Below are 57,671 nucleotides of genomic sequence, written 5' to 3'. Positions count from 1 at the left end.
ATGTTGCTTATTACAATGTTACATTTACTCATATCATTATTGTTTTTAAGGGTTAATAAACTTATAAGAAAATACACATAAGTGACTATTGGAAATTGATTTTCAACAGTCATTTCTTATCTCTTACATCACAAAATTGTCATGTCTTTGATTTTAAGTTAGTCCACAAAATTAATTTGCCAATCATGGGAATAGTCCCGTAAAGTATTGTTTTCTGTGGCGCATCATTCATATTCATAAATCTCAGAAGGTGTGGCGAAGCCACAATCCTTATGGTCCCCCCCTGCTTCAGCAGTGGGGACAACAAGAATACTCTCTGTATTGTGTGGTGGAACCACACTCCTTTATGCTACCAGTCTCTGCTCAGATACGCTCTATATCAGATATAAAGGAGTGTGGCGCTGCCACACATTATATATGGACTACTGCCAGCCCCATGACTAAAGTCAGGGGTTACCATAAAGACTGTGGCTCCGCCACACATTCAGGCATCTATTATTCAGTATAAATGCACTACAATCATGTTTGTTTTTACCCGACAATCATAAAAAAAACAATACACCATCATGTCAAAGAACGCATCCGCCACACCGGAGCAGCAGAGAGAAACTTGCTTCAACTCTGCCACACGGCAAAAAGACGCACAATCGCACCTCTTGCCCCATGCAGCCGACGGGACAATAGGGATTTCATTGACGACAGGACACAGTTGTGGCTGTCACGGAAATCCCTGCTGCTTTTTTCCTAACTTGATTGCTTAGAGTTTATATAAGAAGCAGCAAGCCCCACCGCCATGCAGTGTGGAACAAATAATCTCAAAATAAAACTTGCTTGCCATTTCTTATATATTTAATAATGTATGAATAAATAGTCTTTGTGAAAGACGGTGCAAAGATAATAAAACAGTTTGAAACCACCAAACTTTTTTGAAAAAAATCTTACGAAATCCGCATAAATCAGCATGATGTAAATTATTATTCTATTGGTGTCCAGTAAAACGCAAAAAACATCTCTGATTGTGTACGTAATGTCCGGATATTTCTGTGCAGAAAACCGCGTCAGCGGTTATAAGAAAGTAGCCGTGGGTACTACCCACGGATTTCTTGTGGTTCCCAAGCCCCCATTTGAAGAAAAACCTCATAAGATGATGATATACAAGAGCTTTGTTGCTTGTCATTGTTTTTTACCGACACCAATATTATTATTTAGAAACAAACAGAATTGATTTGCGAAATATACGCAAGCACACAAGTCTCGTTGATTTTAGTTGTTTACAATGTTAATTAGAGGAAATTAGAGGAAATTAGAGGGAAATTTCCTCTAATTTTATTTCCTCATTTATTTGTCAACCCTTCCAATATTTGCTCAAACTCCTCAGAACGAACATATCCCATCATTCTTTTATTAACCGGCGACTCTGCTGCAAGTCCCAAGTCTACAAGGTGTTGTAAATCCGCGCGGGCAGTTTTTACAGTAATCGGGAAACGAGCAGACAGCTCTTTTGCCGTTAACAATGTCTGAGGCTTATCGGAATATATTCTGATTATTTCCGCTTGCCGTTCATTGATGTTGCAAAATCCACGGAATCGATAGAAATCTTGCTGCTCCCTGATTTTCCTTTGGAGATAGTTCTTCAAGTCCTCATACGCTTTTTTCATCGTATTCAGATTGAAATTGATGAAATAGGACAAATCCAACGCATCATTTTCTGTATAAAGGAAAGCCTTCTCGTATTGTGCTTTATTCTTGTATATAACACGCGAAATTGAAAGATATTCTGTCAGCCAATATCCTTTCTTCAAAAGATACCAATAAACCAAAGAGCGTGAGGCTCTGCCATTACCGTCAACAAACGGATGGAAATAAGCAAGCATGAAATGAATGATTATACCTTTGATAATAGGATGCACAAAAATGTTCTCATCATCAGTATTGGCGAAACTGCAAAGTTCCTCAAGCAAACTCTCCAAATTCTCAGCAGGCGGTGGAGTGTGTACGACTTCTCCTGTTATTTCATTCATCACACAAATTGTGTCGTCAATGCGCAACGCACCTTCCATGGCAGGGTTGTCAAGCGTCTTGGTTGATATATAACGATGCACCTCAAGCAACCGTCCTATGCTCAAATCATCATCCTTGTGCTCAACCAAATACCTTATCGTATTATAGTTGTTGACAATCATCTGCTGACTCTTGTTTGTCGGTCTTGTTTGTTTGCGCAACATCTCCTTCGCTATTTTCCTTGTCGTCGAAGCCCCCTCCATCTTGCTTGACGCAATAGCCTCTTCCATAATGGAACTCATCAGATAACGCTGCTGGCTTTTCTCCGGTATGACACACTCAGAACCGAGATTTCCTCCAAAGTTCAAGTCAAACTCATGAAGCAACTGTTGCATTTTCCCGGTAATGGTAAAATGGAAATGATAGTTTCCAAAACTTATGTTTACAGTATTGAAACTTCTTCTCAGCTTTACAGCATGCCAAAGCACCTCAGGAGATGTTTCTTTGGGCGCATAATATTTCACCCTGTCCCAATACATGTATTCATTATCTATCTTCGTAAACAACTCATTGAGATTGGGGTCATTAAACAGCCGAACTGCTTCTTTTACGCTTTTTGTTGATTTTGAAGGAGGTAATTCTATCATAACCGTTTATCTTTTGAGTACTAATATTATGCAAAACGACGCAATCAAGTTTACTATAATTACAGAGACACAGATTTCCGCTGCAAAGATAATAAAAGAAATCGAATTAGAGGAAATTTTCCCTTAATTTCCTCTATTTTCCTCTATTTTTATATTATACATTCAAGATAGAAGTGCAATTTTATTGAATGCATACAGAAATCTGCATGAGGGTTTGTTACGGAGGGAACACTCAGAGATAAAGGACATGCAGATAATACAGATACCCTCTAAATATATGTGGTGCAGGCACACTCCTTCGTGCTTCACCCGCTTATCAAAATGCAGGATATACGACATGCTCATATCTGCACCCTATACTCATTAGGGGTGCATCCAACCTCTCTCTTAAACAGTCGAGTGAAATGCTGCGGGTACTGAAAACCAAGATTATAGGCTATTTCATTGATCGTATTATTGGTTGACACCAATTCCGTATTAGCAATCTCGATTATCTTGTCATGGATGAAGCGCATAGCCGTAAAACCTGTTTCTCTCTTCAACAAATCGCTGAAATAATTAGGGGAAAGACACAACTTGTCTGCACAATATTGTACAGTAGGCAAGCCTGTCCGTGATGAAGTTCTTGCTATGCCGGTCTATCGGATGGTTCAATTCATATTGGATTTTGCCAAAACAGTCCATGATGATCTGACGCTCCACCGGGCTGAGATGCAATGCCTCATTCGTCTCATAGGAGAAAAACGAATAGTCGCCCATCATCCGCCCGAGAGGTTTGCTGCAAAGATACTTGTTTTCACCGAGAATAAAGAATAATCGTGGAAAATGGTAGTAAAAAAAATGGATTGGCATCGCAAACGGATGACAGGCGTTGAAATTGGCAGAACAAACTGTGTTTTGATTACCGGGCATTTGCGACAAATACCGTAATTTTGCATCGTGAAAGAAACATCAATGACATAAAGACAGGAAACAATGAGAAAAGCATCAATTCTTGCTATGGCAATGTGCATAATGATGTCGCTGCCAGCCTGCGAACCAGATGAAAGAATGGAAACATCGGCAATTCCGGAGAAAGAAAACGGGCATAATAACAAAAACGAGAACAATATGACAACAAAAATGAAAATCACAGTGGGCAACTACACATTGACCGCTTCACTTGAAGACAACGCCACGGCTCAAGCCTTTGCCGCCAAACTGCCAATAACCTTACCCATGCTGGATTTGTATGGACGGGAAATGTGCTATCGTTTTCCGGAAGAACTACCTGCAGACAATGCACGGACACGTGGCTATAAGGTGGGCGAGATTGTCTATTATCCTCCTATGCATAGTTTTGTCATAATGTATGCACAGAATGGAGAACATTTCCTGATGCAGTCCATCGGACATGTGGAGGGAGATGTCAGTATCTTCAATGGAATCGGCGATGTGAATGTCCGGTTTGAAAGAATGGAATAATCACAGGAACAAATACGTATAAAAACAGTATGACATGAGCACAGACAAGAACAAAAATGGCTTACTCCCTGAAACAGAATATCGGGCTTGGGACAAAGAACCGGTAGCATTGAGAAGCGAAGCACATAAGGCAATGATTCATTTCAACACGACCGGAGACAAACAAGTATTGAAAGAACTTTTTCAACAACCGTTGGACGATGTCAGCATTGCCCCGCCGATGCACTGCAACTATGGCGGTGACCGCATCCGCTTCGGGCATCGTGTGTTCATCAATGCCAACTGCACTTTTCAGCCTGCAGGCGGCGTGGAGATTGGCGACGATGTATATATTGGTTCGGATGTGAAATTCTATACAACCATTCACCCTACCGAACCGGAAGAACGGATAAAAGGAAAGGCGTCAGTACGACCTATCAGGATAGGAGCAAAAGTGTGTATAGGTGGCGGTGTTGTCATTTTGCCCGGAGTGGAAATCGGTGAGGGTACTACTGTTGGGGCAGGAAGTGTCGTGACACGCAGTATTCCTGCACGTTGCGTAGCTGTGGGAAATCCCTGCTGGGTAATCAGAAAACTTTAATCACGAGCAATGAAACAGGAAATATCAAGTATTACAGCAACCATACACACCTTTCCGCACAAGAAAACATTGAAGAACATTGGCATACTGCAAAACGAAAGGTAACACTTCGCAATGTAAAGTGTTACCTTTCGGAAAGTCAAGTGTTACCTTTTGTATGGTGAAAGGTAACCTTTTGCAAGGTGAAGTGCTACCTTTTGTTTTTAAGACATTAACTGTCTGAAAATCAATACTATTACGCTACCTAACATATTCTGCCTTTCAGGAAACGAATGCCATGCCGAGGCATCATTTAATCTCAAGCACCGGCAGGATGTTGTTGAGTGGTTTCTCCGGAAGAGTGACGCGAAGTCCTTCGGAAGTGCGGGTGAACGGGAGTTTGCCGTGACCTAACAGAGTGACGCGCTTGACTTTCTCGCCTGCCATGGAGCGTATCAGCACTTTCCCGTCTGTGGGCCATCCCATCGGCATGGCATAGACTGTGGAGCCTTTCTTCGTGAAGCGTATGTCCTCTGCCGAGAGGTTGTTGTACGCTCCTTCGTTAAATCCCTGCGCGTTAAGGTTGATGCGCTTCTCCGCCATCGGACCTTCGCCGAACACTTTCCATGGGCGTGTGCCGATGATTGCCTGACGATTGACCTTCATCCATGCACCGAACTCGTCGAGTATGGCTTTCTCCTTCTCGTCAAAAGTGCCGTCGGCGCGCAGTGGCACACTGAGCAACAGATTGCCGTTCTTGCTGACTATGTCCACAAGCAGGCGCGCTATGGTGGAGGCTTTCTTGTAGCGGTTCTTCTCATAAGTGCCTGTGTTGTAGTGCCATCCTCCGATGCAGGAGCATGACTGCCATGAGTCATCGACGATTTCGTTTGGCGCGCCACGCTCCACATCCCACACCAACGCCTTGCGCTGCTCCTCGGTGAGTATCTTGCCGAACATCACCGCCGTCAGCTTTCCTTTGTTCTTCGCCATGTTGTGGTTGTAGAAATGCGTGGCAATCTTCAGTCCGCAGTCGCTTATCGGATAGAAAGGCATCGCCGTAACGTCAAAATACAGCAGGTCAGGATTATAGCGGTTGATGACATCAAGCGTCCTGTTGTAGAAGTTTGTGACAAACTCTTTCGACGGCATCGACGCTCCGTTGCCCCATGCCCACTGGCGGTGAATCATCCCGTCAGCCCATGAGCCTTGGCTCATCTCATGGTTCTGCGCATAGAGCTGCTGTGGGTCAAGGCCTTCCCACCATTTGCCTTTGCCGTCAGCCTTTGTCAGTTTGCCGTCGTAAGGCACACCGATTTTGCTGCCGTTGCGGTCATATCGCTGTGCTGGCTCATACCATGTCCAAGCATGGTCGGCATGGAGACTTACGCCAAACGGCAGTCCTTGCTTCTTGGCTGCTGCCGCCCATTCAGCCAGGATGTCACGATGCGGACCGATGTTCTTTGAGTTCCATGGCTGGTACTTGCTGTCCCAAAGGTCGAAATTGTCATGGTGGTTGCCGAGGGCAAAGAAGTATTCCGCCCCCAACTCCTTATAGTAGGCTACAAGAGAGTCAGGATTCCATCGTTCCGCCTTGAACAATGGCAGGATGTCCTTGAAGCCAAACTCAGACGGATGACCGTAATTCTTCACATGATGATTGTATGCGCCGGAGCCTTCCTGATACATTCCGCGCGCCATCCAGTCGCCGGAGCCTTCAACGCACTGTGGTCCCCAATGCGCCCAGATTCCGAATTTGGCGTTGCGGAACCACTCAGGGACGTCATAATCGCTCAGTGACTGCCACGTAGGCTCAAACTTGCCTTGCGCCATCGGCTCGTCCTTTTCGGACACTGTCACTGCATAATCCTGCGCTGTCATTGTCCATGACGAAAGCAGGGCAAGCGCAGCGGTGACCAATGATTTCTTGATGTTGTTCATAATTGTATTTGATTTGATGGTTTGTTTATCGTTGTAAAGTCAGAGACAAAGTAGCATAATGATGTTATTTGCATCCTTCATCGATTCACGAACAGCCAGTCGCCGGCGGTAGCGTCGTACCTGAATCCCTCGTACTCGAAAGCCTTGAGGGCATCCGTCGAAGTGATTCTGTTCTGAAGAATCCACTTTGTCATTGCGCCACGGCACATCTTGGTGTAGATGACAATGGTCTTCAACCTGCCCGCCTTCTCCACCTTAAACTGCGGAGTGACGATTTCGAGTTCCTTTTTCACACGCCGCCAATCGAAAAGCCCACGGAACTCGTCGCTCGCCAGATTGACAAGTATGCCGTCGTCCGCCTTCACCTTTTCTATGAACCAATCCGTCAGGCGGGGCTTCCAATAGTCGAACATTGTCATTTCATTGCCCGGCAGCACGACATTTCCCTCCATACGGTAGCGGTTGACAAGGTCGAGGGGACGGAGCAAGCCATAAAGGAAAGAGCCGATGAAAAGATGTCCGTTGGCGTATTGCAACTCAGCGTCGCTGAAAGTCTCGGGCACAAGTTTTTGGAACACCATGCCGTCATAGCTGAACACGGCGGGCTGCCTCGTCGTTTCGTCAAAGAACGACTGGAAACGCAGGAAATTCTCTGTCGCGATTTCCTTGTTTACGCCCAGCACCTCCCGGAGTTCCTCACGGCTGAAGCGTGCCATGCGAAGGGCATTGTCGTTCGCCTCCCGTTGGAATTGCGGTTCGGTGGTCAGCGGCAAATGGCGCGGCACTTGCCCCGTCATGATTTTTGCGCAAGCGAGAAGTATTTGCATGTGTTGTTTTTATTTGTGTCGTAAAATATAATGTATTTTTAATTGTGTACATACTTATTTTCGTATATGTCTGTGAAGAGAACCGCGTTAGCGGTTCACACGACAAGCCCCTTTTTAAGAAATACATCATAAAATGGTGATATATAAGAGATCTGCTGCTTGTCATTGGTTTTTACCTGACTAATCATTGTTTTTTATTTGGTTTTCAGGGTTATCAACAGACATGCTCCGCCACCGGGAGCGAGGTTGACGGTGACAATATCCTTACGAGTGACATCCCTGTGCGACACCTTTGTCGTCTCGCGGTTTACCAGATAGTCTGCACTGTCGCCGTCCTCGGTTATCTCCACGTGGTAGTTGCCTTTGGGAAGGAAGTCCAACGGAATGTCAATAGTACGGCGATTCTCATCGGTTGCGGCACCGACGAGGTAAGCACCGTCGGCAGCATGACGCATCATGACGATGTATTCGCCAATCCTTCCGTCAAGTGTCTTGCTCTCGCGCCACGGCATCTTCTGTGCCGAAAGGAAGCGAAGGAGCGACGGATGCTTCTCATAATACTCCGGAATATCGGGTATTACTGTCGCACCCGAGAATGTTATCTGTGTGCGTGCAGCCTCAGCGACAACGGTGGACGGCACCTCCTGGTTGTTGTCCTTGCGCGTTGTCTTGCCCTGCCGTAAGTCAAACATTCCGTTGTTCTGGTCTATCGGACCTGCAAGCATGTTGACGAACACCGATGTCACGAACGTTTTGGGATAGAAGATGTCGTGACCGTCAAGCTGTGCTTTGCAGTACTCGCGCGTCACGGCATTCGGCCAAGTGCGCATCTGACCGTAAGGATGGACGGGATAGTCGTGGAAATCAACCAGCAAGCGGTTCATTGCGCACAACGCTGTAATCTCCCTCGTCTTGTGGTTCTTCTCCTTTGCGTTGCCGGTCATAAAGCCGTATTTCACACCGGCGGCACCCCACTCGTGATATTGCCTCAGTGTTTCTGCGATAGGATAGTTCTTTCCACCCACATCATTAAGGTAAAGCCAGATGCCGACGCCCTTCTCCTTGGCATAACGGATAATGCGGCGGACATCGTTTGCCTTGTCGCCTTTCACAGGGTCGGAGTCCTTTTCAAACTCAGGACCATACCAGTTGGCATCAAGGACAAGGTGGGCAAATCCTTGTTTGGCGGCGAAATCAACCATGCGCACCCATGACGGATAGGACATAGTGTACTCAAAACCGTCCCACACTGCACCGTCTATGCGCCAGTCCCACAGGCATACACCCGGCTTCACCCATGAGAAATCCATGCCGTCAGCAGGCTCCGGGTTGAGCAATTCAAGGATGTGCGAATCGACAAGCGTGCCTATCTTGTCGGCACACATCACCACACGCCATGCCGTTTTGCCGTCGTCGGCAGCGGTGAGGTCATTGTCAGCGACGGTGAATGTGCGTTCTCCCGCCTTGGTTTTCAGCACCATGGGAGTTCCATGCCCAAGGTCTGCCTCGTGAACAGCCATGAAGCATCCGTCGGCATCTATCGTCATGACAGGCAACCGCTCACCGTCGGCAGCGGAAAGTCTCTCCGGTCCGATGTTGTGCCGCTCACCGTTGTAGTACCAAGCGTTGTAATCTCCTGCGAAACGGAACTCGGTTTTCTCTTTCAACTCCCGGTTGACACCATGTATTACATAGCGGAACGCCATTCCGTCGTCATAGAGACGGAACACCACAGAGAACTCGTTGTCGAAAGGGAGAGCTATCTCGTTATATCTGTCCCTGACCACGGAACTCTTGCCCCATACCGGTTTCCACACGCCTTTATGGCATTCCTTGCTCACTTTGCCCACCGCTGATTGCGCAGAAGGCATCAACGCACCATTTTCAGAGCAGAGCCCGAATGCCGATTCCTCGATAAGTTTTCTGCCGTCACGTGTCAGACTGTATGCCCACCGCCCGTTATTCATGCCGACAGTTAGTGCCATCCGCTTGTCAGGCGATGTCATCGTGTATTGCTTTTCCTTTGCCGTCGCAGTCATTGCGAAGACTGACAAAAGGACAATCAGAATGCGTAATGTTCTCATATCTTTATTGACTTTTTCTTTCCTTTATAGCAAACTTCTTTCTCACCGTAAGGAGTCTTGACGGTAATTGTGCGCTCTTTCGCCATACCTGCAAACGAACCGTCCTGCTCACCAATGGTAAGGCGGCGGTGCTTGTTGTCCCAAGAGAGCCTTATCGTCAAATATTCCCCTTTCTCATAGTCATAACTGTCACCGGAATCTTCATAGAAAACAAACTCCGCATCACGTCCCGGATAGACACAGACAGTAAGGGGCTTGCCTATCTGCGCGTCGGCATACTCCGCCACGGCTGTCTTTACGATTATGCTGCCGCCACGGACAAACAATGGAAGTCTGTCAGTCTCCGCCGCCGCATCTATCCATTTGCCGCCCTCAAAACGGTTTCCTGTCCAATAGTCTGTCCACTCTGCGCCTGACGGCAGATAGACTTTGCGGCTTGTGGCATTGGCATCGGTGACAGGACAGACAAGCATATCGCCAAACATATATTCATCCTTCAAGTCCAAAACATTCTTGTCGGAAGCGAAATCGAACGCCAGCATTCGCGCCATTGTGTAGTTGCCGAAAGTCTGGCGCGCCGCCATACTGTAGATGTACGGCAACAGTTCATAGCGAAGATTTATCATCTTCAGAATGGCATCATAGTATTTTGTGCCGGGCGTTCCAAACTGCCATATCTCGCGAGGGGTGTCCGTGCCATGACTGCGGAGCATCGGCAGGAATGTAGCCCATTGGAACATGCGCGTGTAGTACTCCTTATACTTGTCATCCTTCACACCTTCCGGGAACTCTCCCTGACGGAACCAGCGTTGGTCTTTGCCTGTGAAGAACGAACCGACATCCACTGTCCAATAAGGGCAACCCGTAGCCATATAGTTCAGTCCGGCAGGGATTTGCTGCTTGAACGACTGCCAAGAGGCATGAGTGTCACCGTTCCAGACAACAGTGGCATAGCGTTGCTGACCGGCAAATCCTGAGCGTGTGAGGTTGAGAACCCTTTTCCTGTCGGTCGCAAGCCTTTGGTTTTCGTAGATGCCTTGTGAGTGGTAAAGCGAATAAAGGCAGCCACGTTCCGCGCCCATACAGTCAGCAAGGATGTCCTTGTTCAGATGCCAGCGCCGCTCATGGTCATCCCAGGCGTAGGGCTTGCCGTTGATTGGCAGAGGCATCTTGTTCCAATCGCCGTCAAGAGGCTCGGAACTGTCGCACCACCATGCGTCAAAACTGTTGCAAAAAAACTCATCATTGACATATTTCCAATAGTACTTGCGTGCATCAGGATTGAAGACATCGTAGACGGAATGCTCCAGCATGAAGCCTTTCTCACGAAAATCCCTCTCCTCAGGACAGTACTGCGGATTGGGCCATATACTGACCATCAGGCGTGCATTCATGGCATGGATGCTGTCAGCCAACGCCTTTGGGTCAGGATAGTACTTACGATTCATCTTCAGATAGCCCCATCCCTCAGGCCAGTAGTTCCAATCCTGGACAATCATGTCCAAAGGAATGTGGCGGTTGCGGTATTCGCGTACAGTGTTCATCAGGTCATCGGAACTGACATAACGTTCTTTTGACTGGATGTAGCCGAAAGCATAGCGTGGCAGCAATGGCAGATTGCCGGTCAGTTCGCGATACTGTCCGATGATGTCATCCCATGAGTCGCCTTTGATAAAATAGTAGTCCAGCGTCTTCGCTGCCTCATATTCTATCGTCCCGTCCTCAAACTTCATGGCGCATCCTGCGTCAAAAAGCAGTCCGTAGCCCTTTGTTGACATCAGCACAGGGACAGTGACCTTCATATTGTGCTGCGTCAGATAAAGCGTCTTGCCGTTCAGGTTCATGTAGTCCTCCATGTGCGCGCCAAGACCGTAAAGCCCTTCCTCCTTGTCGAATGCGAAGCTGTTGCGGTACAAGGTGCTGTGTCCGACAGTGTCACGGCGGACAATGTCCTTCACGGTAACCTTGCCATTGGCGGTTTCCTCCATACGCGCGGTGGACTCGTCATAGACTATCCGTTCCTGAACAACAGGCTCCGCATATCGCGGACTGTCACTTTTCTCTGCTAAAAGCTGCTTCCCGGTTTTCGCATCAATGAAGGTCAAGGCACCGTGACTACCTATCTCGACACTCAATTCCGAAGAATGCAGTTTGTTATCTGTAACCACTACACAGGCATTGTCCGCCTTCTTTTTTCCGATACATACTCCGGTGGCATTGTCTTGGTCCTTGCCGTCAACAGACCATTGCACTCTTACCATTGTTGGTGATAAGAAAGTAACATCAGGTTTCTGTGCAGAGGCTGCACCACAACAGAGAACCGCAGCCATATATAAGTAAAATCTTTTCATGTCAGTATGTATTAAGGTTTCAATAATGTTTTTCAGAACATTGCATACTTTATGCCATAAATGCAAGCCACGGTTACAGACAGCTTAATGAAAAAGCAAGAAGAGACCGACTGACAGCCAATGTCAGTCGGTCTCTTCTTGAATTATGGTTTTATGCAACTCATGTACATGGATTCTGACAGGTCAGCCTCTAATCAGCGACGGCGTGCAGTACGGCGCTTGGTGGTACGGCGTTTTGCTGTCGAAGACTTTGAACCTTTGGAATGCACAGCGACCTTAGTCCCGACAGAGTTTGCATCGTTTGAGACATAAATGCTGCCATTGCGGTAGGTGAGGACGACATTCTTCAGCTTGTTTGCTCCATGGTCAAAAATCCTGGCACTATTGAACGGACGACCGTTGATGCGGCACTCGAAATGGCAGTGTTCCGTTGTGGCGCGCCCGGTGCGTCCGACAATGCCTATCTGCTGACCCGCTTTCACCCAGTCGCCTACCTTCACCTGATTCATGGACTGGTGACTGTAAAGTGTCTCCAGACCGTTTCCATGACGGATAATGACACACAGACCATAGCCGTAATGGGTTCCGGAGAGCACCACCTGACCGTCAAAGGCGGCATAGACAGGGTCGCCTGCCTTTGTCTTTATGTCCGTGCCGGCATGCCGGCGCTTGCCGCCGAAGGGACTGATGACACGTCCGCCCTTCATCGGATACGCCCATTCCTCGGGTTTGAGTGCACCAAAGTTTATGGCAAACTCCTTCGCCGTGCGTTGTGAGGATTTTACCTTATCCTCAAGCTGTATAGACTGGAACTCGTCAATGTCCATTTCATCGTCATCCTGCTGCTTTGCCACATATTGCGCATTCTTCGCATATTTCCGGCTTGCGGAAGTTTCCTGCTGAACCTTGACATTCTGCGTCTTTGTCATGTTTCCTCGCTGTGGCGGACGCCTGCCGCCCTGTTTCTTCAGGGTCTGCTCCTTCTCCTCTGTCAATACCTTTACAAGGACTCCCCCACTCTGCTTTTCGAACAAGAGGGTCTGACGGCGCAGGCGATGGCTGCGAAGTTCGAGAAGGGTTTCTGGATTCAGGCGCGCACCGTTTACCATAACAGCAAACTCGCAGTATGTCTTGTTGTTGCGCGTTCCGACAATAGCTATCGTCTGTCCGGCTTTCACACGGTCGCCAACCTTCACAAGATTCTGGGCGTTATTACCATAGACAGTCTCCAAACCGTTGTCATGACGCACCACAATGGTATTTCCTATCCTGTCCGTATTGCGGGAAAGGCGCACCACACCGGAGAACATTGCTTTCACGGCATCCCCTTCACTACTGCTTATGGAGATATGGTTGTTGGAGCGTATGCCGTCAACCTTGCCCACAGGCAATGGGAAAGAGTAGTCTTTTTCCCCCATCTGGCCGAAATCCACTGTAAAGGCAGAGGAACGTTCAAACAGCCCCGGAGTCTCACAACTGATGGCTTCCTGCTCCCGGACGGTAAAGGTTGTCTGTGCATTAATGCTTGTAAGGGCACACATGGCACAGACTATCATGGATATAATGGTTTTCTTTTTCATAAGTCATTGGTTTTAGTCAGGTTGCAACGGACTGTCCGCCGCACAAAGTCGCAAAGTCCTATGCCGGAGGTTTGGCATAAGAACAATAGTGGCAGATATGGCACGCTTGCCATAAATGCCTGCACGCCTGTCATCTCAGGCATGCCAACTCGCATAATCATCTCAGCACAATGCCCGAAAGCATTCTGCCTGTCGATGCTCCGTCACGACGTGCACTGAAGAAGCGGTCGTCGGTCATGGTGTCGATGGGCGACACCTCTATGTTTTCAGGAAGCACGCCAAGGGAAAGTAGCTGCATCCTGTTGCACTCCTTTATGTCAAGATGCCATTTTTCTTTCCTTACCGCAATCGTCTCCATTGGGAAGCCTGCCTGGCGGAAAGCGTCATGGACTTCATCGCCAACCTCGAAGGACTCCAACGAGATACCCGGTCCTATGGCACAGCGAAGGTGCTCCGGATTGGTGCCATAAGCCAGTCTCATCTGCTCTATAGTTGCAATGACAATGCGTGCGACAGTACCGCGCCAACCTGCATGGATAGCCGCTGCACAATGGTGTTCAGGGTCATAGCAAAGCACCGGGATACAGTCGGCAGTGGAGATGCCTACACATGCGTCCTTGACATCATAGATTACAGCATCGACACCGTCAAGAAGCATTGTGCGGATGTTCTCGGGAAGTGAGAAAAACTCTTCCGCCAACTGCCGCACAACAGTGCCATGCACCTGATGAGGACGTGCGAAACGCTCTGCCGGCACACGGAGTTCGGGGCATAACAAGTCCTTGTCACGCCCATAGGAGCGTGTTGTCGTGAATGCCGTTGCCTTGTCAGAGAGATTGTAGGTTATCATCATTGCATTATTTTTTCGTGGAGAATCCTATCGTTATTTGTGGAGAACACGCTTCCTCATCGTGGAGAATCCTATTCCACATCCTCCACCTCGTAGTCGTCAAGTTCCTCGATGTCAAACTCATCTTCATCAATTTCGTCTTCAATGAAGATGACATTGTCCTCGCCTTCCGCAAGCATCTCCTGCTTGAAGCGTGACATGTCCTTGTCACGATGGACAAGGGTGTCATCCTTTGTGATGTCAAGCAACTTGTTGCTCTCAGAGTTAAGTTCCGCCCAGAGAATATCTTTCAGTTCGTCAATACCCTTGCCTGTCACCGAGGAGATGAACACAACTTTCAGTTTTTCGTTGTCCGAAGAAAGGGAACTCTCCAATTCCTCGCGCAACATCTCGCACAACTCATCATCGAGAAGGTCGCACTTGGTCACGGCAAGCACACGATGCTTGTCGAGCATCTCAGGGTTGAAGTTGCGAAGCTCATTGAGCAGAAGTTCATACTCCTTCTTTATATTCTCCGTATCACCGGGAACCATGAAGAGAAGGAGTGAATTACGCTCTATATGGCGCAGGAAACGCAGTCCCAAGCCCTTACCTTCTGACGCTCCTTCGATGATTCCAGGAATGTCAGCCATGACGAATGACTGATGGTCACGGTAGGACACGATGCCGAGGGATGGCTCCAGAGTGGTGAAAGGGTAGTTGGCAATCTTCGGGCGTGCCGAGGACACAGCCGAGAGGAGTGTCGATTTGCCGGCATTAGGCAGACCCACAAGTCCGACATCGGCAAGGAGTTTCAGTTCCATGATGACCGTCATCTCCTGCATAGGCTCACCAGGCTGCGCATAGCGCGGTGCCTGATTGGTGGCGGAGCGGAACTGGAAATTGCCAAGTCCGCCACGACCGCCTTTCAGGAGCATCACCTCCTGACCGTCATAGGTCACGTCACAGACATATTTTCCTGTCTCTGCGTCATAGACAACAGTGCCGCAAGGCACATCGATGTAGATGTTCTTGCCGTTTGTGCCATGGCATTTGTCCCTTCCGCCGTTACCGCCATGCTCGGCAAAGAAATGGCGCTGGTACTTCAAGTGCAGCAGAGTCCAATAGTTATGGTTGCCACGAAGGATGATACTGCCACCGTTCCCTCCGTCGCCTCCGTCAGGACCGCCGTTGGGATTGTACTTAACGTGGCGCAGGTGCATGGACCCGCGTCCGCCCTTTCCTGAGCGGCACTGTATCTTGACATAGTCGACGAAGTTCGATTCCATAATATACTTATATTAATGTGTATGTTCTTTTAATAACCGATTGCCGGTTGTTTTCTTAGCAAGCCTTGACGGCTTTGCTGATTTCCGCATAGATGTCATCAATAGAGCCCACACCGTTGATTTTGGTGTATTTGCCCTGCTCGATGTAGAAATCCTTCAATGGAAGAGTCTGCCCATAGTATGTCTCAAGACGCTTCTTGGCAGTCTCCTCATTGTCGTCAGCACGACCGCTGGTCTTTCCACGGAAAATGATGCGTGAAATCAGTTCTGCATCGTCAACCTCCAGTCCGATAACTGTTGACACTTCAGTGCCACGCTCCTTGAGCATAACGTCAAGAGCCTCAGCCTGTGCTATGGTGCGAGGGAAGCCGTCAAAGATAACGCCCTCAATATCCTTACCCTTGCTGTCGAGAACGGATGCGAGGATGTCGATGATCAATGAGTCCGGAACCAGATTGCCGTCATTGATATATGAAGCAGCTGTCTTGCCAAGTTCCGTGCCGGCCTTTATCTCAGCCCTGAGCACGTCACCTGTTGAGATGTGCTCCACTCCGAATTCCTCAATAATCTTGTCACTCTGTGTTCCCTTTCCTGAACCGGGAGCACCGAAAATCACTATATTTTTCATCTTTTTACCTTATTTTTTAATTGTCGCATGCCTTATGAGAGGCATGCTTCAGTTTGTTTTTCCTTACCTTCCCCTCACCTTATTCCGCACATGCCGTTATGGAATGATTGTGTATATGTCCCTGAGATTCCTTCCTCTCTGGTCATAATCCAGTCCGTAGCCCACAATGAAATCGTCCGGAATCTCAAACGCGCAATAGTCAACCGTCACATCTTCCTGCAGTTTTGACGGCTTGAAGAACAATGTGCATATCTTTATCGATGCCGGATGCCTGTTGGCAAGCGAGTCCATCATCTGCACCATGGTCTTGCCAGACTCCACAATGTCCTCCACAATGACAATGTCCCTGCCGTGAAGGTCTTCGTTGATGCCTATCACCTCATGCACCTTGCCCGTGGACATGGTGCCCTGGTATGAGGCGAGCTTCACGAAACTTATCTCACAGTCCACGGAAATTTCCTTCATGAGGTCACTGGCAAACATGAACGAACCGTTCAGCACGGCAAGGAACAGCGGAGTTTTGCCCTCATAGTCCTTGTTTATCTGCCCCGCAACCTCCTTGATGCGTGCAAGGATGTCCGCCTCCGGCAAGGAAAGGCGGAAAGACTTGTCCTTCAGTTTTATATCCTTCATTTGGCTTTACAGAATATATTTCTAATGTTGCAAAATCAAAATTTGCTACAAAATTAATAAAAAAACAGCAAATGGGGCATGTTATTTACATTAATTTTGTATTTTTGCACAGTATGAACGTTTTATTTATGCCAAACCTATGAAGATATTCACAAGCAAACAGATACACGAACTTGACACTTTCACAATAGAGCATGAGCCGGTTTCCTCCATAGACCTTATGGAGCGTGCCGCCACCGCACTGACACTGGCTATAACAAAACGCTGGAGCCAGACGACTCCCATAACCGTCTTCGCAGGACCGGGGAACAATGGAGGCGACGCTCTTGCCGTGGCAAGAATGCTGGCAGAGAAGCGTTACAGCGTGACTGTCTACCTGTTCAACATAAAGAACACCCTCAGCAAGGACTGCCAGACAAACAAGACAAGGCTGCAGGACTCCAAACACGTGAAGAGTTTCATGGAAGTCCGTGACGAGTTTGACCCTCCTTTGCTCACAGAGGAGACTCTCGTCATCGACGGACTTTTCGGTTCCGGTCTCAACAAACCGCTTGGCGGAGGCTTTGCCTCACTTGTCAGCTACATAAACGCCTCGGGCAGCACTGTGGTGAGCATCGACCTGCCGTCGGGACTTATGGCGGAGGACAACACATACAACGTCAACTCAAGCATTATCCGCGCCGACATCACACTGACGCTGCAGATGAAGAAACTGTGCATGTACTTTGCCGACTGCCAGCAGTTTCTTGGAGACATTGAGGTTCTTGACATCAATCTCTCCGAGGATTGGATAAAGAGCACACCTTCTCCTTTCACAGTGATAGAGCGCAACAACGTTGTGTCACTCATAAAGAAACGCAACGATTTCGCACACAAAGGCACCATGGGGCACGCCCTCATCATCGCCGGCTCTTATGGTATGGCGGGCGCAGCCGTCCTTGCGACAAAGGCATGCCTGCGCTCCGGCGTGGGAAAGGTCACGGCACATATCCCTGACCGCAACTATGACATCATGCAAATCTCTGTCCCGGAGGCGATTGTGCATATCGACAAGGACGAATACTGCTTCTCCGAACCGATGGACACTGAACACTACAACGCCGTGGCGATAGGTCCGGGCATAGGGCAGCGTGACACAACGGCAGTGACTCTCATGTCACAGATACGCCGCACCTCGCGCCTGATGGTGCTTGACGCCGATGCACTGAACATCCTCGGCTACCGCAGGGCATGGCTACAGCAACTGCCTCCGGGATTGGTGCTTACTCCTCACCCGAAGGAGTTCGACCGTCTGGACGGTTCGGACAACAACAGTGACTACGGACGGTTTGCAAAAGCGCGCGAGATGGCGCAGCGCCTGCAAGCATACATCCTGCTGAAAGGGCATTATTCACTGCTCTGCCAGCCTGACGGCTCCGTCATATTCAACACGACAGGCAACAGCGGAATGGCGACAGCAGGCAGCGGCGATGTGCTGACGGGCATCATCGTAGGACTTATGGCACGCGGATATTCACAGGCGGAAGCCACCGTCCTTGGCATGTACCTCCACGGACTTGCCGGCGACATAGCGGCAACGGACAAAGGATGCGAGAGCCTTATCGCCACGGATATCATCGATGCGCTGCCCAAGGCGTTCCTGTCACTCATGTAGGGCGGAGGGTGTGTCAAAACTCAAAACGATGTTTTCAAAGGTTGAGATTTGTAAGCTCTGCTCCACAAACTGCCGCGTCAGCGGTGACGGTGGTAGCTTTGCCTTTGCATTCTATCAGCAGGCCCTGTGCATGAGAACCGCGTCAGCGGTGACGATACAGTAGCCGTGGGTTGCGACCCACGGCTACTATCTTCAACCGCTACGCGGTAGGCCTATAGCAAATTATTGTTGGAATTGTTGTTGTTGAAATTGTCGTTTTCCTATCTTACAGAGGTGTACTTGCATAATGAAAGTTGAATTTTTGGGAATTTGCATTTTGCGACAGCCTCCTCTGCTCAATACAACCGCCCCTTATCCTAATTTCTGATTTGACTGTTCTACAAATGTGGTGCAGGCAAACAACCGTTTAAGGAAACTCACGCCATTTTTGCCCTCTGAGAATCGTCTGTAGATTTTTCTGAAAGGGGAAAACAAAAAAACGGCAAAATTCCACATTTTCACTATCTCGCTATAAACCAAGCGTTTAACATTTCCACAAAAGTCAAATAAGCAGAAAAGCACTGCAAATCGTTACCTTTCATCGTGTTTTTGGTAACGGATTGCAGTGCTTTTCGTAACGCTTTGCCGTGCGAAAGGTAACGTTTCATTATGCAAAACATTACTTTTCACCATGAGGATAGTCAGGAATAACCTCGCAAAGCGTGGTTTTCCGCCTTGAAGAGCAACGTTTTTCCCATTATGATAAACAGAGAATAAGAAAACCCATGCACATTTTCGGAGCAAAAAAAGCCTCATGCGGATTCAGTGGATTAATGAGGATAATCCGCATGAATCCATTGAATCCGCATGAGGAAACATTAGAAAGAGAACTACATGCGATAACCCCACATGAGGGCACATCACAGGACGGAGCGTTGGCGTATGTACTCAAGTATCACCTCCTTGTTGCTTTCGGAGACAGGGATATAGGTTTGTCCGAAGACAATCCTGCCACGCTCAAGCACTCCTATCTTGTCCATCTGCACAATGAAAGAGCGGTGGACTCTCAGAAACTGTGGCGAAGGGAGATACTCCTCCAAGGCTTTCATGCTCATCAGGGAGAGTACCGGCTTCGGCTGCCCTGCGAGATAGATTTTCACATAGTCCTTCAAGCCTTCGACATAGAGGATGTCCTTAAGGTCGATGCGCACCGTGCGGTACTCACTCTTGACAAATATGCAGTCCGGAGCCTGTGGCAGAGAAGCCTCCGGCACTGAGGTGCGGCTGAGTCGGAACCATTCGCGAGCCTTGCCGGCAGCCTCAAGGAAAGCACTGTAGCTGACAGGCTTCAGCAGATAGTCAAGGGCGTTGGCGCGATAGCCCTCCACCGCATATTGGCTGAAAGCCGTGGTGAAGACTATGCGAGTTTCCTTGTCAACATATTTCGCGAACTCCATGCCGGTGAGGTCCGGCATCTGGATGTCGAGGAAAAGCAGGTCAACAGCCTCTTCCCTGACATGCTCCATGGCACTCACCGCACTGTTGTAGCGTCCGACAAGTTGCAGGAAGTCCGTCTTTCTGACATAACTTTCGAGAAGGTCGAGAGCCAATGGCTCGTCATCGATAATGGCACATCGTAGTTTCATGGCAATCTGTTTTGATTGTTGGTTTCTATTTCAAGTATGGAGCGGTAGACTTTGCCGGAGGCATCAGTGCCTTTCGTCCACCGGTATTTGCCGGGATAAAGGATGTCCAGACGCTTCTGCACCTGATGCAGACCTATGCCGCTTCCGCTTCTGTCCGACTGCTGTTTTGGGTGGTTGCTGTTTTCCACCCTGAAACGCAGTATGCTGTCTGAGGAAAGGTCTATCGCAAGACGGATGAAGCAAGGCTCATTGGCACTTACTCCATGCTTGAAAGCGTTCTCTATCAGCGAGATATAGAGGAGAGGAGCAACCTGCAGGGAGTGCTTTTCAGGCAGATGAGTGTCAAAAGTGACATCCACATTCTCCGAAAGGCGTATGCGCATCAGGCGGATATAGTTCTCTATGAAACCTATCTCCTGCTCCAATGGGACATAAGTGCTTTGGTTCTCATAGAGGACATGCCTGAGGAGCTTGCTCAGGTCAAGCACCGCTTCCTGCGCTTTCTCACCGTTGAACTGTATGAGGGCATAGATATTGTTCAGTGTGTTGAGCAAGAAATGCGGATTGATTTGGCTGCGCAGGTTCCTCAGTTCTGCCTCTGTCCTGCCGAGTTCCGCCTCCTTGCGCGCAGCCTCTGCCCTGCCCCACTCCTTGCTTGTGCGTATGGTCGTGGCGAAAATGATGCATAGGATTTGCATGATGACATCGCGCATGATGAAGAATTCACGCGGCGGAGGGGCGAAATGGCGGCCGTTGGCGGAAGGATGGGCAAAGCCGCCCAACTGGCGGAAGGTATGTTCCCAATAGACCATGAAGAGGCAGCCTAACAGACATACGATGATGTTTGACAAGGCAAAGCTCCTTTTCTTCCCGTTAAGGTAGAGTTTTGGAACAAGGAACAGGTAATTGAGGTAGAAAACGGCAAGGATGTCCACCGGTCCATTAAGGCGGCGGAGGAACTCCAGCCAGTTTATGCCCGAGTTGCGGTCGGCGAAAATCAGTGGCAGACCAAACAGCACAGCCCATCCAACAAGATGGATGAGCGGCTCTGTGTAACGTTCTATTGTCTTTTGTAGCATGGTTATAGGTTGTGGGTTATGGGTTGCAGGTTGTGGGTTGTGAGTTATGGAATCTTTCTTGCCAAGTCATTGACCTACAACCCATAACCTATAACCCACAACCTTATTCATACCTTATTGCCTCTATCGGGTCCATCATCGCGGCCTTCCGCGCAGGGAAATAGCCGAAACCGACACCGATGATTGTGCAGACGATGAAGCTGACGACAATGCTCCACATCGGTATGGAGGTGGGAAGGTGGAACAACCCGCTGCAGACCATTGTCCCGACATATCCGACACAGACGCCGAGGACGCCTCCCGTGATGCTTATCATGATTGACTCGATAAGGAACTGGTTGCTGATGTCTATGCTTCTCGCGCCCACGGACATACGCAGTCCAATCTCTTTCGTGCGCTCTGTGACGGACACAAGCATGATGTTCATGATGCCGATGCCGGCGACAAGGAGCGAGAAAGCCGCCGCAACGACAAGGATAATGGTTATTGTGTCCATCGTTGAGGTCATCGTCTCCATCATTTCCTGCTGCGAATGGATGGTAAAATCGTCATCGGCATCGTCCTTCAGCTTATGGTTTGCGCGTAGGATGCTTGTCAGTTCGGCAATGGCTTCCTCGGTCATCTCCTCCGTAATGGCAGAGCAGTTGATGTTGCTGAGATATGTCTGCGCCTGGATGCGTTTCATGACGGTGGTGTAAGGGGCGATAATCAGATTGTCCTGGTCCATTCCGAAACTGTTGTAACCTTTTGATTTCAGCACACCGATGACACGGAAAGGTATTGACTTGAAGCGTATCGTCTTGCCTATCGGGTCAGCCCCGTTGGGGAAAAGCTCATCGACAACAGTCTTGCCTATCACGCACACCTTGGCACTCTTCTTGATGTCCTCGTCAGTGAACATGCTGCCGTCCTCCACAGTCCACTGCTTGATGCTGAGATAGTCGGTGCTTTCGCCATAGATTGACGTGGAAGTGTTGTTCGCGCCATAGATGCACTGGCCTGAGCTTGACACCTCCGGACTGACATAAGTGATGAACTTCGCCTCGTCCTGAATGGACTTGTAGTCCTCGACCTTCAGGGTCTGCATGGCACTCGGGTCTTGCCTTACTCCTCCACGCATGTCTGCTCCCGGGCGCACCATGATGATGTTGGTGCCCATTTGTGAGATGTTCGCCCGCACACTCTCTTTCGAGCCCTGTCCGATAGCCATCATGATGATGACCGCAGCCACCCCGATGATAATGCCGAGCATGGAGAGGAACGAGCGGAACTTGTTGTTTGCAATGGCGTTGAGCGCCACTTTTATGAGATTTGTAAAGTTCATGAGTTTCTGTTTTAGTCATCCTGCGGCAGTGGCAGCTGCGCCAAGGCTTCCGCTGCGGAGAGGATGTTACGGTTCATTGTATCCTCGCGAATCTTTCCGTCACGCAACACGATGTTGCGGCTGCTGTACTGCGCTATCTCAGGATTATGGGTGACAAAGATTATCGTGCGCCCCTCGGCATAGAGTTTTTGGAAAAGCACAAGGACTTCAAAGCTGGTGCGCGTGTCAAGGTTGCCAGTTGCTTCATCGGCAAGGATGACGGCAGGATTGTTGACCAAGGCCCTTGCTATCGCCACACGCTGCATCTGGCCGCCTGACATCTGGTTGCTTTTGTGGTCAAGCCTGTTGGCAAGCCCGACGGCCTCCAGCGCTTTGACGGCTGCTTCGCGGCGCTGTTTCGCGTTGTATTCACTGTTGTACATCAGCGGAAGCTCCACATTCTCCACAGCAGTGGTCTTTGCAAGCAGGTTGTAGTTCTGGAACACGAAACCAATCTTCCTGTTGCGCAGCCGTGCACGCTGGGATTTTGACATGGTGCGCACGGAGATTCCGTCAAGGTAGTATTCGCCGCTTGTGGGAGTGTCGAGACATCCCAGTTGGTTAAGCAGCGTGGATTTTCCCGAGCCGGAGGTTCCCATGATTGTGACAAACTCACCCTCATGGATTTTGAACGACACACCGCGCAGGGCATGCACCGTTTCCGAACCGACCTTGAAGTCACGCCTGACATTGTCAAGCTCTATTACTGTTTTCCTTTTCTCGTTCTCCATAGGTGCTGATTATTTCTTGTTTTTGTTCTTTCCCGGAGGTCCCGGCATGAAAGGGTTGCTGTTGTCCTGTGCCGCTTCTCCGCCACCGGCAGGTCCGGCGATGTTGAAGTCCGTGATGACTGTTGTGCCGGCTTTCAGTCCGCCAAGGATTTCCGTCATGGTACCATTGGTGGTTCCTGTCTTCACAGGCACAGCCTTAAGGTCCGCGCCATCACGCATCCATACTTTCTCGTGTCCCTGACAGTCGATGATTTTCTCATCTTTCCCAAGCAGATGCTCGTTAGGAGTGAAGCGCAGAGCCTTGCTTGGCACGGAGAGGACATTCTTCTTCTCCATGGTGTATATGGTTACGTTGGCTGTCAGTCCCGGTTTCAATTTCAGGTCGTTGTTAGGTGCGGAGATGACGACCTCATAAGTGACGACATTACTCTCCGTCTTAGCCTCTTGGCGCACCTGTGTCACACTGCCGTTGAATGTGTCGTTAGGGAACGCATCCACGGTGAATGTGACACGCTGTCCCTCCTTTACCTCGCCGATGTCCGCTTCATCGATGTCCGCAATGACACGCATGTCGGTAAGGTCTTGTGCTATGGTGAACAATGTCGGTGTGCTGAAGCTGGCAGCAACGGTCTGTCCTTCCTCCACGGCTTTGCTCAGCACCACACCGTCGATAGGTGAAGTGATGGTGGCATAGCCGAGGTTTGTCTCTGCCTTTGCCACAGAGTTGAGGGTAGTTTGGTAGTTCTCCTTCGCTTTGATGTATGCAAGGCGCGCATTTTCAAAGTCATTGTCACTGACAAGTCCCTTGTCGTGCATAGTCTTGTAGCGGTCATAATTGCTCTTTTGGTAGCCCATTTCGCTTCGTGCGCTTGCGCAGTTGCTCTTCGCTGTGCTGAGTTCGCTCAGAAGGTTTGTCTTGTCAAGCTCGGCAATGACCTGACCTTTTGCCACAACACTGTTGTAGTCCACGAAAATCTTGCTCACGATGCCTGACACCTGTGTGCCGACTTCCACCGAGGTAACCGGTTCTATGCTGCCCGTGGCTGTGATACTGCTGCTGATGTTGGCAAGACTCGCTGTGGCGGTCTCATAAGACGCTTTTGGCGCTTTGTCGCCTTTCGTGAAGAAGAAGACTGCCGCCACGACAGCCAGAACGGCTGCTATTCCGATGAGGATGTTTCTCTTGTTGCTCATAAGTATGGATGTTTTTGATATTTACAGATTGATGCTCTCTCCGGCATAGAACTTCAAAAGCTGCTCGTTGAGGATGAATGTGTACTTGCTTTGCAGCTTGCTCTGACGGGCAGCCTGCAGATTGTTCTTGCCGTCCATCAGTTCGACAAGGTTCTTCAGACCAAGATTGAACTGTTCACTGACAAGATTGAAACTCGCCTGCATGCTCTCCTCATTGGTGCATGCCGAACGGAACTGCTGCCGGGCATTGACGGCATCGAGCCAATAGCCCTCAATCTCGTTGTACAACTGTTTCTGCAGGTCCTGCAAATCCAAGTCCGATGCCTGACGCTGCAGCTTTGCTTTCTCCACCGCACTGCGGTTCTTGCGGTTGCTGAGGATAGGCACGCTGACGCTGAGCCCCACCGTATTGTTCCAGTTCTGCTTCCACTGCTTTGTGAGAGAGTTGTCACTGCCACTGTAATTGCTTGTGCCTATGCCGGCGTTCAGGCTCACATTAGGCATCCGCCCTGCCTTTGCCAGGGCAATGTCAAGCTCGGCGGCGTCACGGCTGAGCTGACCGCTGCGTATCTCAGGACGCGTCGTAAGTGCAGCGGAGTAGACCTCCTCCACGGCAGGGAGCGCAGAGAGTGCCCTCCGGTCGGAGACCTCTATGGTGGCGATGTCAAAAGTCTCGTCACCGGTAAGTTCAAGGAGTTGCTTCAACGCCATCTTATAGCGCGCCACCTGTGTCCGGGCGTTGACAAGATTATACTCATCGTTAGCCACCTGCGCCTCCAACTGTGCAAGGTCGGTCTTGCTGAGATGCCCCACCTTCACCATTTCCGCAGCACGGTCACGCTGTGCCTTGCTGACGGCAAGAGTCGATTCGTTGACCTTCACCGACTCCTTGGCATAAAGAATCTGCACATAGTTCTGGACTATCTGTTCCTGAATGGTGTTGGCATTGCTTGCCGTAGCCAGCTCCGCCTGTTCGATCTGGATTTCCGCCTGTTCGATGTTTTTCTTCCTCTGTCCGCCGTTCCACACAAGCCAAGAGGCATTGAGACCGTAGTTGCCGTTATAGTTTGTGGCACTTTGCGAACTGTTAGCCATCATGTTTCCCGTACCGTCAGAGACAACATTCATGGCATTCTCGCTCCATGGACGGTTGGTAACATTCTGGTTTGTGTTGAAAGTCAGGCTCGGAAACATCTGCGCTTTGGCGGTAAGCAGGTCTGTCTGCGCCTCTTTCACGGAGATACGGCTCTTCTGCAGGCTTATGTTATGCTCCATGGCATAGTCTATGCACTGCCGCAAGTCCCACGCCTGCCCCCATGAGGCAAGGCTTGCCATGGCAAGCACAAGGATAACAGATACTCTTTTCAACTTCATATTCTAAAACAATTTGATTTCATTTTCCATTGCAAAAGTATCAAAAGAAAATGAAATCACAAAAAATATTAGACATTTCGCCCCTTTTCCCCGATGAAAACGCGGATTTGCCCTACAAAGGGTCTGTCGTAGCTGAGCATGTGCTTAATTTGCAAACTTTCGAAATCTATACAATGTTCTTACACCTTTTAGAAAATCTTCCCGCCTCATACCACGCTGTTTATTATTAACTCTATCTCTTAAACATTGTACTTTCCAGTCTCCATTTTGCAACATGGTACCACCTTTCCCAATATAAAGGATTTCTCCATCTTCTTCATTTTTATGGAAAACATACACTCCATATCCATCAGGAATATTTTTAGTCTGAGTTCTTAGGGAATCACTTGCTTTAAATGAGCAATATCCTTTTTTATATATACAATATCCATTATTGATAATTTAGCTGTTCAAATCGCTTCTATTACTATGTTGTTCCAAGAAAAAACGTTTCTGCTGTTCTATTTCCCGGAGAAGTTCTTCTTCAGTTGGCATATAAGCCATATATTTTGCCGCATACAACTTATGAATTGCTGCAAATTGTCAATCAATGCTTGTTCCAGTTCTGATTCTGCATAGTCACCATAACGTCTAAAGCCAAGAAATTCAGCGACTATTGGATTCTTAATATATTCCTCAGGCTCATATTTATCAACAATTGATGGAGATGGTAATAATAAATTCTCTTTTTGAGAAGCTAATCTACGTCCATAGTATTGAGTAGTGATATTACGTTCCAAAGTGCGTACACTCCACATCTTCCGTAGCTTCCCGCATATACCACATTCTCTCTTCTTCGTTTTCCACATGTATCAGCAAGCGAAGATGAGACCATGACAGATTTTGCACACATGTGTGCAAAATCTCTACATTAGGGAAAGCCAAATAGAATTTACGGTAATAGGCTAAATTACGTTTTCCATATCCACTGCCGTAACTTAATTTCAATTTTTCAGCCAAACTCTTCATTTCCTTTCTTTATATATTTAAACAGTGTAGGCGATATTGTTTGAAATTCTATGTCTTGTAGGTTATTAAGAACATAAATTCGTTTTTTTTATTACATATTCTTTTTCCAAACGGCTTCGGCAGTAGCGATGTCATTCTATATGCTAATGGTTGGCAAATGTTATATATTATCCCATAATATCTGGTAGACAATAATATATAATTCTACTTGTCGAATATTCGTTTGATACTTACATGAAATGCCAGAGAATCCAATTGATTATACGCCACCTGTTTGTTACAACCTGGAGTTTTTTCTTCTTGGAAATGGCATTTACTATCATAGGCACAACCTTATCCAATGGCATGACCCAGAACAGTCCTTCTCCTTTAGCCATCCTTGTGTCCACCAATCCGGGACGTATTTCCGTGATTACTATGGGCGTGTGTTTGGATTTTTGCTGAAGGGATTTGATGTAATTTATCTGAAACGCCTTTGACGCACTGTAAGACGGGGCAACAGGAGTCGGCTGAAGTCCGCCTACAGATGTCAGAACAACAAGATGACCGGATTGCTGTTTCTCGAACAACTTATAGAGTGTTGCCACTGTATTTGTCCAGCCGTCAACATTTACAGCTACCGTTGCCAACTCTGTCATTACATCCAGTTCCGGATTAAGTTCACCGACACCTGCGCATATGATTGCCATATCAACCTTCTTGAACTTTTTCGGCAAACTACTATACAACTCAGTTGTTGCCTTTATGTCAGAAATATCACAGCACATCGACCAGGTTTGCTCGGGATATTCCTTTGCCATTTCATCAAGAAGTTCCTTTCTGCGTCCTGTTATAGCCACATTATGCCCTTTGGAAGCATAATGCTGCCATAGTCGGTACCCTATGCCGGAAGTAGCACCAATGATAAGTATATTCATGAATTTGTTTGCTTTATTATTGATTTGTTCAGGAGAGGAATATTGCTCGGTGGAACTCGTTTTCATGTATAATAAAAACGACCCGCTGATTTGAGCATTGCAAAGATGTTTATAGCACAAAGATAGTAAAACTATTTGGAATAGCAAAATTATTATGCCACGTTTATTTTGCACTTTGATTATTTATTCGTAAATTTGCAGCAAATATACAAAACTGTTTGATTATGAGAAAGTACGTATCTTTAAAGAAACATGTCCTCATACTATTGTCCTTCATCGGACTGTTCGCTTCCTGTAGCAACAATGAGGAAACGGATTCCGGCACACTGTTCGTCAATGATGCAAGAGTCGTGGAAGAAGGGAAGACACTCTCACCAGGTGACATAGTACATCTAGAAGGTGAAGGATACCTTTCCTCCGATGAGGTGACGCTTGACTTCTTCTGGGAAACAGGAGAGGAACTTATTCCTGAAGGCTATATAAAAGTCTTCCGTGCAAAAGTCATTTCACAATCGCCAAATGGAATGACCGTAGAGATGCCTTACAGGAAGCCTGCATCACGGGTGGACATACACCTGCAGAGAGGCAGCGAACGCATGAAGATTGGCACTGTCAACCTTACTGACGGAACGACACCAAGGGAGCTGTACTTGTACGGCATCAACAATGCCTCCGGATTCGCCTCTTCACAAGAGCATGCAATAACACGATGGCTGGACAACGACTGCAAAGCAACCGAAATGAGAAGTTGGACGCTCAATGTTCACCCAGATTTCCACTCGGCAGTGGGAATGTATCGCGCTTTCGGCATCTGCGGGCTGGCAAAGGAAAACGGGAAGCAGTACCCTTTCTTCTTCGACTTGCTCACCCTGCAATGGAAGAAACTCTGCGACAAGCCTGCCATCGCGCTCGTCAGTTCCCCTTCGTATATGGCCGCACTGCAAAGTGATGACGGAAAGAATTATCGCTTACGCAAAATATCATCAGATTTGGAGACATCCTATGATGTGAAAACCGTCAAAGCACGTTCTACGCCTCCACCTCCCAACGTGCCTTTGCCCAACGGATTGGAGGCGGAGCATTTCGGCGAGTACCCCGGAGCTAATAATTCACGCTATATACTCCTTTCCGCAAACAAAGGAAACGGAAGATGGACTCCTGTAATATTTGACATCAGTACAGGCTTCCATGTCATTGAAGACATTGAGGCAGAGGCCCTCATCCCATTTTCCTTCTACAAAAAAAAATCCGACAATGCCAACTCCCCAACATGGATTTCTGGCTATATCATTGTAAAGAAAGAAGCAGATGGAGTTGAAAAGAGCCTGCTATATGCATTTGACGGAAACTCCACATTCACAAACGAACCTTTCGCCAAATATCCGTACAAGGCTTTGTCCGCAACAGCGAACCACGACAGACCTGGCACACTGACGGTACATTTCAAAACACAGGACAATGGCAACATAACATCCGAACTGTCATTTGAAAGCCAAAAATGGACTGACATAAGCACATCCGGCACATTCAACGAGATTGTCTGGATAAATTAAACATGTCACGTACTCTGCCGAAAATCGGCAGCAAGACACCCGTGCTGGAGACTTGGGCTTCTAAGTGTGGGCATCCAAGGTAAGACAGGGACTATTCCACAGACAAAGATTTGCAAATAAGGTTACACAAAAAAATCAGGTGATTCCAGAAGTGAAAAACAAAACTTCTGGAGTCACCTGATTTTTGGACAGCCTCTTGCTCACACTGTCAGCATCATAATTGTTAAATCAGAACACAAGTTAATCATCATTTCTTTGTTCTCATCGCCTTGAACTTGTCCATCGCCACTTTCTGTAAGTCTACATTGGTGTCCACTTCGTCAACAATTTCCTCACCAAGCATGGTCTCTATCACATCCTCCATGGTCACAACACCTCTCAAGCATCCATATTTATCACAAATGACAGAAATATGCTCTTTCTTTTCAAGCATTTCTTTCCATATCCCGAAAACTTTCTTATCCTCGTCGAAACTCAGGATAGGGCGCATTATCTCCGACATACGAGTATCGAAACTGTCCTTTGCAAGAAGTTCAAGTACTGTCATTTTCAACACATAACCGATTATGTAATCCTTATTGTCATGATATACGGGGATGCGGGAATACGTCAGCTCTACATTGGAGAAAAATTCCTTGACAGTCATACTGTCAGGTACTGACACCACGACAAGATTAGGTGTCATTATATCCTCGGCAGAGACACCTGTCAATTTGAATGCATTCTGAATTATCTTACTTTCCTGAGTCCTTAGAACACCTTCTTCGGAAGCGACATTCACCATTGCCGACACTTCCTCGCGACTCACCGAGAACCGTGATTCACCGGATGAGAACACCTTCGTGATATATTCTGACAACCATACCAAAGGATAAGTTATTATTATCATACCCTTAATCACAACAGCGACAGGCAGTGCAAGACGACGCCAATGGGACGCACCGATTGTCTTGGGAATTATCTCCGAAAGGACTAAAATCAGCAATGTGAGGATGGCAGAGATTATGCCGAAGCTCTCCTCTCCGAATATTTTCACAGCCTCAGCACCTACACCGGCAGCACCTACTGTATGTGCAACAGTATTAAGTGACAGCACAGCGGCAATCGGGCGGTCGATATTGGCTTTGTACTTTTTAAGTTGTAAGGCATTGGCAGAGCCTTCGCTCTCTTTCATGGTGATGAATGACATCGGTGTGGACAAAAGCACTGCCTCTACGACAGAACAGAGAAATGAAATTGATATTGCGCCCACCAAATATATAAACATTAGAATCATAATCAGTTTTTTTTGTAAATAAAATTATATGGAAACAGAAACCTACCGACAGGAATTATATAAACAGGTTAGTTTGCAAATGACATTGTTTTTCTTTATCTTCATACATGGATTTGCATTTTACTTTCTCTGCTTGTTCTTATTGAGAAGCATAGACTTTATCAGTCATGAGTACGCTGCAATCCCTCTTCAACCGACGTCTCGCCATCAAAAATAATGGTGCATACTGTGCAAATCATTTTTGCGGCCTAACCTGTAATTCCTCTGCATCTGTCACTATTCTTTATAAGTACAAAAAAGACTGAATGGCTTTACCGGCACATTATTCCTGTAATTCTTCAAGACATAAACTGTATGCAATTTAGCAATCACCCATTCATAGCATGACTGTACACGCACAGGCGTAATGTGCTTCATTGTACGTACTTTGCTTATGGCTGATATACATCCACTATACACTGCCTCATATTGCAACAGGCATGAGTCAGCAGACAGAGCCACCCCTTCTCCACCTGTGGCAGTTTCTTCTGTTCCTGTTACCGCAAATGCAATTACAGTGCATATTGAGAACATTAATATATGTAGTGATTTCATAATATATTGTTACAAATGCAAAGCTACTGATTTTTTCCATATTAACAATATCTTTTGCGTTTTTTTGATACCAAATGACATTTTTTTACAAACAGCTTGTGTCCCGTGACATTCCAAGCTATTGATGAAACAGTGGTAAGCCTATTATATGGTTTTGCATGCCAAGAGACCTTCCGAGACTTATCCGTCCATACCCGTGATATTGCAAGAGGGTGTACCACTTCTAAATTCATGGCACACCCTCACTATAAATAATTGAGAACACACAACTTCCTGGTTGTTGCATCGTGTATAAATTTCATACATACAGCTATCGTACTGCACTGTCACCGGATGTTTGCTTCTTCATATTTTCGTTTCCATTATTATTTTCTGAACTCATGCTCCAACCTCCTCCGAGCACTTTGTAAAGATTTGCAAGTGCAAGATATTCATCCCTCAAAGCATTGCTTACTGCAATTTGTGCATCAAAATACCTTCTTTGAGCATCAAGCACGTCGATATAGTTGAGAGAACCGGCTCTGTATTGCAATTGTGCCAAGTTCACATACTTCATGCTCGCCTCACACAACTCAGCCTTCAACTGTCTGCTTTCCTTTACTTTACGAAGTGTCTCTATCGCAGTGTTCACCTCTGTGAAAGCGTTGATGACAGCCTTCTCATAATCATTCCTTGCTTGCTCATACACAGCTATTGACGCTTTGTATTTCCGTTTTTTACGACCGAAATCAAATATCGTCCCGGCAATGTTTCCCGCAACATACGTGAATGGGGAGGAGAAAAAATGAGACAGGCTCTCATTTTCCCATCCCGGGGTGAAAGACAGGCGGATGTTTGGAAATTGATTGGCATACGACAAACCAACATCAGCCATTGCAGCGGCGAGCCGATGTTCCGCCGCAGATATGTCAGGCCTTCTCTCCAACAGTGTGGAGGATATGCCCACTGGTACATTCTCTTGAATGTGGTCAGACCATGTGGGTTGGTTTGGGCATATTGAATCATTCGGGAATTCACCAATCAGTAAGGTGATGGCATTATTGGCCACCTTCACTTGCTTTTCAAGATTAGGAACAAGGGCAGCGGTTGAGGCGTATTCCACTTTTGCCTGCTGGTACACGGTTTCGGAAGTAAGACCGCCCTCAAATCTGATTCGAGCTTGATTCAGCGATTCTTCACGGGTTTCAAGAGTCTGCCTGACTATTGAAAGTTCGTTTTTAAGAGCCATCAGGCGAAAATATGCGCTTGCGGTTTCAGCTACAAGTGTCATCCTCATCGCATGATAATCGTCCATAGTGGCTTCATACCGAGCCAGACTGCTTTTCTGGGCCCACGACATGGCTCCAAATAGATTCACTTCCCAGCCAACAGTCATTTTAAGATCATACTCCGGATCTTTGGTTGTGGCAATTCCGTTGTAACGGTTCGTTTCATGGCTCGCGCCCACTACACCACTGACTTCCGGCAAATAATTAAGTCTATGTATGCCATACATATTGCGGACTTCCTCGACCTTTGCCGCTGCATTGAGCAAATCGCGGTTATTCTCCAATGCGCTCTTTATAAGCGAACATAGAGTGGAGTCCGTATAAAATTTCCACCAGTCTATGTCGGCCACACATGCAGAATCCGTTTCCATTGCAGGAATATACGTTTCGGGCATGTCTAAATTTGGCTTACGGAGACTTTTCACACTGTAGCATGAAGTCAGACTCAGGACTATTATTATCGCAAATGTTTTTGTTTTCATGGTTCTCGCATTTTTTCAGATTTATGTGAACGATGCTTTGTCAGTTTGTTTATCGCCACGAAGAAAAACGGCACAAAGACAATGCCCACGGTAATGGCTACGAGCATTCCAAAGAATACTCCGGTGCCTATATCGCGTCGAGCTGCAGAACCTGGTCCGGATGCAAACAGAAGCGGCAAAAGGCCGAGCACAAAGGCAAGAGATGTCATGACAATTGGGCGGAAGCGCAAATGCGCAGCCTTTATTGCAGCATGGACAGCATCAGCTCCTTTATCGACTTCTTCTTTTGCAAACTCCACTATCAGAATTGCATTTTTCGCTACAAGTCCGATAAGCATCACAAGTCCGATTTGGAAATAGATGTTATTTTCAAGTCCGCATATCCAAATTCCGAAATATGCTCCGACACCAGCTATAGGGAGTGACAGAATCACGGCAAGCGGCACACTCCAGCTTTCGTATTGCGCAGCCAGAAACAGGAACACGAATACCAATGCAAGCCCAAGAACCATGCCGGTGTTCCCACTTTCGTGCTTTTGTTGATATGACAATCCACTCCATTCCACCCCTATGTTCTCAGGCAACTTTTTGCGGACTATCTCTTCAAGCGCATCCATCGCCTCTCCGGTGCTGTAGCCATTGGCGGCTTCCCCGGATATGGTAGCCGAATTAAACATATTAAAGCGGCCAACTGTACCGGGACCCATGGTATAGTGAGAAGTGCCTAAGGATGAAATCGGCACCATTACATTGTCTGCTCCTCTTACGAAAAACAGATTGAAGTTCTCACGGCGTGACCTATATTGCGCATCGGCCTGTATATACACACGATATATGCGGTTGAACATATTAAAATCATTGACATATATAGAACCTGTAAAGGCTTTCATTGTCGAAAATATGTCGCTGACAGGTATGCCCTGCATTTTGGCACGGTCACGGTCAACATTGAAATACAGTTTTGGAATATCTGCCTGCATTGACGAGGATATCCCTGAGATAGCCGCACTCTGCGCAGCATAATGCTTGAGTGTATCCACAGCATTTTGCAAGTTGGAATATGTAGCATCGCCTCGTGCTTCGAGCACCATCTCAAAGCCGCCAGAGCTACCAAGTCCGGGGATAATCGCCGGGGTAAATACATACGCACGGCTCTCGGGATATGTCGACAATTCATCTTGAATGCGGGCGCGGATTTCATTAATGTCTTCGGTTTTGCGCTCTTCCCATGGCTTTAATATAACGGTCAGCTGTGAATGCGCTGGGTTGGTGCCCACTCTGGGTGAGGAGCCTGTGACATTCAAGACATACTCCACATCCGGGTCTTTGAGAAGAAAATCCATGGCACGTTCCGTGACTTCTCTGCTCCTTTCGATTGTCGAGCCCTCGGGCAGCTCCAGTTCAACAGTGAAATATCCTTGGTCTTCCTGCGACATGAAACTTTGTGGCATCATGGAGTTCATGAGATATATAAATATCAAAGCAAGACCGAAAGAGGTGTACATCCGCTTGGGATGATTGAGAGCCTTGTAGACAATCCGCCCATACTTGCGATTCCCTCTGTTCAACCAAATGTTAACCAGACGAAATATCCGTACTTTCTTATTTTGTGAGGCAGGCTTCAGCAGTTTTGCACACATTACGGGTGAGAGCGTCAATGCCACAATCGTGGAGATAATAACAGACACCGCTATGGTTATGGTAAACTGACGATAAAGTTGCCCGGTTATTCCCGGCAAGAAACTAACCGGGATAAAGACAGCGCAGAGTACGAGCGACATGGCTATAAGTGCGCCACTAAGGTTTGACATCGCTTTTGCCGTAGCCTCAAATGGAGAGAGATGCTCGGTGTTCATAATGCGATCCACATTCTCCACCACCACAATTGCATCGTCAACCACGATACCGATAGCAAGTATAAGCCCTAAAAGCGTAAGCATGTTCAGCGAAAAGCCAAACATCATCATGACTCCGAAAGTGCCTACCAAGGAGATAGGGACTGCAATGACAGGGATAAGCGTGCTTCGCCAGTTTTGAAGAGAGAGATACACAACCAGAATCACCAGCAACAAGGCCTCGAAAAATGTTCGATAGACATGATGTATTGATTCCGATATATATGTGGTCATGTCAAATGGTATATCATAACTTATCCCTTCAGGGAAGTTCTTTGCTATGTTTTCCATCTCTTTTTTCACAGCCTTTGCCACATCCATGGCATTGGCACCGGGCAGCATATTGATATTGAGCACGGCCGCATTTCCTCCGTTAATGCCACTTTCGGTTGAATAACTTGATGCCTCAAGCGAAACACGGGCAACATCTTTCAAACGAATCAATGAACCGTCGCGCCGGGCACGCAACACAATGTCCTCAAACTCTGACACCGACGATAGACGCCCACGGGCAATGATTGGCATAGTGACATCTACATCTTTTGCAGGTGCCTGTCCGAGTGCACCTGCTGCCGACTCGCGATTCTGGTCTTTTAGTGCATTTTGTATATCCTGCACCGTCAACCCGAGATCTGCGAGTTTGTCAGGAGCAACCCAAATCTGCATGGCATAATAACGGCTGCCCACATTGCTCACACTGCCTACGCCAGGAATACGGCGTATCGGGTCGACTACATTCAAGGTTGTGTAGTTACTCAGATATACTTCATCAAATTTCGGGTCGTTTGACTGTACTGTAATGGTCATCAACCGGCTGGCTGTTTCCTTAGAAACCGATATGCCGTTTTGCACCACTTCTGCAGGCAGCCTCGATTCAGCCATCTTGACGCGATTCTGAATGTCAACTGCTGCAAGTTCGGGGTCGGTGTCTATATCGAAAGTGACACGTGCGGTAAAACCACCCGAATTTGAGCTTGACGAAGACATATAAATCATCCCGGGAGTGCCATTCAGTTCTTGCTCAATTGGAGTTGCCACCGCTTGAGTAACAGTCTGGGCATCCGCTCCCGGATAAGATGCACTGATTTTCACCACCGGCGGTACAATCTGAGGATACTGGTCCACAGGCAGTAAGACCAGACCTATACCACCGATTATAAAAATCACAATAGAGATTACTATTGAAAAAACCGGATGATTCAGGAATATTTTTTTTCTCATATCAGTCCTCTTTTTTTGAGTTAGCAGGGGCTTCAGGATTGACTTTCATACCATGTGACAATTTATGGTATCCTTCAACAACAATTCTTTCGCCCTTTACCAGACCTCTTTCTACTATCGTCTCGTTTCCTGTTTCAGGTCCAATTTCTATGAATCTACGTTCTACAACAGAATCGGGGCGCACTACATAGACATAAGCGCCTCCCTTTTCGATTACAATGGACTTATTGGGGATTTTGACCGCATTCTCCCGCACGTCCAGTAAGACTTTCACCTTGGTGAACTCTCCCGGCAAAAGGCTTCGGTCAGGATTTGGCATCTCTGCCCTGACCGAAAATGTACCGGTCTTGGGGTCAACCTGCGGATCGGCAAAATCTACAATTCCTTTATGTGGGTAAATGGTGCCATCGGCAAGTGTGATGGTTACGTAAGAGTTCCATTTGCGTGTAGAGTCTGCAGCTCCTAAGTTCACATTTCTGTCTTTGCTGCGAAGATAATCTAATGCAGTCATAGAAAAATCCACACGCACAGAATCACTTTTTACCACTGTGGCGAGGAGTGATTTTCCTCCGCTTGGACCTACCAAAGTTCCTATATCTGCCACACGCTCTGATATATAGCCCGAAATAGGAGAGCTGACGCGAGTGTAACTCAAGGTCAATTCCGCCTGAGTCAAATCAGCCTCACTTACTACCACTTCTGCCATTGCGCTTTCATATGCAGCCGTTGCGTTATCCAAATCGAGCTGAGAAGCGGCATTCTGTGCAAACAATGGTTTGATTCGCTTCAAATCACGCTCTGCTTTTAGTGCCTGTGCACGTGCTTTATTCAATTGGGCACGAGCTTTATTCACATTGGCTTTATAAAGACGCGGGTCTATTACAAACAGAGTCTGTCCCTTATGTATATATGAACCTTCCTTAAAAAGCATATTTTCCAAATAGCCTTCAACACGGGCATGTATCTCTACAAACTGCTGAGCACGGATGCGCCCCACATATTCTCCATAAATATTCACGCTGCCTGTTTTTACGGTTTCTACCTTTACGACCGGTAATTGTGGAGTTTGATGCTTCGGACGAAATATGAAATATCCGCCGGCAACTATAATGAGGACCGAAAGAGTCGTTACAAGCCAGCTTTTTTTATTGTGTGGCATGATTTTTTTATTCTGTAACCACACGTTAATCCTATCAGCCATCTGTCTAAGAGCCAGGTGGCATTTACGGACATTTGCCATGAAAATAATGTGCAATTGGGACATGTTCATGCTTTACTATAATGTTAATTTAAAAATTTCTGCAAAATTAAACAAAAGTAGAATAGTGTCCAAAATAATTTGGTGAAAAATAAAAAAGTAAATATAACCCATGCTAACCAGTGCTAACCAATATTAACCAATGCTAACTCATGCTAACCCATACAAATAACTCATGCAAAAATGTTTTTAAAGACCATTGGCATCCGGGAATACTGTCTGGAGCATTTCTGGCTTTTTAGTTTAACAGGCAACTGATGCATCCAGGTGCCGGAGCACTAAAAAACAGGAAAAAGGCTTATATGGCTCTGAACTACAAAAAAGACAAACAAACTTTTGGACTGAAGCTTAGCCCTTATATTATCTTTTTGAAACAGCATCTATTTCCTACTGCTTCTCAAATTATATGTCAACAAAAAAACAGACTATTACAACAAAGTCCGGCAACCAAAATGATTGCCGGACTCTGCCTATTGAAAAAATACTATTAGCCCTTAGTGACAGTACGCTTCTCCTTGATGCGTGCCTTCTTACCAGTAAGAGCACGGAGGTAGTACAGCTTGGCACGGCGAACCTTACCATGCTTGTTAACCTCGATGGAATCGATGTTTGGTGACTCGATTGGGAAGATACGCTCTACACCAACTGTACCAGACATCTTGCGTACAGTGAAACGCTTCTTCTCTCCGTGACCGGAAATCTTGATGACAACACCACGGTAGAGCTGGATACGCTCCTTTGAACCCTCGATAATTTTGTAAGCGACAGTTACAGTATCACCAGCCTTGAACTCAGGGAACTGTTTGCCGGTTGCAAATGCTTCTTCAGCAACTTTAATCAAATCCATTTTTTTTGATTTTATTAAATTTGTTTTATCGGACGAGCCTAACATAACTAAAAGTCTGATGAATTTGCATATCCTCTAAGAATAAAAGCAAAGACATCACTTCTGCCATAGGTTAGGCCGAAAGCTATTTTAATTTATTGTTTGGCTAAGGATTAAGCCTCCGCTGTCTCAGCTGCAGAAGCCTCTGCAGGAGTTTCTACAGTCTCTGCCTTTGGAGCAGCCTTCTTGCCGGCACGACGTGTCTTCTTAGCTGCCTTAGGAGCCTTTGCCATGTTCTCGTCGAAATCGACAAGTTCAATGAAGCAAACTGAAGCTGCGTCACCCTGACGAGTACCGAGCTTGATGATACGTGTGTATCCACCCGGACGGTCACCTACTTTAGGAGCAACTACCTTGAAGAGTTCTGTGACAGCATACTTGTTCTGAAGATAAGAGAATACGACACGGCGTGAGTTTGTAGTGTCATCCTTTGAACGTGTCACGAGTGGCTCAACATATTTCTTAAGAGCCTTAGCCTTAGCTACAGTCGTAGTGATTCTTTTGTGCATAATCAGCGAGATTGCCATGTTTGCAAGCATGGCACGACGGTGATCAGCAGTACGACTGAGATGATTGAATTTCTTATTATGTCTCATTTTTTGTTTTCGTTTTAATCAGCTGGCCAATGTTGTTCTTTTCCCTCCATCTCACAGTAGAAATCGAGAGACAAGAATATCAGACATTAATCCTGATTAAGTTTGTATTTTGTAATATCGGTTCCAAACGACAGATTCAGACTCTCGAGCAAATCATCAAGCTCTGAAAGCGATTTCTTACCAAAGTTGCGGAACTTCAAGAGATCTGTCTTGTTGAATTGAACAAGGTCTCCGAGAGTTTCCACATCAGCAGCCTTAAGACAATTGAGTGCACGAACGGAAAGATTCATGTCCACAAGGCGTGTCTTCAGGAGCTGGCGCATATGGAGAACCTCCTCATCGAATTCTTCATTACCCTCCATCTCAGGATTCTCCAGAGTAATCTTCTCATCAGAGAAGAGGAGGAAATGATGAATCAGAATCTTGGCTGCCTCTTTAAGCGCATCCTTCGGGTGGATGGAGCCGTCCGTAGATACTTCTATAACGAGCTTGTCGTAGTCGGTCTTCTGCTCAACACGATAAGGCTCAACGCTATAGCGCACGTTACGGATTGGGGTGTAGATAGAATCGATAGGGAGCACATTGACATCAGTACAGAACTGGCGGTTCTCGTCAGCAGGGACATAGCCACGTCCCTTATTGATTGTGAGATCAATCTGCATTGATGCTTTAGCATCTAAATGACAAATCACCAAATCGGGATTTAACACTTCAAATCCAGTCAGATACTTATCTATATCCCCAGCCTTGAACTCTGTGGTGTTTTCGACTGTGATAGAGACTTTTTCATTCTCGAATTCATCTACTATTTGCTTGAATCTTACTTGCTTGAGATTCAAGATAATGTTGGTAACATCCTCTTTCACGCCTGGAACGGAGGAAAACTCGTGCTCCACCCCATCTATTCTGATGGTATTGATAGCATAGCCATCAAGCGATGAAAGGAGAATGCGGCGCAAGGAGTTACCTATGGTAACACCAAAGCCAGGCTCAAGAGGACGAAACTCGAACTTGCCGACTTTGTCATTGGCCTCCAGCATTACAACTTTATCGGGTTTTTGAAATGCTAATATCGCCATTAATTTAATGATTATTTAGAGTACAACTCAACGATTAACTGCTCCTTGATGTTCTCAGGAATATCTGCACGCTCCGGACGGTGGAGGAACTTACCGGACTTAGTCTGCTGATTCCACTCTATCCAAGGGAACTGGCTGTGGCTGCGACCAGAGAGAGAATCCTCGATAACCTCGAGAGACTTTGACTTCTCACGTACACCAATCACCATGCCCGCCTTTACTGAGAAAGATGGAATATTCACTACTGAACCATCAACAGTGATGTGCTTGTGACCTACGAGCTGACGCGCAGCACGACGTGTAGGAGCGATGCCGAGACGATAAACAACATTGTCAAGACGGCTCTCAAGGAGCTGGAGTAGCACCTCACCGGTAATACCGTCAGCCTTTGCTGCCTTCTCAAACAAGTTGCGGAACTGGCGTTCAAGCACACCGTAAGTGTACTTAGCCTTTTGCTTCTCTGCCAACATGACACCGTACTCAGACATCTTGCGACGGCGGTTGTTGCCATGCTGTCCAGGAGCGAAGTTTCTCTTGGACAAAACTTTTTCTGAACCGAGGATGGCTTCGCCAAAGCGACGGTCAATTCTTGATTTCGGACCTGTATATCTAGCCATAATTGCTATTTATAATAATATGTAAAATTAAATCAGGGATTATACGCGACGACGCTTTGGAGGGCGGCATCCGTTGTGTGGAAGTGGAGTAACGTCTACGATTTCTGTCACTGCAATGCCACATGAGTGACAAGCACGGATAGCAGACTCGCGACCGTTGCCCGGACCTTTCACAAATGCTTTCACCTTACGGAGTCCAAGATCATAAGCTACCTTTGCACAATCCTCTGCTGCCATCTGAGCTGCATAAGGAGTATTCTTCTTTGAGCCGCGGAAGCCCATCTTACCTGCTGAAGACCAAGAGATAACCTGACCCTCACCATTTGTGAGAGAGATGATAATGTTATTGAAAGAGCTATGTACGTGAAGCTGACCTACGGCATCAATGCGTACGTTTCTTTTCTTAGTTGCTGTTTTCTTTGCCATGACTTTACAATCTTTTAAGCGTTATTACTTAGTGGCCTTCTTCTTGTTTGCAACAGTCTTCTTCTTACCCTTACGTGTACGAGCATTGTTCTTTGTGCTCTGTCCACGGACAGGAAGACCGTTACGGTGACGGACACCACGATAGCAACCAATATCCATCAGTCGCTTGATATTCAACTGGATCTCTGAACGGAGATCACCCTCTACTTTGAATTCAGCGCCGATAATTTCACGGATCTTAGCTGCATCATCGTCTGACCACTCGTTAACCTTAAGGTCACGGCTGACACCTGCTTTGTCCAATATCTTTGCTGAACTACTTCGACCTATACCATAAATATAAGTCAATGCGATTTCGCCACGCTTGTTCTGGGGCAAATCTACTCCAACAATTCTTATTGCCATTGTTTGTTGATAAATGAATAAATAATAAACATAATGGGTATATACCCGAAAATCCGAATTGCAAAGTTACAAAAAACTTTTGCAATTCCGAATTTCCAGAGTATTATATCCAAAGTTTTTAACTTTTAGGTTTTAACTTTTAACGTACCTTAAAACATTATCCCTGACGAGTCTTGAACTTAGGATTCTTCTTGTTGATAACAAAAAGACGACCCTTGCGACGTACGATTTTGCAGTCAGGAGTACGCTTCTTCAAAGATGCTCTTGTCTTCATTTCTCTAATTAATTTGAGGTTCCTTATTTATATCTGAATGAAATTCTTCCCTTTGTCAGGTCATACGGTGACATTTCCACCTTGACCTTATCACCCGGAAGAATCTTAATGTAATGCATTCTCATCTTGCCTGAGATGTGTGCAATAATCTCCACACCATTCTCAAGTTCCACACGGAACATTGCATTGGACAGCGACTCTATGATTCTGCCGTCCTGTTCTATAGCTGATTGTTTTGCCATGTCAGTATATTTCGCCTTCTAAACGTTCTATTTCTTCAAATGATGATAATATCTCAGACTTGCCATACCTGACCACAATCGTATGCTCAAAATGAGCAGCAGGCTTATGGTCAAGCGTCACTATGCTCCATTTGTCGGGCATAAGCCCGATTTTATGGTCACCCATTGTTACCATTGGCTCAATGGCAATGCACATTCCATTCTTAAGAGTTGTGCCATTACCTCTCCTACCGTAATTAGGAATTGACGGGTCTTCATGCATATCTTTTCCTATACCATGACCTGTCAGTTCTCTTACGATGCCATAGCCTTCCGCCTCACAATGAGTTTGGACTGTATATCCAATATCCCCGACTTTCTTTCCTGCGGTAGCTGTTTCTATCGCCTTGTACAGAGAGTCCTTGGTAGTGCGGAGAAGCTTCCTTATTTCCTCTGACACTTCACCAACGCAGAATGTATAAGCGGAATCACCACAGAAACCATTAAGAATCGTTCCGCAATCAATGGAAATGATGTCTCCATCTTTCAGAAACCGGTCGGATGATGGTATTCCATGCACTACACAGTCGTTGACAGATGTGCATATTGACGCAGGGAAAGGGTTTCCATATGGATTGGGGAAATTCAGAAATGCCGGTGTCGCACCATGATCTCTGATGAATTCTTCTGCAATCCTATCCAACTGAAGTGTCGTGGCTCCCGGTTTTATATGCCGGAACAACTCAGCGAGGGTCTTACCAACGAGTTGGTTAGCCTCTCGCATAAGTTGTATTTCTTCTTCAGTCTTGAGAAATATCCTCATATCTCAGATTAATATGCAGCAACGCCACCGTTTCGTGTGCGTCCACTCTTCAACAGTCCGTCATAGTGACGCATCATCAGGTGTGACTCTATCTGCTGGAGGGTGTCAATGACAACACCAACAAGAATCAGGAGTGATGTTCCGCCGAAGAACTGTGCGAATGCCTGCTGCACATTAAGAAGTCCTGCAAGTGCCGGCATGATAGCTATGAATGCAATAAAGATAGCACCAGGGAATGTCATACGTGATACAACAGTGTCAATGTACTCAGCTGTATCATGTCCTGGCTTCACACCAGGTATGAATCCGTTATTGCGCTTCATATCCTCTGCCATCTGTGTAGGGTTAAGAGTAATTGCAGTATAGAAGTATGTAAACGCTACAATGAGAAATACATATATAGCATTGTAGAGAAGACTTCTGGTGTCCATAAGTTGGCGAAGACCTGCTGATGCTCCATCTGATGTAAAGCCTACTAATGTAAGTGGTACGAACATCAATGCCTGAGCAAAGATAATCGGCATCACATTAGCAGCAAAAAGCTTCAATGGGATATACTGGCGTGCACCACCTATCTGGCGTGCTGCTCCACGTCCTTCCACACGCTTGGCATACTGTACAGGCACCTGACGGGTAGCCTGTGTAAGAAGTATTGCTGCGCATACTACAGCATACAGAATCAGAATCTCGACGATAAGCATCACAATACCGCCTCCGGAGATAGCAGTAAAGCGAGATGTGACTTCCTGTACGAATGCCTGTGGCAAACGAGCAATGATACCAAGCATAATGATAATGGACACACCATTACCTATACCCTTGTCAGTGATACGCTCACCAAGCCAAAGAATAAACATGGAACCAGCAGCAAGGATAAGTGAAGCAGGAATGATGAATACCTGCCATGAAATACCTGATGCCAATGCATCCATAGCCTGTGTTCTGAGGTTAATCAGATACATAGGTGCCTGGAACAGAAGGATGGCAACCGTGAGCACACGAGTGTACCAACTGATTTTCTTACGGCCACTCTCGCCTTCACGCTGCATCTTCTGGAAATAAGGCACAGCGACAGCGAGAAGCTGCATTACAATTGAGGCTGAGATATACGGCATAATACCAAGCGCAAAGATTGACGCGTTGGAGAATGCACCACCAGAGAACATGTCAAGGAGCGACATAAGTCCACCGCTTGTCTGTGACTGGAGTTTCTCAAGCTGTCCTGGGTTTATGCCCGGAAGCACTATGAAAGAACCAAAACGATATATTGCGGTGAACAGCAGGACGATGAGGAGCCGCTGACGCAGATCCTCAATCTTCCAACAGTTCTTTAGTGTCTCAATGAATTTTTTCATTACTTAAATAGTTGTTGTGTTACCACCCTGTGCCTTGATAGCCTCTTCTGCTGTCTTTGAGAATGCATGCGCCTCCACATCGACTTTCACAGTAAGCTGTCCCATGCCAAGAATCTTGACAAGTTCCTTGCCGTTTGTCAGACCGGCTGCAACGAGTTCGTCAATGCCAATCTTTGAAACATTCTGCTTCTCTGCAATCTTTTGGATAGTGGAGAGGTTGACAGCAAGATATTCTTTGTGGTTGATGTTCTTGAAGCCGAACTTAGGCAGACGACGCTGCAAAGGCATCTGACCACCCTCAAAACCGATCTTACGCTTGTAACCAGAACGAGACTTAGCACCCTTGTGACCACGTGTAGATGTGCCACCGAGTCCAGAGCCTGGACCACGACCGATACGACGACGTGAATGTGTAGAGCCTGCAGCTGGGGTCAAATTATTTAATTTCATAATCGTGTCTATTTAAAAGATAATTATATTAATTACTCAACAACGGTCACCAAATGGTGAACCTTACGAATCATGCCACGGAGAACAGGAGTATCCTCACGCTCTACAACCTGAGAGATTTTGTGAAGACCAAGGGCCTGCAGTGTGCGCTTCTGGTCGATAGGAGCGCCGATTCTACTTTTAGTCTGTTTGATCTTTATTGTTGCCATAATTATCCTCCTTATCCCTTAAATACTTTTTCCATACTGATACCACGCTCGCTTGCGATTGTACGTGCATCACGCATAAGGCTGAGAGCCTTGATTGTCGCTTTTACAAGGTTGTGTGGGTTTGAACTGCCCTTTGACTTTGCAAGGACATCTGTCACACCGGCACTTTCAAGAACTGGACGCATAGCACCACCGGCTACAAGTCCTGTACCTGCTGCTGCAGGCTTTAGGAATACCTGAGCACCACCGTAACGCACCTCAATTTCATGAGGAACAGTACCATTGATTACAGGAACCTTTACAAGATTCTTCTTTGCAGCCTCTGTACCCTTTGTGATGGCTGCGGTGACTTCACCGGCCTTGCCGAGACCACAACCGATTGAGCCTTTTCCGTCACCCACAACAACGATGGCAGCGAATGTGAAGGTTCTACCACCTTTTGTTACCTTAGTAACACGGTTAATGGCTACGAGCTTGTCTTTGAGCTCTGACTCGCCATTTACTTTTACTTTATCAATTGCCATAATTGTTTATTAGAAATTAAGTCCACCATTACGAGCTGCGTCAGCAAGCTCTTTTACACGACCATGGTAAAGATATCCGTTACGGTCGAAAACTACAGATGTGATGCCTGCTGCTTTTGCCTTCTCAGCCACCAATGCACCGACTTTTGCAGCCTGCTCTTTCTTTGGCATAGCCTCAAGACCGAGTGAAGAAGCCGAAGCGAGTGTGCAGCCTGTCAGGTCATTGATAACCTGTGCATAAATCTGCTTGTTGCTACGGAACACACTGAGACGTGGACGCTCCGCTGTGCCGTTGACATTCTTGCGAATTCTATATTTGATTTTGATTCGTCTTTCTACTTTCTTTGTTGTCATAATCGTTATTTTTTAATGATTATTACTTAGCCGAAGCACTCTTACCAGACTTGCGACGGATAACCTCACCCTGGAAGAGAATACCCTTACCCTTGTAAGGCTCTGGCTTACGGAATGAGCGAATCTTTGCGCAGATAAGACCAAGAAGAGCCTTGTCGCAGCACTCAAGCATGAGGAGTGGGTTCTGGTTACGCTCTGACTTTGTCTCAACCTTCACCTCAGCAGGGAGCTGGAGGAATATTGGGTGAGTATAGCCAAGCGAGAACTCAATAAGGTTACCCTGGTTGGAAACACGGTATCCGACACCTACAAGCTCAAGGGTCTTCTTGTAGCCTTCACTTACACCAACAACCATATTGTTGACGAGTGAACGGTAAAGACCATGGAAAGCATTACGCTGCTTGTAATTTACCGGGCTGGTCTCATCAACTTCAAATGTGATGTGACCATCCTCTACCTTAACGATTATGGATGCGTCAACTTTCTGTGACATTTCTCCCTTTGGGCCCTTGACAGTTACTACACCATCATTAAGAGTTACAGTTACACCGGCAGGGATAGCTATTGGCATTTTACCTATTCTTGACATTGCTGTTCCTCCTTAATTAATAGACATAGCAAAGAACCTCGCCGCCAATCTTAAGCTCTGCAGCCTCTTTGTCTGTCATAACGCCCTTGGATGTGGACAGGATTGCAATACCCAGTCCGTTAATAACACGTGGCATGTCCTTGTAACCGGTGTACTTACGGAGACCTGGTGTAGAGACACGCTTAAGGCACTTGATTGCGTTTGCCTTTGTTGTTGGATTCCATTTCAAAGCGACCTTGATAGAACCCTGAGGACCATCCTCAACGAACTTGTAGTTAAGGATGTAACCCTTCTCAAAGAGAATCTTTGTGATCTCTTTCTTCAGATTTGACGCTGGCACCTCAACGACACGATGATGAGCCATGATTGCGTTTCTGAGTCTTGTCAGATAATCTGCTATTGGATCTGTCATAATTAAAAAGTTTAATTAATCGGGACTACCCCGACAATATTAAAGAATTAAAAAGTTTAATTGATCGGGACTTTCCCGACAATATTAAATTGTGCTTTCCGGCCAAAGCGACCTAAGCAAAGAGTGCAAAAGCCTGCGGAAGCCTTCCAGCTTTATGAAGTCTGCCCTCCCTCATGGAGGAGGGAGAGCAAGGACTTTACTGTGCGGACGATTACCAGCTTGCCTTCTTCACACCAGGGATGAGACCTGCAGAAGCCATCTCACGGAACTGGATACGGGAAATGCCGAACTGGCGGATGTAACCCTTTGGACGACCGGTAATCTTGCAACGGTTGTGGAGTCGGATAGGGTTGGCATTCTTAGGAATGCTCTGGAGCTTGCGAGCTGCCTCGTATGCTTCAGCGAGATCATCTGTAGTTGCGATAATCTTCTTGAGAGCAGCGCGCTTCTCAGCGTAACGAGCTACCAGACGAGCACGCTTTACCTCGCGTGCCTTCATTGATTCTTTTGCCATATCTCTTAATCGTTTTTAGCGTTCTTGAATGGAAGACCGAATGCTTTCAGGAGAGCGAATCCCTCTTCGTCAGTCTTTGCTGTTGTGACGAAAGTGATGTTCATACCCTGGATGCGGTCAACATTATCAATATTTATCTCAGGGAAGATAATCTGCTCCTGAATACCAAGAGTATAGTTGCCACGACCGTCAAACTTAGACTCGATACCCTTGAAGTCACGGATACGAGGAAGAGCAATGCGGACGAGCTTCTCAAGGAATTCATACATGCGCTCACGACGGAGAGTCACCATAACACCGATAGGCATCTTCTTGCGGAGCTTGAAGTTCGCGATATCCTTTTTAGAATATGTAGCGACAGCCTTCTGACCTGTAATAGTTGTTATCTCGTTGATAGCGACCTCGATAATCTTTTTGTCCTGGGTTGCATCACCAAGTCCCTGGTTAACAACAATCTTTGTCAACTGAGGAATCTCCATTGACGAAGAGTAGTTGAACTGCTTCTGGAGTGCCGGAGCGATTGTCTCGGCATAAACCTTCTTTAACTGTGCTGTTTCCATTACTTGATTTCCTCCCCTGACTTTTTAGAGATACGGATTACATTCTTGCCCTCATGCTTGATTGATACGCGAGTAGCCTTGCCACTCTTTGGATCGATGAGACTCAGATTTGAAATGTGAATAGAAGCTTCCTGCTCAACGATACCACCCTGTGGATTCTTGGCACTTGGCTTCTGGCTTTTCTTAACCATATTCACACCTTCAACGATTGCACGTTCCTTCTCAACGAGAACCTGAAGAACTTTGCCAGTCTTGCCCTTGTCCTTACCGGCAAGAACGATGACAGTATCGCCTTTTCTAATATGTAACTTTGTCATTTTTCTGTAACTTTTAATTATTAAAGAACCTCAGGTGCCAGAGAAACGACCTTCATATTAACCGCACGAAGCTCACGAGCAACAGGACCGAAAATACGGCTGCCGCGAAGCTCGCCAGCATTGTTGAGCAGTACGCATGCGTTGTCATCGAAACGGATGTACGAGCCATCTGCACGGCGAATCTCCTTCTTTGTGCGGACGATCAAAGCCTTAGATACTGCACCTTTCTTCAAATCACTTGATGGGATGACATTCTTGACAGCAACGACGATAACGTCTCCCACACTTGCGTAACGGCGCTTGGTACCACCAAGGACACGGATGCAGAGAGCCTCGCGTGCACCGCTGTTATCACATACTGTAAGTCTTGATTCTGCCTGTATCATATTTACTTAGCTTTTTCAGTTATTGAAACTAATCTCCAGCGCTTTGTCTTGCTGAGAGGACGTGTCTCCATGATTAGCACTGTATCGCCCACATGAGCTTCATTCTTCTCATCGTGCGCATGGTATTTCTTTGTCTTTTGGACAAACTTACCATATATAGGATGCTTCTCCTTGAACTTGGCAGCAACAACGATGGACTTGTCCATCTTGTCGCTGATAACAACACCCTGTCTTGTCTTTCTTAAATTTCTTGTTTCCATCTTGGATAATTGTTATTTGTTAAGTTCTCTTTGACGGAGTACTGTCTTCATACGTGCTATGTCACGACGAGCGCCCTTAATCTGAGATGGATTCTCGAGTGGAGTGATAGCGTGGTTGAGCTTCATCTGCTGAAGAGCAGCCTTTGCTGTCTCGAGCTTCTCGACCAATTCCTTGGTCTCGAGTTCATTTACTTCTTTAATCTTCATAATTATGCGTTCTTGTCGTAGTCACGACGAATAATAAACTTACACTTAACTGGCAATTTCTGAGCACCGAGACGGAGTGCTTCCTTTGCTACTGCGAAAGGCACGCCCTCTACCTCGAAGAGGATGCGACCCGGAGTAACCGGAGCTACCCATCCTGCTACGTCACCCTTACCTTTACCCATTCGGACATCGGCAGGCTTGCGTGTGATAGGCTTGTCAGGGAAGATACGGATCCACACCTGTCCTTCACGGTTCATATAACGGTTAATCGCCACACGGGCTGCCTCAATCTGACGGCTGTCAATCCACTTTGGCTCAAGGGTCTTGATACCGAACGAACCGAAAGCGAGCTGAGTGCCGCGGTGAGCGTTGCCCTTGTTACCACGACCGTCTTGCGGTCTTCTGTATTTTACTCTTTTTGGCTGTAACATGATAGACTCTACTTTTAACGGTTATTGTTTCTCTTGCGGTTACCGCCTCTACCAGAGCGTGGACTGTTAGAACGGCCGTTGCTCTGCTTCTCCTGTGTGAAATTGACGGTAACATCCTTCTTGCCATAGACTTCGCCACGGCAAATCCAGACCTTGATACCGAGAATACCCACCTTGGTGAGAGCCTCTGCCTGACAGTAATCTATATCTGCACGGAAAGTGTGAAGTGGAGTACGTCCTTCCTTGAGCATCTCCTTGCGTGCCATTTCGGCACCGTTGAGACGACCGCAAATCTGGACTTTGATACCCTCTGCACCTGCGCGCATGGTGTTGGCGATAGCCATCTTGATAGCACGACGGTATGCAACTTTGCCCTCGATTTGGCGAGCGAGGTTTGTTGCAACGATTGTCGCATCAAGGTCTGGCTTCTTTACCTCAAAGATATTGATCTGGATGTCCTTGTCGTAAAGCTTCTTGAGCTCTTCCTTCAGTTTGTCGACATCCTGGCCACCCTTACCAATGACAATACCCGGACGGGCTGTGCAAATAGTGATGGTGACGAACTTCAATGTACGCTCGATGATGATGCGAGACACGCTGGCCTTAGCGAGACGCTCGTTAAGATACTTGCGGATTTTCTGATCCTCGACGAGGTTGTCTCCGAAGTTCTTACCACCGAACCAATTTGAATCCCAACCACGGACAATGCCGAGGCGGTTAGCGATTGGATTAACTTTCTGTCCCATACTATTAATTAATTGTCATTAGTTTTTGCATCCACGAACAGTGTCACGTGGTTAGAGCGCTTGCGGATACGGTAGCCGCGTCCCTGTGGTGCAGGGCGCATGCGCTTCATTGTAACACCCTCATCAACGAAGACCTTGGAGATATAGAGCTCACCATCCTCAGCCTTACGATCATTCTTTATTTCCCAGTTAGCAATAGCAGAACGGAGAAGTTTCTCAACGTCAGCGGATGCTGCCTTCTTTGAGAATCGCAGCACGCCGAGCGCACGGTTCACTTCCATGCCACGCACCATATCTACGACGTAGCGCATCTTACGTGGTGAAGAAGGGCAGCCGTTAAGCTTTGCGAAATACAAATTCTTCTGGGCTTCTTTTCTTGCTTTAGCAGCGTTATGTTTTCTTGCTCCCATTTTGTTTCTTATGGTTTTGAATTGTTACGCCTGCTTACTTACGGTTGCCTGCATGACCGCCGAAACGGCGTGTTGGAGCAAACTCACCAAGCTTGTGGCCTACCATATTCTCGGTGATGTAAACAGGGATAAATTTGTTACCGTTATGAACAGCCACAGTGTGACCCACGAAATCAGGTGAGATCATTGAGGCTCTAGCCCAAGTCTTTACAACATTCTTCTTGCCGCTCTCATTCATGGCGAGAATCTTCTTCTCAAGAGAAACGTTGATGTATGGACCTTTTTTTAATGAACGACTCATAATTTACTCAGTTTGCTAATTTATTACTTCTTGTTAGCTCTCTCAATGATGTACTTGTTAGAAAGCTTCTTAGGTGCGCGTGTCTTCAAGCCCTTAGCGTAGAGACCCTTACGTGAACGTGGGTGACCACCTGACTGACGGCCTTCACCACCACCCATTGGGTGATCAACAGGGTTCATGACAACACCACGGTTGTGAGGACGGCGGCCGAGCCAACGTGAACGACCCGCCTTACCTGAACGCTCAAGAGCGTGGTCAGAGTTGCCTACAGAACCTACTGTCGCCTTGCACGCAGAAAGAATCTGGCGTGTTTCTCCAGAAGGAAGCTTGATAACACAGTAACGACCCTCGCGGGAAGTCAACTGAGCAAAATTACCAGCCGAACGGACAAGCAGAGCACCCTGACCAGGACGGAGCTCGATGTTGTGGATCACTGTACCCACCGGTATGTTTGCCAGAGGGAGAGTGTTGCCAATCTCAGGAGCTGCCTCCGCACCTGACATCAGAGTTGTGCCAACCTGAAGCCCGTTAGGAGCGATAATGTAACGTTTTTCACCATCAGCATAGTAGAGAAGTGCTATGCGAGCCGAACGGTTTGGATCATACTCAATAGACTTTACCACTGCTGGAACACCATCTTTCTCTCGCTTGAAGTCGATGAGACGATACTTCCGCTTGTGACCGCCGCCCATGTAGCGGACTGTCATCTTACCAGTGTTGTTTCGACCACCGGTGCTACGCTTACCGTAAACGAGAGACTTCTCTGGCACGGATGCAGTAATATCCTCGAACGTGCCAATAACCTTGTGTCTTTGACCAGGAGTAACTGGTTTTAATTTACGTACTGCCATTTTATTTTAGATATTGCTATAAAAATCAATAGACTCACCCTCTTTGAGAGTGACGATAGCCTTCTTGAATGCGTTTTTCTGTCCCTTTACGAGACCTGCGCGAGTGTAGCGTGAAGAGCGCTTGCCTGCATAACGCATTGTGTTCACATCCTCTACTGTAACATTGTACTGTGCCTCAATCTCTTTCTTTATCTCAAGCTTGTTAGCCTCAGGACGCACAATGAAACCGTAACGGTTAGGCTTTTTCTCAGAAATCTCGGTCATCTTCTCAGTGACCAGTGGTTTAATAATGAATGCCATACTATAGTGTCTCCTTTACTTTACTTGTTCAAGATATTGTCGATAGTTGCGAATGAAGACTCTGCTATCACGAGCACGTCAGCGTTAAGCACTCCGTATGCGTGGATATTGGCAGCAGCCTGAACATTCATCTTCTGTACATTGCGTGCAGAGAGATAGACATTCTTGTTCTCAGCAGGGAGGACGAAGAGAATCTTCTTTCCTTCAACGCCAAGGTTCTTTGCGATAGCAAGCATCTCCTTTGTCTTTGGAGTCTCGATGTTGAAATCCTCAACAACAACGATTGCATTCTCCTGCGCCTTGTATGAAAGCGCGCTCTTACGTGCAAGAATCTTTGTCTTAAGGTTGAGCTTTGTGCGATAGTCACGTGGACGTGGACCGAACACGCGAGCGCCACCTACGAGTACAGGCGAGTTGATGTCACCGCGACGAGCACCGCCGCCACCCTTCTGACGACCAAGCTTACGTGTTGAACCGGACATCTCAGAACGTTCCTTAGCCTTCGCTGTTCCCTGACGCTGATTGCCGAGATACTGCTTAACATCGAGGTAAAGCACGTGATCGTTTGGCTCAATTCCGAAGATAGATTCGTTTAACGTAACCTTTCTTCCGGTCTCCTGACCTTTAATATCTAATACGTTAACTTCCATTATTTCTGAATTAAGACTGTTGAACCATTATAACCAGCAACAGAACCCTTGACAATGATGAGATTCTGCTCAGGTATCACCTTTAACACTTTGAGATTCTGAGTTGTCACACGCTCATTTCCCATGTGACCACCCATGCGCATACCCTTGAACACCTTTGCAGGGTAAGAACAAGCACCAATAGAACCCGGCTTGCGGAGACGGTCATCCTGACCGTGAGTAGCCTGGCCTACACCTCCGAAACCATGACGCTTCACAACACCCTGGAAACCTTTACCCTTTGATGTACCAACAACGTCAACAAAAGTCGCGTCATTGAACAAATCAACAGTGATTGTGTCTCCGAGGTTATATTCCTCTTCAAACTTGAACTCGGCCAAGTGCTTCTTTGGTGTTGTACCCGCCTTCTTGAAGACACCCATCATAGGTTTGCTTGTACGAGACTCTTTAGCCTCAGCGAAACCGAGCTGAACAGCCTTGTAGCCGTCCTTCTCGACAGTCTTCACCTGAGTAACAACACAAGGACCAGCTTCGATAACAGTGCACGGTACATTTTTACCGTCGGCACTGAAAACGGATGTCATTCCGATTTTTCTTCCAATTAATCCTGGCATTTCAATTTAAAAATTTAATAATAATATGTGTATTTATTTCTATTTATTTCCGACTTTTTCTACAGCCGCAGCATGAAAGTGCATATATACACACAAATAGAACCACCAAAAGAACCCGCATTTCAAAGTTCTAAGGCGTTCATTTCCAGTGTATTGATAGCATAAGCCAGCGCAAATCACACTTTTCATGATGCAAAGATACGAAATATTTCCCTTACATGCAAATATTTTTCAGTATTTTTTATAACGTTCTTAATATAAAAAGTCAATATAAAAAGTCAATCATATATCACATATCCTGACATATAGAGTCACAGCAGAGCATTTACTCATTTCAATTCCATAAGGTACAATTAAAAGAATGATAATGCTCTTCTTAATATTCCTTCTCGTGTTAAATTTCAATTCCATAAGGTACAATTAAAAGCAAAGGAGTATTGAAAGGATTCTTAGCAGATGAAGAGATTTCAATTCCATAAGGTACAATTAAAAGTTATCCCAAAGCCGGAAAACTCAGCGGTTTCGGATGTATTTCAATTCCATAAGGTACAATTAAAAGACCACAAGGGACAGTAAGGAATTCTTTGTCTATTCCATTTCAATTCCATAAGGTACAATTAAAAGACAGAGATGTCTGACCGCACCGACCTTGTGCGGCTACAAATTTCAATTCCATAAGGTACAATTAAAAGCAGCAGGCTCCGAATATTGACCCTAATTTTATTGATAAATTTCAATTCCATAAGGTACAATTAAAAGAAATACTGACATAATAATTAATCTTTATTAATTGAATTATTTCAATTCCATAAGGTACAATTAAAAGTTCCACATCATAAGGTTCCAATCATTTTGTTGTTATTTCAATTCCATAAGGTACAATTAAAAGTATTCGTACGTTCTCCGACCTTCCTCAATTTCATGGAATTTCAATTCCATAAGGTACAATTAAAAGCGTTCCGACCTTGACCCCCTTTACCTCGTTGTTCCTTGATTTCAATTCCATAAGGTACAATTAAAAGAGTGATTGGAGCCCTTGCCGCTGCTGTCATATACTGCATTTCAATTCCATAAGGTACAATTAAAAGTTGTAATAAAAATACTATGGTATTTAATGAAAATTTCAATTCCATAAGGTACAATTAAAAGTGCAACAAGCTGCTTTATTTGAGCAGATGAAATTTCATTTCAATTCCATAAGGTACAATTAAAAGATACCACGAATGACAGACAAAAGACGACGACCAAATTTCAATTCCATAAGGTACAATTAAAAGTCTGATTAATTTTAATTATTATTTTCATTATGTTATTTCAATTCCATAAGGTACAATTAAAAGCTGATGTCCCAAGTGCTGTAAAACCTGAATATAAATTTCAATTCCATAAGGTACAATTAAAAGTTGCCTCCGGCGGCGCTTCCGCGGGACCACTCCGATTTCAATTCCATAAGGTACAATTAAAAGTTTACAGCACGCTCGGCATACTCATACTGCTTATCTTTATTTCAATTCCATAAGGTACAATTAAAAGCTATATTCACAGATACGGCGTGCCATTATTAAGAGTATTTCAATTCCATAAGGTACAATTAAAAGAGCAATATTCTTATCTTCGTAACCTTGCTAATAAACTATTTCAATTCCATAAGGTACAATTAAAAGAAGACTGAGCAGCAGCACCATGTCCTTGAGAACCAGATTTCAATTCCATAAGGTACAATTAAAAGCCCCCTCGGGCATACGTACGATGATGATGTTATGATTTCAATTCCATAAGGTACAATTAAAAGCTTGACCTTCTTAACACAATAATTATACTTTCTAATATTTCAATTCCATAAGGTACAATTAAAAGCGTTCCGCAGGCGAGCCCTTTACTTTGAGAAACAACATATCTACCAATTTTGTACAATTAAAAGCGTTCCGCAGGCGAGCCCCGACAGAAGTCGCCTTAATTTCAATTCCATAAGGTACAATTAAAAGCCCTTCTGCTGCTGTTTCTAACGCTCTCTCTCAATAATTTCAATTCCATAAGGTACAATTAAAAGTGTTGATATTCTTGAGTCAGACTCCGGTTCTGACTCATTTCAATTCCATAAGGTACAATTAAAAGGACATCGGGACATTTCACCCGACAAGAACAGAAAATTTCAATTCCATAAGGTACAATTAAAAGGACCTGCAGCAGTTGCAGGAGAATGGCATTTCCTCAAATTTCAATTCCATAAGGTACAATTAAAAGCCTTTCTTGTTAAAGCGGGAACGGTTGTAGTGAAATTTCAATTCCATAAGGTACAATTAAAAGCAGCGAAGTTCGACGGCAAGAACCTCACCTACACCCTCAATTTCAATTCCATAAGGTACAATTAAAAGTCAGCCGAGTTCTGGAACGCCCAAAGTTCCTTCTATTTCAATTCCATAAGGTACAATTAAAAGTCGCTCTTCTGAACACTTTAATAAGCCTATCGAAAATTTCAATTCCATAAGGTACAATTAAAAGACTTATAATACTTAAAATCAAGTGAATGCATCAAATTTCAATTCCATAAGGTACAATTAAAAGGACTATTAATTCTCGTGTTCGACAAGAAGAAGCTAATTTCAATTCCATAAGGTACAATTAAAAGCATTCTAGACATCTGAGCAGAAGTAGAATTCCACATTTCAATTCCATAAGGTACAATTAAAAGCATAACTATTCAAAGTAGCAATAGAAGGCATATTACCCGATTTCAATTCCATAAGGTACAATTAAAAGACCCTTCTGCTGCTGTTTCTAATGCTCTCTCTCAGTTATTTCAATTCCATAAGGTACAATTAAAAGATATTCAGAGTTGAAGTTGTCTTATGACACTGTCCAATTTCAATTCCATAAGGTACAATTAAAAGACTTGCTCCTCCGGAGGCTCTCCGAGGGCTCTCCGATTTCAATTCCATAAGGTACAATTAAAAGACGATAAGGAGTGCGATAACCGGAATTAATGACGAATTTCAATTCCATAAGGTACAATTAAAAGTTCATCTGTTCCTGTTTATCCTTTGTTTGCATATTATAATTTCAATTCCATAAGGTACAATTAAAAGTCTTACTGCTATTGAATACGAATTGAGGTCTAAATAATTTCAATTCCATAAGGTACAATTAAAAGATTGCAGTAGCTTTCTGCGGTAGTTCTGTACTTTATTTCAATTCCATAAGGTACAATTAAAAGGGCTCGACAAAACAAAAGGGATTCTCAGGAGATTATTTCAATTCCATAAGGTACAATTAAAAGGAAGTTCTTAAATCTTATAACGTTCCCTCTACTGCATTTCAATTCCATAAGGTACAATTAAAAGTTTTTCCCTCCTATGTCTCTGTGTGAATGAAATTTTATTTCAATTCCATAAGGTACAATTAAAAGATTTCTCTCCTTCTTCTATTAATGAGGATGGTGCTAATTTCAATTCCATAAGGTACAATTAAAAGCGACACAAGGTCTGGAAGTTTCTTGTAGTCAACCTATTTCAATTCCATAAGGTACAATTAAAAGTATGATATGTGATTCAGAAACAAACCCCTTTGCAAATTTCAATTCCATAAGGTACAATTAAAAGAGGCATCAAAGCTTATAGTGATGAGTGGAGAATAGCGAATTTCAATTCCATAAGGTACAATTAAAAGAGGCATATTTTGCATTAGGATTTTCATCATACTGTAATTTCAATTCCATAAGGTACAATTAAAAGCGACAGAAAGTGCGCAAATCAAGACTCCACTTATCGCCATTTCAATTCCATAAGGTACAATTAAAAGTGTGTAGTCTGTGGCACCCTGGCTCTCATACACTTTAATTTCAATTCCATAAGGTACAATTAAAAGCTTGCCGTCTATAAGACTGTTCACATACCCCAATCCAATTTCAATTCCATAAGGTACAATTAAAAGTTTTCTACACTTATAGAAAGTACCGGAGTTGTATATTTCAATTCCATAAGGTACAATTAAAAGTTATGCTCGGAATACCGGTTAAGGAAAAGATATTTGATTTCAATTCCATAAGGTACAATTAAAAGCCTTGCACAAGGAAACTGCCTTGTATTTGGCAAAATTTCAATTCCATAAGGTACAATTAAAAGGTACCGTGACCTCGAGGATGCAAAAATTTCTGTAATTTCAATTCCATAAGGTACAATTAAAAGTTGCCTCCAAAAAACAGTGAGTTCAACTGGTCTAATTTCAATTCCATAAGGTACAATTAAAAGTGGTATGAATGTCCCTTTGGACAAACCTGCTGAGATTTCAATTCCATAAGGTACAATTAAAAGTAGCTATTCAATTGCGCATAAAGATATAAATGTTCTAATTTCAATTCCATAAGGTACAATTAAAAGATTGCCGGACAAAAATTCGTGAAAGCATAGAGAAAATTTCAATTCCATAAGGTACAATTAAAAGTTAAACTTGCGCAGTTCAAAAAGGCATACAAGGAGATATTTCAATTCCATAAGGTACAATTAAAAGACGCGAAAATCTTTTCTATTATTGAAGTTGTTTAAACTAATTGTATTTAAGACATTTTTTAACAAACATGACT

Annotated in this window: 59 protein-coding genes, 1 pseudogene and 2 CRISPR repeat arrays (1 of these 62 running past the window's edge); of the genes and pseudogenes, 5 read left to right on the top strand and 55 right to left on the bottom strand. The window is 45.8% G+C overall.

Annotation, left to right across the window (positions count from 1 at the left end; genetic code table 11):
* The 3 genes and pseudogenes from E5358_RS10855 to E5358_RS10845 all read right to left on the bottom strand — a co-directional run.
* Positions 1–32: the start of an AAA family ATPase gene (locus E5358_RS10855; RefSeq protein WP_168354646.1), read on the bottom strand. The gene continues 1,711 nt to the left of window position 1, outside the view; the window shows 32 of its 1,743 coding nt (coding positions 1–32); it begins with the start codon at positions 30–32; the stop codon falls past the left edge of the window.
* Between the two features lie 1,302 nt (positions 33–1,334).
* Positions 1,335–2,648, bottom strand: coding sequence for a Fic family protein (locus E5358_RS10850; protein ID WP_135940207.1), 1,314 nt, complete (start codon positions 2,646–2,648; stop codon positions 1,335–1,337).
* A 341-nt stretch (positions 2,649–2,989) separates the two neighbouring features.
* A pseudogene (locus E5358_RS10845) lies at positions 2,990–3,419 on the bottom strand (helix-turn-helix domain-containing protein); the annotation flags it as partial.
* Between the two features lie 204 nt (positions 3,420–3,623).
* Between E5358_RS10845 and E5358_RS10840 the strand changes: the two are divergent.
* Positions 3,624–4,112 carry a cyclophilin-like fold protein gene (locus tag E5358_RS10840; RefSeq protein ID WP_277821265.1) on the top strand — a complete coding sequence of 163 codons (489 nt, stop codon included), beginning with the start codon at positions 3,624–3,626 and terminating at the stop codon, positions 4,110–4,112.
* A 34-nt stretch (positions 4,113–4,146) separates the two neighbouring features.
* Positions 4,147–4,692, top strand: a complete 546-nt coding sequence (locus E5358_RS10835; RefSeq protein WP_135940206.1) for a sugar O-acetyltransferase — start codon at positions 4,147–4,149, stop codon at positions 4,690–4,692.
* A gap of 288 nt (positions 4,693–4,980) precedes the next feature.
* Here E5358_RS10835 and E5358_RS10830 read toward each other — a convergent pair whose 3' ends face one another.
* The 9 genes from E5358_RS10830 to hpt all read right to left on the bottom strand — a co-directional run bounded on the left by E5358_RS10830 (position 4,981) and on the right by hpt (position 16,833).
* Entirely contained in the window at positions 4,981–6,552 is a 1,572-nt protein-coding gene (locus E5358_RS10830; protein ID WP_422121076.1) for an alpha-L-fucosidase, read from the bottom strand.
* A gap of 137 nt (positions 6,553–6,689) precedes the next feature.
* Positions 6,690–7,439 carry a YaaA family protein gene (locus tag E5358_RS10825; RefSeq protein WP_135940204.1) on the bottom strand — a complete coding sequence of 250 codons (750 nt, stop codon included), beginning with the start codon at positions 7,437–7,439 and terminating at the stop codon, positions 6,690–6,692.
* A 194-nt stretch (positions 7,440–7,633) separates the two neighbouring features.
* On the bottom strand, positions 7,634–9,523 hold the full coding sequence (locus tag E5358_RS10820) for a glycoside hydrolase family 97 protein (protein ID WP_135940203.1): 1,890 nt from the start codon (positions 9,521–9,523) through the stop codon (positions 7,634–7,636).
* Positions 9,520–11,874, bottom strand: a complete 2,355-nt coding sequence (locus tag E5358_RS10815; protein ID WP_135940202.1) for a glycoside hydrolase family 31 protein — start codon at positions 11,872–11,874, stop codon at positions 9,520–9,522. The genes E5358_RS10820 and E5358_RS10815 overlap by 4 nt, the downstream gene beginning before the upstream one ends.
* A 194-nt stretch (positions 11,875–12,068) precedes the next feature.
* Positions 12,069–13,454: a M23 family metallopeptidase gene (locus tag E5358_RS15390; RefSeq protein ID WP_277821264.1), complete on the bottom strand. Its 1,386-nt coding sequence runs from the start codon at positions 13,452–13,454 to the stop codon at positions 12,069–12,071.
* Between the two features lie 157 nt (positions 13,455–13,611).
* Positions 13,612–14,307 (bottom strand): peptidoglycan editing factor PgeF, encoded by a 696-nt coding sequence (gene pgeF, locus E5358_RS10800; RefSeq protein ID WP_135940201.1) that lies wholly within the window; start codon positions 14,305–14,307, stop codon positions 13,612–13,614.
* 68 nt (positions 14,308–14,375) lie between these two features.
* The gene (obgE, locus tag E5358_RS10795; RefSeq protein WP_135940200.1) at positions 14,376–15,572 is read right to left on the bottom strand and encodes a GTPase ObgE; all 1,197 of its coding nucleotides are present in this window, start codon (positions 15,570–15,572) and stop codon (positions 14,376–14,378) included.
* Between the two features lie 55 nt (positions 15,573–15,627).
* Positions 15,628–16,200: an adenylate kinase gene (locus tag E5358_RS10790; RefSeq protein WP_135940199.1), complete on the bottom strand. Its 573-nt coding sequence runs from the start codon at positions 16,198–16,200 to the stop codon at positions 15,628–15,630.
* Between the two features lie 96 nt (positions 16,201–16,296).
* The gene (gene hpt, locus E5358_RS10785; RefSeq protein WP_135940198.1) at positions 16,297–16,833 is read right to left on the bottom strand and encodes a hypoxanthine phosphoribosyltransferase; all 537 of its coding nucleotides are present in this window, start codon (positions 16,831–16,833) and stop codon (positions 16,297–16,299) included.
* A 139-nt stretch (positions 16,834–16,972) separates the two neighbouring features.
* Here hpt and E5358_RS10780 point away from each other — a divergent pair, with 139 nt between their 5' ends.
* Both E5358_RS10780 and E5358_RS15385 read left to right on the top strand, forming a co-directional pair.
* Positions 16,973–18,487 (top strand): NAD(P)H-hydrate dehydratase, encoded by a 1,515-nt coding sequence (locus E5358_RS10780; protein ID WP_135940197.1) that lies wholly within the window; start codon positions 16,973–16,975, stop codon positions 18,485–18,487.
* 28 nt (positions 18,488–18,515) lie between these two features.
* Entirely contained in the window at positions 18,516–18,650 is a 135-nt protein-coding gene (locus E5358_RS15385) for a hypothetical protein (protein ID WP_277821263.1), read from the top strand.
* A gap of 736 nt (positions 18,651–19,386) precedes the next feature.
* Here E5358_RS15385 and E5358_RS10775 read toward each other — a convergent pair.
* From E5358_RS10775 to E5358_RS10740, 9 genes are all read right to left on the bottom strand, one after another.
* A complete protein-coding gene (locus tag E5358_RS10775) occupies positions 19,387–20,112 on the bottom strand; it encodes a LytR/AlgR family response regulator transcription factor (protein WP_135940196.1) in 726 nt (241 codons plus the stop codon).
* Entirely contained in the window at positions 20,109–21,191 is a 1,083-nt protein-coding gene (locus tag E5358_RS10770; protein WP_135940195.1) for a sensor histidine kinase, read from the bottom strand. The genes E5358_RS10775 and E5358_RS10770 overlap by 4 nt, the downstream gene beginning before the upstream one ends.
* Positions 21,192–21,294: 103 nt before the next feature.
* Positions 21,295–22,515 (bottom strand): ABC transporter permease, encoded by a 1,221-nt coding sequence (locus tag E5358_RS10765; protein WP_135940194.1) that lies wholly within the window; start codon positions 22,513–22,515, stop codon positions 21,295–21,297.
* Positions 22,516–22,526: 11 nt separating this feature from the next.
* A complete protein-coding gene (locus tag E5358_RS10760) occupies positions 22,527–23,285 on the bottom strand; it encodes an ABC transporter ATP-binding protein (RefSeq protein WP_135940193.1) in 759 nt (252 codons plus the stop codon).
* Positions 23,286–23,294: 9 nt separating this feature from the next.
* Entirely contained in the window at positions 23,295–24,479 is a 1,185-nt protein-coding gene (locus E5358_RS10755; RefSeq protein WP_135940192.1) for an efflux RND transporter periplasmic adaptor subunit, read from the bottom strand.
* Positions 24,480–24,500: 21 nt separating this feature from the next.
* Positions 24,501–25,853 (bottom strand): TolC family protein, encoded by a 1,353-nt coding sequence (locus tag E5358_RS10750; protein ID WP_135940191.1) that lies wholly within the window; start codon positions 25,851–25,853, stop codon positions 24,501–24,503.
* A 500-nt stretch (positions 25,854–26,353) separates the two neighbouring features.
* Positions 26,354–26,632 carry a hypothetical protein gene (locus E5358_RS15380; RefSeq protein WP_277821262.1) on the bottom strand — a complete coding sequence of 93 codons (279 nt, stop codon included), beginning with the start codon at positions 26,630–26,632 and terminating at the stop codon, positions 26,354–26,356.
* The gene (locus E5358_RS15375; protein WP_277821261.1) at positions 26,622–26,861 is read right to left on the bottom strand and encodes a DUF1016 N-terminal domain-containing protein; all 240 of its coding nucleotides are present in this window, start codon (positions 26,859–26,861) and stop codon (positions 26,622–26,624) included. Before E5358_RS15375 ends, E5358_RS15380 begins: the two co-directional genes overlap by 11 nt.
* Before the next feature lie 230 nt (positions 26,862–27,091).
* A complete protein-coding gene (locus tag E5358_RS10740; protein WP_135940190.1) occupies positions 27,092–27,778 on the bottom strand; it encodes an SDR family NAD(P)-dependent oxidoreductase in 687 nt (228 codons plus the stop codon).
* Between the two features lie 224 nt (positions 27,779–28,002).
* Here E5358_RS10740 and E5358_RS10735 point away from each other — a divergent pair, with 224 nt between their 5' ends.
* The gene (locus tag E5358_RS10735; RefSeq protein ID WP_135940189.1) at positions 28,003–29,331 is read left to right on the top strand and encodes a WD40-like domain containing protein; all 1,329 of its coding nucleotides are present in this window, start codon (positions 28,003–28,005) and stop codon (positions 29,329–29,331) included.
* A 247-nt stretch (positions 29,332–29,578) separates the two neighbouring features.
* On the opposite strand, the gene E5358_RS10730 is transcribed toward E5358_RS10735, so the two are convergent.
* From E5358_RS10730 to rplC, 34 genes are all read right to left on the bottom strand, one after another.
* Positions 29,579–30,607, bottom strand: coding sequence for a CNNM domain-containing protein (locus E5358_RS10730; RefSeq protein ID WP_135940188.1), 1,029 nt, complete (start codon positions 30,605–30,607; stop codon positions 29,579–29,581).
* Between the two features lie 904 nt (positions 30,608–31,511).
* Positions 31,512–32,951 carry an efflux transporter outer membrane subunit gene (locus E5358_RS10725; RefSeq protein WP_135940187.1) on the bottom strand — a complete coding sequence of 480 codons (1,440 nt, stop codon included), beginning with the start codon at positions 32,949–32,951 and terminating at the stop codon, positions 31,512–31,514.
* Positions 32,948–36,067 (bottom strand): efflux RND transporter permease subunit, encoded by a 3,120-nt coding sequence (locus E5358_RS10720; RefSeq protein ID WP_135940186.1) that lies wholly within the window; start codon positions 36,065–36,067, stop codon positions 32,948–32,950. Before E5358_RS10720 ends, E5358_RS10725 begins: the two co-directional genes overlap by 4 nt.
* A gap of 1 nt (position 36,068) precedes the next feature.
* Complete coding sequence (locus E5358_RS10715; RefSeq protein ID WP_422121075.1) at positions 36,069–37,268, bottom strand: efflux RND transporter periplasmic adaptor subunit; 1,200 nt, start codon at positions 37,266–37,268, stop codon at positions 36,069–36,071.
* A 544-nt stretch (positions 37,269–37,812) separates the two neighbouring features.
* Entirely contained in the window at positions 37,813–38,172 is a 360-nt protein-coding gene (gene rplS, locus E5358_RS10710; protein ID WP_135940185.1) for a 50S ribosomal protein L19, read from the bottom strand.
* A 152-nt stretch (positions 38,173–38,324) separates the two neighbouring features.
* Positions 38,325–38,807 carry a 50S ribosomal protein L17 gene (gene rplQ / locus E5358_RS10705; protein WP_135940184.1) on the bottom strand — a complete coding sequence of 161 codons (483 nt, stop codon included), beginning with the start codon at positions 38,805–38,807 and terminating at the stop codon, positions 38,325–38,327.
* Positions 38,808–38,893: 86 nt separating this feature from the next.
* Positions 38,894–39,886 (bottom strand): DNA-directed RNA polymerase subunit alpha, encoded by a 993-nt coding sequence (locus E5358_RS10700; protein ID WP_135940183.1) that lies wholly within the window; start codon positions 39,884–39,886, stop codon positions 38,894–38,896.
* A gap of 11 nt (positions 39,887–39,897) precedes the next feature.
* Positions 39,898–40,503: a 30S ribosomal protein S4 gene (gene rpsD / locus E5358_RS10695; RefSeq protein ID WP_135940182.1), complete on the bottom strand. Its 606-nt coding sequence runs from the start codon at positions 40,501–40,503 to the stop codon at positions 39,898–39,900.
* A gap of 39 nt (positions 40,504–40,542) precedes the next feature.
* Positions 40,543–40,929, bottom strand: a complete 387-nt coding sequence (gene rpsK / locus E5358_RS10690) for a 30S ribosomal protein S11 (RefSeq protein ID WP_135940181.1) — start codon at positions 40,927–40,929, stop codon at positions 40,543–40,545.
* A gap of 24 nt (positions 40,930–40,953) precedes the next feature.
* A complete protein-coding gene (gene rpsM / locus E5358_RS10685; protein ID WP_135940180.1) occupies positions 40,954–41,334 on the bottom strand; it encodes a 30S ribosomal protein S13 in 381 nt (126 codons plus the stop codon).
* A 157-nt stretch (positions 41,335–41,491) separates the two neighbouring features.
* Positions 41,492–41,608 carry a type B 50S ribosomal protein L36 gene (gene ykgO / locus E5358_RS10680; protein WP_135940179.1) on the bottom strand — a complete coding sequence of 39 codons (117 nt, stop codon included), beginning with the start codon at positions 41,606–41,608 and terminating at the stop codon, positions 41,492–41,494.
* Positions 41,609–41,631: 23 nt separating this feature from the next.
* Positions 41,632–41,850 carry a translation initiation factor IF-1 gene (infA, locus tag E5358_RS10675; protein WP_135940178.1) on the bottom strand — a complete coding sequence of 73 codons (219 nt, stop codon included), beginning with the start codon at positions 41,848–41,850 and terminating at the stop codon, positions 41,632–41,634.
* Between the two features lies 1 nt (position 41,851).
* The gene (map, locus tag E5358_RS10670) at positions 41,852–42,652 is read right to left on the bottom strand and encodes a type I methionyl aminopeptidase (protein WP_135940177.1); all 801 of its coding nucleotides are present in this window, start codon (positions 42,650–42,652) and stop codon (positions 41,852–41,854) included.
* Between the two features lie 8 nt (positions 42,653–42,660).
* Positions 42,661–44,007, bottom strand: coding sequence for a preprotein translocase subunit SecY (secY, locus tag E5358_RS10665; RefSeq protein WP_135940176.1), 1,347 nt, complete (start codon positions 44,005–44,007; stop codon positions 42,661–42,663).
* 3 nt (positions 44,008–44,010) lie between these two features.
* Positions 44,011–44,457 carry a 50S ribosomal protein L15 gene (rplO, locus tag E5358_RS10660; RefSeq protein ID WP_135940175.1) on the bottom strand — a complete coding sequence of 149 codons (447 nt, stop codon included), beginning with the start codon at positions 44,455–44,457 and terminating at the stop codon, positions 44,011–44,013.
* A 32-nt stretch (positions 44,458–44,489) separates the two neighbouring features.
* Positions 44,490–44,666: a 50S ribosomal protein L30 gene (rpmD, locus tag E5358_RS10655; RefSeq protein ID WP_135940174.1), complete on the bottom strand. Its 177-nt coding sequence runs from the start codon at positions 44,664–44,666 to the stop codon at positions 44,490–44,492.
* 11 nt (positions 44,667–44,677) lie between these two features.
* A complete protein-coding gene (gene rpsE, locus E5358_RS10650) occupies positions 44,678–45,190 on the bottom strand; it encodes a 30S ribosomal protein S5 (RefSeq protein WP_135940173.1) in 513 nt (170 codons plus the stop codon).
* Between the two features lie 9 nt (positions 45,191–45,199).
* Entirely contained in the window at positions 45,200–45,544 is a 345-nt protein-coding gene (gene rplR, locus E5358_RS10645; protein ID WP_135940172.1) for a 50S ribosomal protein L18, read from the bottom strand.
* Between the two features lie 22 nt (positions 45,545–45,566).
* A complete protein-coding gene (rplF, locus tag E5358_RS10640) occupies positions 45,567–46,133 on the bottom strand; it encodes a 50S ribosomal protein L6 (RefSeq protein WP_135940171.1) in 567 nt (188 codons plus the stop codon).
* A gap of 16 nt (positions 46,134–46,149) precedes the next feature.
* A complete protein-coding gene (gene rpsH / locus E5358_RS10635; RefSeq protein WP_135940170.1) occupies positions 46,150–46,545 on the bottom strand; it encodes a 30S ribosomal protein S8 in 396 nt (131 codons plus the stop codon).
* 211 nt (positions 46,546–46,756) lie between these two features.
* Positions 46,757–47,059 (bottom strand): 30S ribosomal protein S14, encoded by a 303-nt coding sequence (gene rpsN, locus E5358_RS10630; protein ID WP_135940169.1) that lies wholly within the window; start codon positions 47,057–47,059, stop codon positions 46,757–46,759.
* 5 nt (positions 47,060–47,064) lie between these two features.
* On the bottom strand, positions 47,065–47,619 hold the full coding sequence (rplE, locus tag E5358_RS10625; RefSeq protein ID WP_135940168.1) for a 50S ribosomal protein L5: 555 nt from the start codon (positions 47,617–47,619) through the stop codon (positions 47,065–47,067).
* On the bottom strand, positions 47,619–47,936 hold the full coding sequence (gene rplX, locus E5358_RS10620) for a 50S ribosomal protein L24 (protein WP_135940167.1): 318 nt from the start codon (positions 47,934–47,936) through the stop codon (positions 47,619–47,621). Before rplX ends, rplE begins: the two co-directional genes overlap by 1 nt.
* A gap of 20 nt (positions 47,937–47,956) precedes the next feature.
* On the bottom strand, positions 47,957–48,322 hold the full coding sequence (gene rplN, locus E5358_RS10615) for a 50S ribosomal protein L14 (protein WP_135940166.1): 366 nt from the start codon (positions 48,320–48,322) through the stop codon (positions 47,957–47,959).
* Positions 48,323–48,324: 2 nt separating this feature from the next.
* Positions 48,325–48,582 (bottom strand): 30S ribosomal protein S17, encoded by a 258-nt coding sequence (rpsQ, locus tag E5358_RS10610; protein WP_135940165.1) that lies wholly within the window; start codon positions 48,580–48,582, stop codon positions 48,325–48,327.
* A 12-nt stretch (positions 48,583–48,594) separates the two neighbouring features.
* On the bottom strand, positions 48,595–48,789 hold the full coding sequence (gene rpmC, locus E5358_RS10605; protein ID WP_135940164.1) for a 50S ribosomal protein L29: 195 nt from the start codon (positions 48,787–48,789) through the stop codon (positions 48,595–48,597).
* A 2-nt stretch (positions 48,790–48,791) separates the two neighbouring features.
* Positions 48,792–49,220 (bottom strand): 50S ribosomal protein L16, encoded by a 429-nt coding sequence (rplP, locus tag E5358_RS10600; RefSeq protein ID WP_135940163.1) that lies wholly within the window; start codon positions 49,218–49,220, stop codon positions 48,792–48,794.
* Between the two features lie 14 nt (positions 49,221–49,234).
* On the bottom strand, positions 49,235–49,966 hold the full coding sequence (rpsC, locus tag E5358_RS10595; RefSeq protein WP_135940162.1) for a 30S ribosomal protein S3: 732 nt from the start codon (positions 49,964–49,966) through the stop codon (positions 49,235–49,237).
* An 8-nt stretch (positions 49,967–49,974) separates the two neighbouring features.
* Positions 49,975–50,376 carry a 50S ribosomal protein L22 gene (gene rplV, locus E5358_RS10590; RefSeq protein WP_135940161.1) on the bottom strand — a complete coding sequence of 134 codons (402 nt, stop codon included), beginning with the start codon at positions 50,374–50,376 and terminating at the stop codon, positions 49,975–49,977.
* Between the two features lie 34 nt (positions 50,377–50,410).
* Positions 50,411–50,677 carry a 30S ribosomal protein S19 gene (gene rpsS, locus E5358_RS10585; protein ID WP_135940160.1) on the bottom strand — a complete coding sequence of 89 codons (267 nt, stop codon included), beginning with the start codon at positions 50,675–50,677 and terminating at the stop codon, positions 50,411–50,413.
* Between the two features lie 23 nt (positions 50,678–50,700).
* On the bottom strand, positions 50,701–51,528 hold the full coding sequence (gene rplB, locus E5358_RS10580) for a 50S ribosomal protein L2 (RefSeq protein ID WP_135940159.1): 828 nt from the start codon (positions 51,526–51,528) through the stop codon (positions 50,701–50,703).
* 6 nt (positions 51,529–51,534) lie between these two features.
* A complete protein-coding gene (gene rplW, locus E5358_RS10575; RefSeq protein ID WP_135940158.1) occupies positions 51,535–51,828 on the bottom strand; it encodes a 50S ribosomal protein L23 in 294 nt (97 codons plus the stop codon).
* A 20-nt stretch (positions 51,829–51,848) separates the two neighbouring features.
* Complete coding sequence (gene rplD, locus E5358_RS10570; protein WP_135940157.1) at positions 51,849–52,478, bottom strand: 50S ribosomal protein L4; 630 nt, start codon at positions 52,476–52,478, stop codon at positions 51,849–51,851.
* Positions 52,478–53,092 carry a 50S ribosomal protein L3 gene (rplC, locus tag E5358_RS10565; RefSeq protein WP_135940156.1) on the bottom strand — a complete coding sequence of 205 codons (615 nt, stop codon included), beginning with the start codon at positions 53,090–53,092 and terminating at the stop codon, positions 52,478–52,480. Before rplC ends, rplD begins: the two co-directional genes overlap by 1 nt.
* Positions 53,093–53,423: 331 nt before the next feature.
* A CRISPR array of direct repeats spans positions 53,424–54,949; the repeat unit is 29 nt; unit sequence ATTTCAATTCCATAAGGTACAATTAAAAG.
* Between the two features lie 98 nt (positions 54,950–55,047).
* A CRISPR array of direct repeats spans positions 55,048–57,598; the repeat unit is 29 nt; unit sequence ATTTCAATTCCATAAGGTACAATTAAAAG.
* Positions 57,599–57,671: the final 73 nt, after the last annotated feature.

It is taken from the genome of Palleniella muris, assembly GCF_004792655.1.
Taxonomy (GTDB): Bacteria; Bacteroidota; Bacteroidia; order Bacteroidales; family Bacteroidaceae; genus Prevotella; species Prevotella muris_A.
The sequence above is the reverse complement of the archived record's forward strand: the minus strand, read 5'-3'. Positions and strand labels throughout refer to the sequence as shown.

Bases quoted from the DNA above. Each gene is read 5' to 3' on its own strand.
- secY (WP_135940176.1), bottom strand. From the start codon at position 44,007: ATGAAAAAATTCATTGAGACACTAAAGAACTGTTGGAAGATTGAGGAT.
- E5358_RS10775 (WP_135940196.1), bottom strand. From the start codon at position 20,112: ATGAAACTACGATGTGCCATTATCGATGACGAGCCATTGGCTCTCGAC.
- E5358_RS10840 (WP_277821265.1), top strand. From the start codon at position 3,624: ATGAGAAAAGCATCAATTCTTGCTATGGCAATGTGCATAATGATGTCG.
- rplN (WP_135940166.1), bottom strand. From the start codon at position 48,322: ATGATACAGGCAGAATCAAGACTTACAGTATGTGATAACAGCGGTGCA.
- E5358_RS10815 (WP_135940202.1), bottom strand. From the start codon at position 11,874: ATGAAAAGATTTTACTTATATATGGCTGCGGTTCTCTGTTGTGGTGCA.
- rpsM (WP_135940180.1), bottom strand. From the start codon at position 41,334: ATGGCAATAAGAATTGTTGGAGTAGATTTGCCCCAGAACAAGCGTGGC.
- rplS (WP_135940185.1), bottom strand. From the start codon at position 38,172: ATGGATTTGATTAAAGTTGCTGAAGAAGCATTTGCAACCGGCAAACAG.
- pgeF (WP_135940201.1), bottom strand. From the start codon at position 14,307: ATGATGATAACCTACAATCTCTCTGACAAGGCAACGGCATTCACGACA.
- E5358_RS10725 (WP_135940187.1), bottom strand. From the start codon at position 32,951: ATGAAAACAAAAACATTTGCGATAATAATAGTCCTGAGTCTGACTTCA.
- rplE (WP_135940168.1), bottom strand. From the start codon at position 47,619: ATGGAAACAGCACAGTTAAAGAAGGTTTATGCCGAGACAATCGCTCCG.
- E5358_RS10740 (WP_135940190.1), bottom strand. From the start codon at position 27,778: ATGAATATACTTATCATTGGTGCTACTTCCGGCATAGGGTACCGACTA.
- E5358_RS10825 (WP_135940204.1), bottom strand. From the start codon at position 7,439: ATGCAAATACTTCTCGCTTGCGCAAAAATCATGACGGGGCAAGTGCCG.
- rpmD (WP_135940174.1), bottom strand. From the start codon at position 44,666: ATGGCAACAATAAAGATCAAACAGACTAAAAGTAGAATCGGCGCTCCT.
- rplC (WP_135940156.1), bottom strand. From the start codon at position 53,092: ATGCCAGGATTAATTGGAAGAAAAATCGGAATGACATCCGTTTTCAGT.
- rplQ (WP_135940184.1), bottom strand. From the start codon at position 38,807: ATGAGACATAATAAGAAATTCAATCATCTCAGTCGTACTGCTGATCAC.
- E5358_RS15375 (WP_277821261.1), bottom strand. From the start codon at position 26,861: ATGAAGAGTTTGGCTGAAAAATTGAAATTAAGTTACGGCAGTGGATAT.
- rpsS (WP_135940160.1), bottom strand. From the start codon at position 50,677: ATGAGTCGTTCATTAAAAAAAGGTCCATACATCAACGTTTCTCTTGAG.
- rplX (WP_135940167.1), bottom strand. From the start codon at position 47,936: ATGACAAAGTTACATATTAGAAAAGGCGATACTGTCATCGTTCTTGCC.
- E5358_RS10755 (WP_135940192.1), bottom strand. From the start codon at position 24,479: ATGAGCAACAAGAGAAACATCCTCATCGGAATAGCAGCCGTTCTGGCT.
- E5358_RS15390 (WP_277821264.1), bottom strand. From the start codon at position 13,454: ATGAAAAAGAAAACCATTATATCCATGATAGTCTGTGCCATGTGTGCC.
- E5358_RS10820 (WP_135940203.1), bottom strand. From the start codon at position 9,523: ATGAGAACATTACGCATTCTGATTGTCCTTTTGTCAGTCTTCGCAATG.
- E5358_RS15385 (WP_277821263.1), top strand. From the start codon at position 18,516: ATGTTTTCAAAGGTTGAGATTTGTAAGCTCTGCTCCACAAACTGCCGC.
- E5358_RS10720 (WP_135940186.1), bottom strand. From the start codon at position 36,067: ATGAGAAAAAAAATATTCCTGAATCATCCGGTTTTTTCAATAGTAATC.
- E5358_RS10780 (WP_135940197.1), top strand. From the start codon at position 16,973: ATGAAGATATTCACAAGCAAACAGATACACGAACTTGACACTTTCACA.
- obgE (WP_135940200.1), bottom strand. From the start codon at position 15,572: ATGGAATCGAACTTCGTCGACTATGTCAAGATACAGTGCCGCTCAGGA.
- E5358_RS10770 (WP_135940195.1), bottom strand. From the start codon at position 21,191: ATGCTACAAAAGACAATAGAACGTTACACAGAGCCGCTCATCCATCTT.
- rpsH (WP_135940170.1), bottom strand. From the start codon at position 46,545: ATGACAGATCCAATAGCAGATTATCTGACAAGACTCAGAAACGCAATC.
- E5358_RS10750 (WP_135940191.1), bottom strand. From the start codon at position 25,853: ATGAAGTTGAAAAGAGTATCTGTTATCCTTGTGCTTGCCATGGCAAGC.
- rplB (WP_135940159.1), bottom strand. From the start codon at position 51,528: ATGGCAGTACGTAAATTAAAACCAGTTACTCCTGGTCAAAGACACAAG.
- hpt (WP_135940198.1), bottom strand. From the start codon at position 16,833: ATGAAGGATATAAAACTGAAGGACAAGTCTTTCCGCCTTTCCTTGCCG.
- E5358_RS10715 (WP_422121075.1), bottom strand. From the start codon at position 37,268: ATGGCTGATAGGATTAACGTGTGGTTACAGAATAAAAAAATCATGCCA.
- rplR (WP_135940172.1), bottom strand. From the start codon at position 45,544: ATGACAACAAAGAAAGTAGAAAGACGAATCAAAATCAAATATAGAATT.
- rplF (WP_135940171.1), bottom strand. From the start codon at position 46,133: ATGTCAAGAATAGGTAAAATGCCAATAGCTATCCCTGCCGGTGTAACT.
- rpsC (WP_135940162.1), bottom strand. From the start codon at position 49,966: ATGGGACAGAAAGTTAATCCAATCGCTAACCGCCTCGGCATTGTCCGT.
- E5358_RS10835 (WP_135940206.1), top strand. From the start codon at position 4,147: ATGAGCACAGACAAGAACAAAAATGGCTTACTCCCTGAAACAGAATAT.
- E5358_RS10830 (WP_422121076.1), bottom strand. From the start codon at position 6,552: ATGACAGCGCAGGATTATGCAGTGACAGTGTCCGAAAAGGACGAGCCG.
- rplD (WP_135940157.1), bottom strand. From the start codon at position 52,478: ATGGAAGTTAACGTATTAGATATTAAAGGTCAGGAGACCGGAAGAAAG.
- E5358_RS10730 (WP_135940188.1), bottom strand. From the start codon at position 30,607: ATGATTCTAATGTTTATATATTTGGTGGGCGCAATATCAATTTCATTT.
- rpsN (WP_135940169.1), bottom strand. From the start codon at position 47,059: ATGGCAAAAGAATCAATGAAGGCACGCGAGGTAAAGCGTGCTCGTCTG.
- E5358_RS10790 (WP_135940199.1), bottom strand. From the start codon at position 16,200: ATGAAAAATATAGTGATTTTCGGTGCTCCCGGTTCAGGAAAGGGAACA.
- E5358_RS10700 (WP_135940183.1), bottom strand. From the start codon at position 39,886: ATGGCGATATTAGCATTTCAAAAACCCGATAAAGTTGTAATGCTGGAG.
- rpsD (WP_135940182.1), bottom strand. From the start codon at position 40,503: ATGGCTAGATATACAGGTCCGAAATCAAGAATTGACCGTCGCTTTGGC.
- rpsK (WP_135940181.1), bottom strand. From the start codon at position 40,929: ATGGCAAAGAAAACAGCAACTAAGAAAAGAAACGTACGCATTGATGCC.
- E5358_RS10765 (WP_135940194.1), bottom strand. From the start codon at position 22,515: ATGAACTTTACAAATCTCATAAAAGTGGCGCTCAACGCCATTGCAAAC.
- E5358_RS10735 (WP_135940189.1), top strand. From the start codon at position 28,003: ATGAGAAAGTACGTATCTTTAAAGAAACATGTCCTCATACTATTGTCC.
- infA (WP_135940178.1), bottom strand. From the start codon at position 41,850: ATGGCAAAACAATCAGCTATAGAACAGGACGGCAGAATCATAGAGTCG.
- ykgO (WP_135940179.1), bottom strand. From the start codon at position 41,608: ATGAAGACAAGAGCATCTTTGAAGAAGCGTACTCCTGACTGCAAAATC.
- rplO (WP_135940175.1), bottom strand. From the start codon at position 44,457: ATGAAATTAAATAATTTGACCCCAGCTGCAGGCTCTACACATTCACGT.
- rpsE (WP_135940173.1), bottom strand. From the start codon at position 45,190: ATGGCAATTGATAAAGTAAAAGTAAATGGCGAGTCAGAGCTCAAAGAC.
- map (WP_135940177.1), bottom strand. From the start codon at position 42,652: ATGAGGATATTTCTCAAGACTGAAGAAGAAATACAACTTATGCGAGAG.
- E5358_RS10760 (WP_135940193.1), bottom strand. From the start codon at position 23,285: ATGGAGAACGAGAAAAGGAAAACAGTAATAGAGCTTGACAATGTCAGG.
- rplV (WP_135940161.1), bottom strand. From the start codon at position 50,376: ATGGGAGCAAGAAAACATAACGCTGCTAAAGCAAGAAAAGAAGCCCAG.
- rplW (WP_135940158.1), bottom strand. From the start codon at position 51,828: ATGGCATTCATTATTAAACCACTGGTCACTGAGAAGATGACCGAGATT.
- rpsQ (WP_135940165.1), bottom strand. From the start codon at position 48,582: ATGGAAACAAGAAATTTAAGAAAGACAAGACAGGGTGTTGTTATCAGC.
- rpmC (WP_135940164.1), bottom strand. From the start codon at position 48,789: ATGAAGATTAAAGAAGTAAATGAACTCGAGACCAAGGAATTGGTCGAG.
- E5358_RS10850 (WP_135940207.1), bottom strand. From the start codon at position 2,648: ATGATAGAATTACCTCCTTCAAAATCAACAAAAAGCGTAAAAGAAGCA.
- rplP (WP_135940163.1), bottom strand. From the start codon at position 49,220: ATGTTACAGCCAAAAAGAGTAAAATACAGAAGACCGCAAGACGGTCGT.